Source organism: Rhodoferax sp. (assembly GCF_012927445.1).
Classification (GTDB): Bacteria; Pseudomonadota; Gammaproteobacteria; order Burkholderiales; family Burkholderiaceae_C; genus Rhodoferax.
Genome location: NZ_JABBPD010000001.1, coordinates 1 through 57,671, shown reverse-complemented (window position 1 = coordinate 57,671; position 57,671 = coordinate 1). Strand labels below are relative to the sequence as shown.

The window sequence follows — 57,671 nt, the reverse complement described above, 5'->3', positions numbered from 1 at the left end:
ACTGTCAATATGGGGTGGATATAGGTCAACGCCTGCGTTTGGCACCGGCCGCGCTCGCCATTATCCGGGAGCACCACGAGTTGTTCGATGGCAGCGGTTATCCGGCCAAGCTCCAAGGCGAAACAATCAGCCTGCTGTCGCGCATTGTGAGTATTGCCAATTACTACGACGAGTTGTGCAACCCGAACGCGATGGCCGACGCCCTGACGCCGCATGAAGCGTTGTCTCTCATGTTTGCCAAGTTGCGCGGCAAGTTCGACCCCAAAGTCCTGCAGGTTTTTATTCGCTGTCTGGGGGTGTATCCGCCGGGCACGATCGTACAGCTCTCCAATGGCGCCATCGGTATGGTGGCGACCGTCAACACGGCGCGTCCCATGAAGCCCACGCTGGTGGTGTACGACGCCGATGTGCCCAAGGAAGAAGCCATCCTGCTGGACATGGAGCGGGAAACCGATGTCAACATTGCCAAGGCCATCCGGCCGGCCCAAGTGCCGCGCGAGGTTTACAACTACCTCAGTCCGCGCAAACGGGTTAGCTACTACTTTGATGCGGCTTCTGCACGGCCGGACGCGGGCAAGCCATGAATGATCTGGCCAGACTCATGCTGGACCACAGCCCCGATATGCTGCTGCTGGTCAACCCGGCCTCGCTGCAGATCATGATGGCCAATGCGCCGGTGGTCAAGACGTTGGGCTACTCGCTCGAGCAACTGCAGCGTTTGGCCATCACCGAGGTTGAAAGTGCGCTGCAGGATGTGTTTTATTGGGAAGACGTGCGAACGGGACAGTATCTCGAAGTGCAGAACCAGGAAGGGCAGTATCGCTGCGCCGACGGCGAACTGCTGACGGTTAGCAAGTCCGTTCAACTGCTTGAGCATGAAGGCGTGCCTGTGCTGCTGGTGCAGGCGGTGCAGACGCAGCGTGAGCGTAAGGCCGAGGACGCGCTGGCCCATTCCTTGTCGCAGTTGCGTGCCACGCTGGAGTCCACCAGCAATGGCATTCTGGTCATCGGCTGGCAGGGCAGGATCGACAGCATGAACCGCCTGTTCAGCAAGATGTGGGAGATTCCGGATGAGCTGTTGAACTCGCATGACGATGCGCGCATTCTCGATTTCGTCGCGGGGCGGGTGATTGAGTTTGAGTTGCTTCACGCCCGGCTGGGCGCGATCGTGGACAACGGCGAAACACAGGATCTGCTACACCACCAGGACGGACGCATGTTCGAGGTCAGCTCGCGTCCGCAGCATCTGGGTGAGCAGATCATTGGCCGCGTGTTTGGCTTTCAGGACATCACGCAACGCACGCGGGCCGAAGAGGCCTTGCGCGAGTCGCGTGACATGCTGGAAGAAAGGGTGCGTGCCCGAACGGCTGACTTGAATGCCGCCAATGAGACGCTGCTGCAAGAGAAGGAGCGGCAAGCTGGTTTGATCAAGAGACTGGAAGAGGCGCAGAACCAGTTGCTGCAATCGGAACGCATGGCGTCCATTGGCCAATTGGCGGCCGGTGTGGCGCACGAAATCAACAACCCGGTGGGGTTTGTCAATTCCAACCTGGGCTCCTTGCAGCGCTATGTCACCGATATGCTCCGGCTGCTGTCGACTTACGAACAGGCCGAGGGTGCCCTACCCGGGGCTGTGGCGCAAGAGATCAGGCAGATCAAGTCGGACATTGATGTTGAGTTTTTGCGCGAAGACGTCGCCAACCTGCTGGTCGAGTCGCTGGACGGACTCAAGCGCGTGACGCGCATCGTGCAGGACTTGAAGGATTTCTCCCATGTCGACGAATCAGAGCGGCAGTGGGCCGACCTGGAGGCCGGGCTGGAAAGTACCTTGCGCGTGGTCTGGAATGAGCTCAAGTTCAAGGCCGAGGTGGTTAAGGAGTTTGCCGGCATTCCGCACATTGAGTGCTTTCCCTTCCAGCTCAACCAGGTGTTCATGAACCTGTTGGTCAATGCCTCGCACGCCATTGAAGAGCGCGGCACCATTACCATTCGCACCGGGCATGACGACGATTGTGTGTGGGTAGAGGTGCAAGACACCGGCAAGGGCATCAAGCCCGAGAATCTGGCCCGGATTTTTGAGCCGTTTTTCACCACCAAACCGGTGGGCCAGGGCACTGGGCTGGGGTTGTCCCTGTCGTACAGCATTGTGCAAAAGCACGATGGCCGCATTGAGGTCAAGAGCGAGTTGGGGCAGGGGACCACCTTCAAGGTGATTCTGCTCAAAAAATCTCCCGTCACCAGGATCGAATCGGCGTTGTAATCAGCCGCCCAGGTTGAGCAGCGTGGCTTCAAGGGCGGCGGCGGTCGCCATGGGTTTTTCCATGGGAAAGAGGTGGCTGCCGTCCAGCATCATGATGCGGCCTTTCGTGACTTTTTCGGTCATCGCCATGCCCACTTGCCGCATTTCCACCGAGTGCGTACCGCCCAGAAACGCGACCGGACATTTGATCGGGTGGCGTTTGAGCAGGGCGTCCAGGTTGTGCGGCAGCGTGTTGTAGATGGCCGTTTCCACCGCACGGTCAAAGTTCAAGACCCGCTTTTTCTCGTCCCCGTGGCCCTCGTCATGGGTGCCGTGCGCGATGTAATCCTGCAGCACCTGCGGCGCCCACTTGGCAAAAGCTTTCTTGGTCTTAAAGTGTTCCAGTGCGGCCTGCTGGCTGGGCCAGTTGTTGCGCCGCCGGCTGCTGATGGCGCCCGGGGAAATGGAGCCCACCAGCTGCGTGCGTTTGATGACCCCCAGCGTGGCGGCGCGCCAGCCGCCCAAAATAGGCGAGTCCAGCAGTACCACGCCTCGCGTCAGCTCGGGCGCACGCGCTGCCGCCATCAGGCTGACAAAGCCGCCGAAGGAGTGGCCGATCAGAAAGGCGGGCTTGCCCGCTTTTGCAACTTCCTCCCGCGTGAAATCGATCAGTTGCTGCACCAGATGAGGCCAGTTGTTGGTGACCGGGTATTGGCTGTCATGGCCGAATTTTTCGATGGCCTTGACCGTGAACCCGCGTTCTTTCAGACTGTTGAACAAAACGCCATAGGTACTGGCCGCGAAACTGTTGGCGTGGGAGAAGACGATAAGGGACATGGGTTTAGATCAGCTTTTCCTGCGGGGTGGTGATTTTTTTCAGGGGGCGGTTACGGCCCGATTGCATCAGCAGCGGCACGTCGGTTTGCTCGCCGTGCCACATCGGGTCTTCAATGCTGTCAAACATTTCGCGCAATTTTTGCCCCCAGCTGCCGCGCAGCATTCTGAAATAGGGGTTGTTCTCGTCGATGCACACTACTTTGTCGGTCTGGAACTGGTTGGCTTCATAGACCACCATGTCAAGGGGCAAACCGACGGATAAATTGGATTTGAGTGTCGAGTCCATGGACACCAGCGCGCACTTGGCGGCCTCGTCCAGCGGCGTGTCGGGCGTGATGACGCGGTCCAGCACCGGCTTGCCATATTTGGATTCGCCAGCCTGAAAGTAAGGTGTCTCGGGCGTCGCTTCGATGAAGTTGCCGGCCGAGTAGACCTGAAACAGGCGCATGCCTTCGCCCTTGATTTGCCCACCAAAAATCAGCGAGACATTGAAATCAACGCCCGCCTGTTTAAGCGACGCCGCATCGCGCTCGTACACCCGGCGAATGGCCGAGCCCAGCACGCGGGCCGCGTCAAACATGCTTTTGGCATTCCAGATGGTGACCGGCTCACTGTCCGGGTGCTCCTTGAGTTGCTCAATTTGCAGAATCTCGCGCACCGACTGCGAGATGCTGAGGTTGCCGGCCGACAGCAGCACCATGAAGCGATCGTCGGGCCGCTCGTAGACGATCATCTTGCGAAAGGTGCTGATCTGGTCCAGCCCGGCGTTGGTGCGGGAGTCGGAAAGGAACACCAGTCCGGCGTTCAGTTTGATGGCGACGCAATAAGTCATTGGAAGTCCTGGGGTGCTTGGGATAGATTTTCAGTTCTGTACCAGAGGGATCAGTTTTTTGAGGCTGTACAGCGCATCGAGCGCTTCGCGTGGGCTCAATGTATCAGGATTTATGCCTGCTAGCGCCGTCTCTACGGCGCTGGTAGCTATACTTTCTGTAGCGGGCGGTGCCGCAAACAGGTCCACCTGCGCCTGGGTTTCCGTGGCTTTGGCTTCCAGCGCTTCCAGCGTGTGGCGGGCCTGGTTCACCACGGCGGCGGGCATGCCGGCCAGGCGGGCGACTTGAATGCCGTAGCTCTTGCTGGCCGGGCCGGGCTGAATCTCATGCAAAAACACGATGTCGCGGCCCGATTCGACCGCGCTCACATGCACGTTGACGGCGGCGTGGTGTTGGGCTGGGAATTCGGTCAGCTCAAAGTAGTGCGTGGCAAACAGGGTGTAGGCCTGCGTCTTGTCGTGCAGCTGGGTGGCAATGGCCGAGGCCAAGGCCAGGCCGTCAAAGGTGCTGGTGCCGCGGCCAATTTCGTCCATCAGCACCAGCGAGTTGGGCGTGGCGGCGTGCAGAATTTGCGCGCCTTCCAGCATTTCCAGCATGAAGGTGGACTGGGCGTTGGCCAGGTCGTCGGCAGCACCGATGCGGGTGTGGATGGCGTCGATCGGCCCGAGGCGGCAGGCACTGGCCGGCACATAAGAGCCCATGCTGGCCAGCAGCACGATGACGGCGATTTGCCGCATGTAGGTCGATTTACCGCCCATGTTGGGGCCGGTGATGATCTGCATGCGCTGCTTCGGCCCCATGCGCGTGTCGTTGGCGATGAAGGCGCCGGAGCTGGTTTCCGCCAGCCGCGCTTGCACCACCGGGTGGCGGCCTTGGGTGATGTCCAGGCAGGGCTCTTTGGTAAATTGCGGCGCACACCAGTCCAGCGTCAGGGCGCGTTCGGTCAAGGCGCACAGCGCGTCCAGCGTGGCCAGGGCCCGCGCCACTTGGGACAGTGCTGGCACAAACACCTGCAACTGGTCCAGCACCTGCTCGTACAGCCATTTTTCACGCGCCAGCGCGCGCTCCTGCGCGCTCAGGGCCTTGTCTTCAAACGCTTTGAGCTCTGGTGTGATGAAGCGCTCGGCATTTTTCAGGGTCTGGCGGCGACGGTAGTCGTCCGGCACTTTGTCGACCTGGCCCTGCGTGACCTCGATGAAAAAACCGTGCACCTTGTTGAACTGCACGCGCAGGTTGGCAATGCCGGTGCGCGCTTTTTCGCGTGTTTCCAGGTCGAGCAGAAAAGAGTCGCAGTTGGTTTGAATGGCGCGCAGCTCGTCCAGCTCCGGGTCAAAGCCGGTGGCAATCACGCCGCCATCACGCACCAGCACGGCGGGCTCGGCATCAATGGCACGGGCCAGCAGGGCGGCACAGCCCTGGGGTGGCTGCAAATGGCCGGAAATTTGATTCAAATAGAGCTCTAGCCCCCGTAGAACGGGCGCAAGTAGCTCTGTTTTTTGTAGCGTCAGCTGCAAGGCAACGAGTTCACGCGGACGCGCCTGGCGCAGCGCGATGCGGGCCGTGATGCGTTCCACGTCGGTGCTGCCCTTGAGTTGCTCGCGCAGTTTGAGCCACGGGCCACTTTGCAGGGCGGCGATGGCGTTCAGCCGCTGCTGCGCCTCGCCGCGATCGCGTCGGGGTGCCAGCAGCCAGTTTTTCAGCAGGCGGCTGCCCATGCCGGTCATGCAGGTGTCCAGCAGTGAAAACAGCGTCGGCTTGTCTTCGCCGCGCAGGGTTTGTGTCAGTTCCAGGTTGCGCCGGGTGGTTTGCGGCAGGTCAATCAGCTCGTCGTTGCGCTGCACCCGCACGCTGTGCACATGGGTCAGCGCCCGGCCTTGCGTATGTTCGGCGTAACCCAGCAGCGCGGCGGCGGCGGCGTGGGCCTGCGGCAGGTCTTGCGCGTGCCAAGAGGTCAGGCTGGCGGCCTGCAGCTGGGTGAGCAGTTTGCGCTCGCCTAAAGCGGGGTCAAACTGCCAGTCGGGCCGCACAGTGATTGACATCGCCCTTGGTGCTTGCACGTTGCGCAAGCGGGCCTCAAACGCCGGCGTGGCACCCGCACTGAACAGAAGTTCACCAGGGCTGATGCGCGCCACCCATTCCGTCACCTCGTCGGGGCTGCATTCGGCCAGCTGCACTTCGCCCTGCGTCACGCTCAACCAGGCCAGGCCGCAGCGGTTGCGCGGCCCCTGGTGCACGGCCAGCAAGAGCGATTCGGTCTTGTCGCTCAGCAACTCCATGTCGGTCAGGGTGCCGGGCGTGACCACGCGCACCACTTTGCGCTCCACCGGCCCTTTGCCCGTGGGTTCACCGATTTGCTCGCAAATGGCGACCGATTCACCGAGTTTGATGAGCCGGGCCAGGTAAGTGTCGATCGAGTGAAACGGGACACCCGCCATCACCACCGGCTGCCCGGCCGACTGGCCGCGCTGGGTTAACGTGATGTTGAGCAGCCGGGCTGCTTTCTCGGCATCGGCAAAAAACAGCTCGTAAAAGTCGCCCATGCGGTACAGCAGCAGGGTGTCGGGGTAGTCGGCTTTGAGGCCGAGATACTGGGCCATCATTGGGGTATGTTCTGAAAAATCAGGATTCTTCCACTCGACGGGCGCTGTTTTTTCCTTATTTGCCAATGGAAACCTCCATGTGTCTAACGGGCTCTATCGCCCTCTGGCGACAACTGTCAAACGCCATCGACGCTCCAAAATTGCCGCCAAATTGCCGCCAAAAATTGAAAGAGCGCCATAATTGGGTCAAATTTGGCGGCATGGAACCCCGGTCGGCAGAATTTGGCGGCGTTTGGGGTGCTGTCCTCGCAAGAGGCATCCAACCTGGGAGTAGTGATGAAGTTGGCATTGAAGTCAGAGACCGTGTTTGAGTTGTTTCGCGAAATGGTCGGGACCGATCGGTATTGCGACAAGGGCGAGGCGGTTTGTCCGCGTGCGCCCAACCCCTGCTACGACCCAGAGGCCGACAGCACGGACAAGTTCGATCAAACGCCTGGAGCCGAGAATCCCGGGAAAAAATACATTCCATTTCATGGCGCTAATTATCTGGTCTATGACGAGCACAAAGATGCGCCGCCAGGATTCGCATTGCGAGTGGGACGAACGGCCGCCGTTTTTCTGGTGGACAAGCGAGTCAATGACAAGAAATTGAAGATTCCGGTGGGGTTGGCGGCTGGCAAAAAAGGCTCCCAAAAACCCATTCCATTGACCGAAGCGCGAGATCAAGCGTGGGGTCTCGCTCAGCTGGCCAAGAAGCATGGAGCGAATCCAAAAGGCATCGCGGACAAGGTCGACGCAGCCGAACTCACTTTTCGACAGGTGTGGGATGACTACATAACGGACTTAAAAGCCAGAGACACGCCCATCAAACCGAACTCCGAAGATTCGTTGGAGAAGGCTCGAAATAAATTTCAGGACTGGGAAGACCGCAAAGTGAGGCTGATCACCGCCAAAGAAGTGATGGAGCGGTTTAACCTCCATGCCGTCAAAAATGGGCACCGAACTGCGGCGGAGGCGATGGGGCGTTGGGCGGCCGCCGCAGTAAAAAATGCAATTGAAACGGAATATCACAATGCTTTTTCCGAGGGCCGACCGCCCTCACTGACCTACAACCCTTTCACCATTCTTCAGACGAAAAAGATTTATCGCAGTGGCAAGCAGCTTGAGCGCGCCTACGCAGCAAAAGGTATCCGCAACCCTATGTCTTTTGAAACCGCAGTCGGTCCTTATGTCAGGGAAGCATGGAAATATCGCAAGGAAAACTCGGTGTCGGCCGATTTCATTCTGCTCACCCTGCTCTGGGGGCTTCGCCGCGGCGAGTCGGCGACCTTTCAGTGGCGCGATCGCATAAGCGACTCTGAGGCGGTTTATGGCCGCTGGATCGACATGAAAACCTCGGTCGGGTATGTCGGCGATGGGAAAAATCGTGGAGATCACGAATTTGCTATCGGGCCATGCGCATTGGAACTTCTTAAACTGCGTCGCTCGAGCCAATTAGCTGACGAGGCTTGGGTCTTTCCAACGAGCTCCCCCTTGTCAAAAAAGCCTTACCTTTCCGATCCAACGCAAGCCATGAAGACGGTTAAAGAACGGGCGGGCATAGAAATTGTTCGCGGCCACGACCTTCGTCGCACTTTTGGCGCGGCTTGTGAAAAGCTGGGGTTTTCGGATAGGCAGACGAAGCGATTGCTTGGTCATGCCATATCGGGGAAAGAATCCGTCGGGCGCTACACGCAGCCCGAGTGGATCGACATGGTCGATCGTATGCAGCGTGTCGAAGAGCTGATACTGTCGCGAGCGCCATCCGTTTACAACGCGCTACGTCCAAAATCTTTGCCAAGGATGCAAGAGACTGAAGATGTCCTCGTGCCAGTTGTTGCGTCCAAGGCCTCGACGCGAAAGCCGAAGTGAGGATGAATTCCCGGCCTATAGATGCCATGGCATCTATAGAATGCTCCATCAAATAGCCCATGGGCAAACAATAAGGGGGATGAGCATGGCGATAGCCAAATCGAATACCAAGAGTGGCGGTGTCGCTGCGCCTGCCAATGCCCCTGCAAAAAAGGCTAAAACGGGCGGTCGTGTGACCAAGTCGATTGAGGAAAAAATCGCTGATGCGATTCGCCGGTCCACGATCGCGGCCCTTCATGATGACACCACGCTCGATTCAGAGTTGGCCGCTTTATACCTTGGAATGTCGGAAGCAAAGCTCGGCGAATTGCGCTCACCTCTGAATAAAGCCAAGGGCAGCGAAGCTGCGGGTGGGCCGCCCATGATCAAAGTTTTTGACAAGGGCGCGGTTGGGCAAAACCAGCCCGTGCAATACAAGTTGGGCGTCTTGCGCGAATTCCAATTGAAAAACACGGTTTCCGACTCCTTTGCGGCGGCGGTCGGAGCAGGCTTGGCAGGTTGGGTCACGATGCGCATTCCATTCTTCGCGGAGCTCGAAAAACGATCCGATCGGGGTCGCCAAATATTACTTGGAGCAGCATGGGACTTGGTTGCCGACAATCGCGAAGAGCGATTCAAGGCGCTGGTTGAAAAGAAAATTCGCTTGGTGATGATGACGTCAGCCGAGGCTGCATCAAGTCGATGGAACGACTTGGCCGCGCACAAAAAATGGTCGAAGCCGTGGCTTGCCTTGCTCAAAGACGAGAGCAGAGCCGTGAAGGCAGCCATGGAGGGCACGGAAATTTCCATGGTGACCAAGCCTGCCGTTGAGCGTGATGGCCGCAAGGTGGGCAATTGAGGCGACAGAGCGTCGAAAGAAATATGTCGATGGCAACCCAAGACATCATGGCCAAGCTCGATGTTCTCGACAAGCTTCATCGCCTGCCGGAAACCACGCTGCTCACAACTGACCTGGCCGCGATCTTTCTTTGCGCATCGGTGACATCAATGGAGCGCATGAGGGCAAAGGGGACCGGGCCAGCCTATTCGCAGGACTGTTCCAAAGGCGCTCGCGGAACAAATCAAAAATGCCTTTACATGAAGTCTGATCTGCTCAGATGGCATGAGCGGAACAAGGTCAGCTCATCGATGGAGGCCGCCGTCCGGAAGGGGCAGGTCTGAGGGTTAAAGCGAGTTGCGATTGAGCTAAGTCGGCGGGGGACGTTCGCCTCCCCGCATGTGCCTGACTCACCGCCAAAGCTTCGCACACGGAATCTTCAAAAATGGCCAATGTGCCGAGATAGTGAGGCCGTGAACCCGTAGTCAGTCGCTGGAGTATTCATGACCGGGACAGACCTATGCGCCGGCGCATGATTTGGTGTGTCCATGCTTCAAAGCCGGTCAACTGGCCTATGCGCCGGCGCATGATTTGCTGAGTCCATGCTTCAAAGCCGGTCAACCGGCCTATGCGCCGGCGCATGATTTGCATGAGTCCTCGCTTCAAAGCCGGTCAACTGACCTATGCGCCGGCGCATGATTTGCCGAGTCCATGCTTCAAAGCCGGGCAACTGAAATCATGCGCCGGCGCATGATTTCAGTATGTCCATCAGAAAGATGAGTCGAAAATCGCCTATGCGGCTGGCCGCAAGAGGTTGTAGGCGACGATTACAGCCTCAGGTTAGATGGGGCCGCTCGGCTTCGTCCATCGGTCTTTGCGGTCTTTAGTGGCCTCTTTGGGCTTGCCCGTCCCTTTGCCAACTTCTGCCTTTTCATGTTGGCTGAATGAATTTGAGGCGGCATGTCGGATTCGCTCGGAGAACTCGCCAATTGTTAGGCGCTGCGTGTCGTCAGTGAGGCGGTCGGTTGCTATGGCTTCGGCCAGGCTCAACGGGCGGCCATCCGGTTGGATGCAAAACGTCCACAGGTCCGCTGGCGAGCCGTAGGCCAGCCAACTTTGGAAGCCGCGCATCGCCACGTTTCCTGCCTGGACTCTCTTCAAAAAGCTGCGGTCGACCTTTGAATACACCCTGTCGATGTATTGCAATACGTCGTGCAAGAAGTATTTGACTTCCTTCTCTCCTGAGGCTGGTGGTGCGTATGGAATCCATGTGGGGCTGGTCAGATCGATTTGAGTCCCGGCAGCTATCGCGTTGCGTTGCTTCGCTCGGTCTTCCTCAAGAGTCTTCGGCTCGCGGTCGACAAAAGCGCCAACTTGTTGAGGTGTGAGCAGCTTTCGTTTTTGAGCACTGACGCTGAGCTGGGTGCACTCGTCGAGAAGAGCGAGCTGCTCGTTTGACAAAGGTTTGGGTGCCTTCTTGTAGCGCGGTCCGCGTGGTTCCTTCGCCTCTCCAGGCTTCACGCGGATCTTTGGCTCTGCTGATGGTGCTTTTGAAATTGCCATTGATTCGTCTCCTTCCGTAGGGTGGGACGATCGCCGATCGCCGTGCATTTTGTGAGATTTTAGCGGCCTGCATTTGGGGTCACTGCTTCCGAAAACACGGCAATGCATCTTCGCCGATGGTGTTTGGCGCGGTTTGACCCGGCATGGCGCGGTCCTGAGAAACCGACGGTTTTAAACACAGAAACGAGCCCAAAATCGGGATTCGTCAGGACGCGATGAGGTCGAAATCAACAAGCAAAGGAGTCGGTGATGAGCTACTTAAATCACGAATATCGCCTGGAAGGTTCGCAATCCGTTTTAGAAAAAGTTATCCAGACGATGAACGAATATTTCGATGACGAATACGACGACAGCATGGCAGGGGGCGGCCATGAGTTCTGCGAGAACAGCGATGGGTCATTTAGTTGGGCTTTCAATTGTCGCTCGCTCCTGATGGAGTTGGACGACTCACTCGCGGAATTGACCCGCCGCAACGACGCAAAGATTTGGGTCTATCACGAGGAGGACAACGGCACCTACATCGGCAGCAATGTTTACTTCATGGGAAAAGGCCACCAACGCCAGGCTGGCATATGGAACGCCGACGTGGGCTACGAGCCCGCCATGGCTGCGATTGAGTTGGAGAAATCTGCCAATGTGAATGTAGCCTTGGTCCTGCTGAAAATTCTTGAAGATGCGTGCGATCGTCCAGGTCGCTTGCCTGTCGTGCTTGCGGAGATGCTTCTGGGGGCATTGGATCGCCACCCGACTTTGGCGGCGGATGAATCCATCTGGAAACGGCTCATGAAGCTTCAAGGCCCAATCGCATCCAGCTACATCAATCGTGAAGAAGCTGACGGAGACTTTCGCAAGGAATTACAGCGTGCAAATGGACTTTTTGCAAAGCTTGAAGCCAACAAATTGAAAGATGGCTTGACCCCACCGACCGGCCAGGCTTGCCTGCCAAAGGCGGTGCGGCTCTGAACATCGTCTAGCCAACCCCCTCTCTCAACGCAGTTGGAAGAGCCCGTTTGACCGGGTTCCGCCGCTGCATGGTCAAAAAATATTTTATCAAGGACAGTGATATGAAAGCGATCGAAAACGGAGTCTCAACCCAAGGCGGCGAGCAAGTGAATACTCAAGTGATGCGGGTCCAAGTCAGCCCATCGGTGAACCGAAAGGACGCGGATTGGGTTAGCAAAGCGTTGGCGGCGATCCAAACCGACAACGCTCCTCTCATGGGCCGTTTGCTGAGCGAAAAGAAGCGGCCGATTTTTGGCAAGCCTTGCACGTTCAAGTTCGATGGGAAACCAGAGGCGGGGGAAATGACGCTCCTTCAACTTGCATTGAGGGCGAAGTCCTTTGGTTGTTTGGAAGTGCTATCGCAGCGATGGCACGAAGCCGGGCTCTATTCGGAAGTCGAAGAGGCCATCATGCCAGTCTTGATGAGCTTCGAGTCCGATCCTAATCTCCGGGCTAGTCAGATACTTGTTCAGATCATCGCCGCATTGGCTCGCGGATTGTTCAAGGCTCAGGCTCGCTCGGAAGACTACGGCTTGGGTCAATTCGCCTATGGCTATCCATTGGCAAGTCAAACCGTCGCCCGAACTTTCGCTGAACAGACGCCAGTTCCTGGATCAACATCAAAACTCTTTCAAAAGCGGGCCTATTGGGTGCGGCATGCCGCCCGGTGCGTGGCGGACAGCGATGCGTTGGGTCTGGACGCCTGCTTGGATGAGCTGGATGCCTTGCCTGCGACGGTGGAAAAAGGCTTGGAATTCATGGAATGTCACTTGTTGCTGATGTCATGTTTGTCCATGAACCGCCTCTCATTCTCGTCCCCGATTTTCAATCGCCTTGGCAGATTTAATGACGTGGCCGAATTGATTGACTGGGAGCAGTATTTCCTTGTGCAGCTCGCCGCCAATCTGTCTTATGCCAATGTGGGCCTTTCGGCAGGCGAAGAAAATGAACTGGCAGCAGGCATCGCCTCCGTGGTTCTCAACTTTTCCAGTGAGCCCGTGCCGCGAATGACACTTGTATCGAGCTTGGCTTCGAAGGATTTCCATTCGCAGCTTGGGCCGATCTCGGCAGTGGCGGAAAAGGCCGTTACGCAGATTCTGTGCGAAATGGAGTGGGAAGCCCTTCAAGCGTCGATCCAGCCCTCAGCCGCACCAAGCCACAGGACATCGCTGTCACTTTGAGCCCATCAACCCATTCGCAAAACAGATTGAAAGAAAAGGAGTTTTCCATGAGCACTTACGTTGATTTTTCCTATCGCATTGAAGGGACGGCGGCTGATCTCGCGATTGCGCGGACCGCCATTCTTGATTTTCAAGCCGAATGCCAAGGTTGGGATGGCATGGAGGATGTGCCGGTCACCGCAGAGGACGGCAGCTTGCGTTGGAGCGGCTACACAACCATGGATATCGAGCCCTTCGACCGCAAGATGGCCAATCTCACTCGGGGCAAAGCAATGCGGGTGTGGGCCTATCAAGGCTGCACGGACGGATGCTGCGAAAGCGGCTTGTCGTTGTTCGAGAAAGGCTCGTTTTGCGTCGTCGATCGCTGGGAGGCCGATATCGGCATCCGCTCGGCGTTGGCGGCGATCGAGCTATCGAATGGATCTGATATCAACGCGACCTTGATCCTGATTGATCGCGTGAAGATCGGATGCCGTGACGGGTGGGATGGAGATGACTGGACGCATTTGCTGGCCGCCGGCGTGTGCACGTTGCTTGTCGCCCAAGCAGTGAATGAGCATCCCGAGTTATTGAAGTCGTCAATGGCCGCTGAGGCATTGATGGGAGTTTGCGAGGATATGCGGGACGCGCGAAAAGCCCTTCGCAAATTCAAAGCAATGGACAAAACTGCCATCAAGGAAATAGATGGACTCTTGGCGGCCATCGAAGGCTTGGAGATTGGGGCGGTGGCAAAGACTTGCCAACCGGCGAAACGATTGGCCGTTCGGATTTAAGGGGCAAACCATGCAAAGAAATGGATGGATCATTGGAATCATGATCGAGCGTGCGAGGATGATTCGCAGACTGAGTCGAATCGATCAGCAGGCGGCGCCAATCGGCAGGGAGGAGCTGCGTGAGGGGTTCCATGAAGAATTGTCGATGTTTCTCGGAACGGGCATACCGATGGATGGGGAGGATCTCGAATCGCATGAAGTGGTCTATACGTTGCAATATGTGACTCATCAGGTAAAGCAGCAGGCTCACCTGAGGTTCATAGGGCCAACCGGCAGGGAGATTCGACGCATCAAGGCAGAACGCGTCGAGCAAAACAAAATGGCGAAGGCTGCAAGGGCCGAGCGGGCGGAGATTGCCAAGGACGCTCGACGGGTCGGTAGACGTCGTCCGAAAAAAGAGGCTGAAAATCCTGTCAATGCAGCCAACGTCCCTGAGTCAAGATCACGCGGGAACAGACTCTGAGCACTGGGTCAAAAAGCTGAGTCGCTTCGATGTTGGTGTGGTGGCTACCTGTCACGCGTTGGCCCAAGATCAGCGTCCAGGTCTGGCCCCATGGGCGGGAACTTAGGTTTGGATCCGTTCGGTTTGGGTTCAAGTAACTTATGCATCGAAGACAAACCATCGCCACGTTTATTGGTCGGCTCTGTGGTGAGTAGGCCATCGGCTCCGAAGGAAAGGACAATTTCAGTTTGATTTTCGGCCATGGCAGCCCAAACTCTGTGGCTAATGCCTTGCACCGGACCCTCGCTCCGGTCAAGCTTAATTACGCCGCCACCATGCGTTTTCGACGCTTGAAGCCAGACGAATCGGTCGTCGGCGCGAAGTGTGGTCATGGTCAAGGGCGCTTCCGAAAATTGAGTCGTGCTGACTTCTGAGGCGTGAGCTTCTGGCAACCGTAAAACGGTCGCCGCATTGTTGCGCGCATCAATGACGTGCTTCCACCCTACCAATGCGCAGGCCTCCTCGTCTGACATGTCGCGAAAAGCTTGGTTTTGTCGATTGATTTTGACAAGGGCGTTGGTCGTTGTTAGCAAGTAGGCATGGGTTGACGAAACGCCGACGAACATCCCCATGTAAAGCGCGCCATGGGACGAGGCCGTCAGGTCTTCGATTGGGACTTCACCTGAGGATATCTTTCTCGCAATATGGCTCTTGTCGCGTTCGGCGCAGACGTTGGCAAGATAGTCTCTTAGCTTTTTGTCTGTGCTGTCATCTGCAAGTTGGAACTGCCATGTTGGGGTTGATGGTTTCGGTGGTGTTGGCTGGGCCGTTGTGGGCGTGGACGCTGTGGCTATTCTTGTAGCTTCTGCCGCAAGCTGGCTGGCTATCTGGTCCGGGGTTCTGACGAGCATGCAAGAGTGGGCGTCGCCTCCAGTAGTAAACGAAATGGACAGTTCCTGCCCCTGGAAGATGGTTTGCGGCCACACACCATTCGGCAATTCGGACTTGTGAATGGCGAGCACGCGTGTGTCATCACGGCGCGCAAGATGGATCCATTCCTTGTCGGCATGAGCGACAAAGCCTCGGAATTTCCTCACTTCTGTTTTCGTCCCGCCATCCATGCTGCGATTGAATAAGTCGCAGTATTTCCCGTCCGCGACAGTGTCCTTGGCTGTAAAGATGTCTTGTGAAGATTTGACAAGCTTCGCTGCCGACACAATGATCAGATCAGCTGTGGCTGTCGATTTGGAGTTTGTCGTGCTCTGAACTCGCGAACGAGCGGATTCGATGGCAGCCCATGCCTTTTCAGCCGCAATCTCACGAGCGGATTTTGGGACACTGATGGCGAATCCCATACTGCGCCCTGCGCTTGCCAATTGGTCTAGCTTGGCGACAGCTCCCAAAGGAAAGTGCCAAGCGCCTATGCCATCAACCCAAGTTCCGCCAGCAGCTTTGAGAGTGTCAACGAGGTTGGCCCACTGCGCTGTCCCTCTAATGACGCGCACGCTGATGGCAGGTTTGCCGCCCAATTTAGCATCTACGTCGATTTCAACCGGGCCGCCAGACCATGCAAGCACTGCCGCGCGAACTGAAACTTGGAGAGTTTCTGTTTTGCGAGTGGCAGCCTCAACCCGTGCCTTGATCAAATCGGCAACGACAGGCGATAACTCTGAGGCTTTTGACATCCCGTCATTTTGCTTCTCAATAGGCCATGCTTCGATCCGCCCGCTATCTTCTTGTCTGGCATAAATGAAGGACTTGTCGCGGCCAACCCACTCACGCCCAGATTCCCAGTTGACAAGCTTTCGGCCCATCACCGTCACGTGTCCAAAGAGCTTGGCGGCCTGCTCAATTTTGGAAATATGCTCTGTGGAAATCGGACGTGGTTTTACCGCGCTTTGTGCAGCTGCCAGGACGACGCCAGTGATGGCTCGGGCTGCGGAGGCGATGACTTTGGTGGCGGCCCATGCGTTGTCGCGCTGAGCCACGACTGCTAGACGATCGTCAATGGCCTTGATGCGAACAGCGATATTTTCATCAAACAGTGTTTTCTCAATCGACATCAAACCGGAGAATTGCTCCGAGCTTTTAGTCAAGCGGTCCTTCTCCATAGGTCCCATGGTTGCGACAGCATGAAGATCGTTGGCATGTCGCTTCTCGATTTTCTTGGCTGCGTTTGCCATGATAGTGGACTTCTCGTGTTCGAGCATGTGGATATAGAGGTTCTTTCGGTGGCGCGTCGCCATCACGTAAAAAAGCTCTTTGCTGATGAACGCGCCGGGCGCGGCCCACACCGAATCGACGGTCACTCCCTGCGATTTGTGAACCGTGGCGGCAAAGGCGTGTGAGAGGTCCGACATGGCCTTTGTATTGAAGACGGCAATCTTGGGTTTTCCGGATCCATCTGGACTATCCAATCTGCACTCGATATCGAGGCTGCCGTCTGCCAGCCGTTTGACGCCAATGACGGTGGCGAATTCATTTTTGGCGATGTCGTCTTGGAGCTTGGCCTTTTTTCCCGACACTTTTTTCTCAAAGGCGATGCGATCGCCAATGGAAATCTCCATGCCGGTTTTGTCGATGGTCCAAGCCCCTGAGAGTGAACCCTTGGTTTTGAGCTGAGCGCGAACCGCATCGTTCAAACGCCGCACTTGATCGTTGGTCGTTCCCAGGATGAGCTTTTGGCTCGATTCCGATGGGTCTTTGAAATACGAGTCGACGATGTCCTCGATCATCTCGTCGCGGGTGAAGGCAGTCTTCAAAAAGCCGCGGCGATCATATTCAGAGAGTCCCTCATCAACATATCCGCGCGAGAAGAAAGTGGAGGCTTGCTTGGCCCAGTCCTGCTTCTGGCGGCTGACATAGTCCCAGTCCGCGAGCTCTTTGCCCAAATACAGCATGGCATCGGGGTTGGATGCCAGCGAGTCCATTTCGGTGAGCTTTCGCAATACATTGCCACGAGCGACGGCAGGAAGCTGTTCAGGGTCTCCGGTGAAGATCAGTTTGGCGCCCGATTTTTTCCCATGGCTGAGCAGTTTCTCCATCTGGTCAAAACCGGCCATGCCAGCTTCATCGATGAAGATGACGGATTTTTTATCCAGTTTGATTTGGCCGCTCTCGATGTCCAAGAGGAGTTTGTCGATGGAGCTTGCCTGAATGCCAAGCTCGCGCCCAAGGCCTGCGGCAGCTTTATTGGATGGAGCGGCGCCAAAAATAACTCGGCCGTTCATTTCAAGGATTTCTTTTGTGAATTGGCTGGCTGTGGTTTTACCAAGGCCGGCTCCTGCGATTTGGATAGACAGCTGGCTATCGCAGCATGCCGCCTGCAAAACCGCTCGCACCTGGAAGTCGCGCAACTTGAATGGGATTTTGTTTTTCTCTGTCAGTCGATCTTCAATTTGAGAGATCAGCGCCATGGCCTCTTCGCGACCTAGACCATATCCCTGGGCGGCAGTAAACGATGGGACGGTTTTCCCAAAAAGCTCGTTTTCACGCTCCCGTAGTTTGCGACTGGTGAACACAGGCTCCCCAAACCGATTGAGTCCATCGAGTTGGCCGACAGCCTTCGGGTCCGACGGGTCGTAGACTTTGAGGAGATCGGGCAGGGCAAGAAATTCACGCATTCGAAGCTCAACAGCTTTGTCCATGTCAACTGACGTGTCAAAGACGAATTGGGCGTCCTCCCACAAAGCTTGGCGAATGTCTGCCAATGAAAAATGCGCCTCCATTGACAATAGCTTCCCTAAGATTTCAACGTTGGTTCGAGCTCTTGGCGTGCTAGATATCTGCTCACGGAGCATAAGGTTGCGTTTGGCCTTTTCAGGCATGCCTTCAGCGCGAATTTTGGCGTCGACTCGATTTTCTATCGCTTGCGCCAATGTCGTCGCTTTGACTTGAACAGGGTCGATCCCGAGTTGGTTAAACGCCTTTGACCAAGCGCTCAGAACTTCATCGCCGGTGAGCGTGTTTTTTGACATACGGCTTTTAACCTTGGCGGCCCGTTTGGATGACCCCTCGGCCAATGCTTTGGCGATGTCTGCCGAACGCGCGCTCATTGCGCTTTCTTGGTCTTTCGAGATACCTGGGAGTTTAAAAAAAATCCCGTTTTTCTGCTCTTCGCGCTCGATGGCGTATCCGATCGAGCGAAGGTTTCCAGCAAGCCTGGCGCGATACATAGCGCCGAGGGCTTTTATGTTGGCTCTGATGTAGTCGGTATAGGCTGCGTAGATTTCGCCATCGGCGCCTTCGACTGGGCCAAAGAGATTGATGTGGTCATGAAGATGCGGGTCAGGAACCAAGGGGTCGTCGGCCGCGTTTTTAGCCCCTTGTGAATGTTCGGAAGGGCGCGCGTCAAAGTGCCTCCACTGAGCCGCGATCACGCCTTTCACCGTCTCAAAGACACGTCGGCTCGTTTCGGGATCACGCTTGCGGGTCATGATGAAGTCCGTTTGCATCCACTCGAATGTCTCCCGAACCGCACGGTCGTGCGCGCTTTCGATATCGTTGGCTTCCTGGATATTGCCCGAAGTGCGCAATGCCCCCCAGTGCATTGAAACGGTTTTCGGCGCGTTGAAAGCGATGTCCGTGCCTGGGCGCTGTGATTTTTGGCAGGCTTTGCTGTGAGCGGAATCGGCGTCGGCAGTCGCTGCCTTTAATTCCGCGACCTCGTGCCTTGCCGTTGCCAGTGCTATGGCTTGCTCTCTTGTTGCTTCCCCGTCGGTTTCTTCAATGGTCGCCTCGATGGATTTGAATCGGGCAATGGCTTTGGAATAGGCTTTGCTTTTGACGGTAAAGTCTTGTTTGAGTATCTGACGGTCGAGGGCATCGGCTCGCTGAGCTTGAATCGACTTTCCGTCGTTTCGAATTGGCATTCCAGATTTTGGATCGAGACCGTAGTAAATCGCTTCGAAGGTCTTCCGGTCGATGACGGAGCCTGTCGGCAACCCAAGTTTGGCGGCAAAGTTTCCAAGCCAAATGCCGTGCCGCAAAAGCGGGTCGACTCCAACGCCCAAACCCTTGTCAGCCTCAAAATACTCGAACGGCTCCCCGGAGCTCATTGAGGTTCCAAAATAGTATTCCGGCGACGCGAGCGGGCCTATCGACATCATGGTCAGGGAACCTCAAAGTTTTTGGGAGAGGGTAAGGACGGCTTGCGCGAGATCCGACTGACCTTTGTGCAATTCCGATTGCAGTGAGGTGATCGCATCGAAGCGCGAGTAGAGCTGCGAGAACTTGGCATCTAGATCTGCCTGGAAGGACTGGCTGCGCGATTCGTTATCTATGGCCTGGTTTGCAAGGCCTGAAATCGCTTGGCGAATTTCGTCGAACGGATTGGCGCCTACGGATAGCAATGCTTGGTTCTTAAATGCCGCAGCAGCCGTTGGGAGTCCGAGGGATTTTGCGAGATTCTGGAAATGCGCTTTCTGGGCGTTAGATAGTCGAACAGTGAAGCCGGGCGCGGATTTTGACGGGACTCTTTTTTTGCCCGTTGTTGGGGCCGTTGTCTTTGATGCTGGTTTGGCCATGGTGACCTCCCATTTTGTTTTGTTATTTTTAGCGAAAGCGTTGCCGCCGACACCTCATGGCGCCTCAATTAGCCTCCCGTAACCCGCACATAAAGTCAAACAAATGTGGTGCGCGCCTGATAAGCGGTGCAAATCGTTCAAAAAATTAGCTTGTTTTCATTGGAGAAACGCTCGAAATACGGCGCGTGAAATTTGCGCTCGCGCGCACCAGCGTTGACGTTCAACGCTTGTCGATCTAACGCATTGATTTCACTGGGGAAGTTGGTTTTTAGAAGGCCCGCGCAGCGGGACTACAGCCGCCGGCAGGGCGATGGTCTGTATAAGAATTGATTGCGTGGGAACCATGCAATCGGATTTAGGAATTTGGGGAAGCCTGAGCAATGGCTTGAAAGGCGAAGTCCTGGCCTTGATCGGAAGTTCTGGCTTTTGGAAGCTTCTCTCCTAATGAAGACGTCTGTGAAATTTCCCGTTTGGGCTGCGATACCTCTGGCTCATCCTGTTTTGGCGTATTTTGAGTCGTGCTGAATGTATTGCGCGGCATACCAGTTTCTTTTCCATTTTCGATTGCCATCACATTGCCACGAGATTGCCATCAGATTTAGAGAATAGGGGGATTGGTTGGGATAACTGCCATGAGTTTGCCACGACTTTGCCATGAGTTTTTCCGCACGAGCGAGGGGTGGCGGGAAAGTTGGATCGACCCAAGATGGCTTGCGCCGACTGGCAACGCCATGAGTTTGCCACGACTTTGCCATGAGTTTTTCCGCACGAGCGAGGGGTGGCGGGAAAGTTGGGTCGACCCAAGATGGCTTGCGCCGACTGGCAATACCACGCGATTGCCACGACTTTGCCATGAGTATTTCCGCACGAGCGAAGGGTGGCTCGAAAGTTGGATCGACCCAAGATGGCTTACGCCGACTGGCAATGCCATGAGTTTGCCACGACTTTGCCATGAGCATTTCCGCACGAGCGAAGGGTGGCTCGAAAGTTGGATCGACCCAAGATGGCTTACGCCGACTGGCAATGCCATGAGTTTGCCACGACTTTGCCATGAGCATTTCCGCACGAGCGAAGGGTGGCTCGAAAGTTGGATCGACCCAAGATGGCTTACGCCGACTGGCAATGCCATGAGTTTGCCACGGCTTTGCCATGAGTTATTTCACGCGCGCGAAGGGTGACAGAGAAATTGACGCAAGCCAAAATACCGCAAACACTGGGAGGAGATCCTCCCAGCCCCACCCGCCTGTTACTGAACCGCGCCGACCTCCGAGCTGAGCTCGGAGGTCGGCGCTTGGAAACTGCCGCATCGCTCACTGCGTGAGCGACCTTTTTCGAGGTCATATTCAGTGCTGTAAATACGCTGGCTGATGCCAGCAAAAAAATCTGGTTCTCATCTGACTGGAAGTCGCAAAAATCGTAAATAGGTGACATCAAATGCCATCAGATTGCCACGGCATTCTCACGATTAGGCCTTCGTGGGAATGTGGGTGCCACGGGAATGCCATGCGATTGCCATTAGTCGGTCAAGTTCGAAATTGATTGACTAATGCAAGGTTGCGGGCTTTCATGTTGTGAAGATGACAGGAGGCTTGGCGATGGATGCGAACAATAAATTTTTCGAATCAATTGAAGCGACCCTTGCCGGGATGACTGTGAGGCGAGTGGTCGCGAAACTGGCGGAAGTTCTAGCGGTCGCACGGCGAAGCCGGTCTTGGGATTGGATTGCAAACTGGCTCTTTTCGCATGGCGTGAAATCGCAACGCGGAGGTCGAGTCTCACCAGAAACACTTTCGAACTATTTTTCAGAAGCCAAGCGCAAGGGTCTGATCGATGAGACGCGAGTCGAACGCTTGATCAGTGAGCTTGATGCCAGGCTGAGAGTTGAGACTCTTGAAAAAGTCGGAGCGGACGACGCGCTTGTCATCTTGCTGGATTCGCGAGCTTCTGAATTTGGTCATCACGTTGTCGGTTCAATTAAACCTGCTCAACGAGTAGCTCATGTGTCGATAAATACAAACGCGACAGATGTATCGCCCTTGGTAGCGAAAAGCAGGATGCGAACAAACGCGGCGACCACTGCGACGCGGCCAACATTTTATGAAATCAAGAACGCAATTGATATCAATTATGCAAGGCCTGAGTCCGAGCGAGAAGTGATGGTCAGCGTGGCGGGCGTTGAAATGATGATCTCTCTACGATGGCAGAAAAAAGTGCACTTGGGCGAAATTAGGGATGAAGCTGAACTCATGCGAATGATGGATAAATAAGACAGAAAAAAGGGAGAAAAAAATGGGAAAAAAGGCAATATTTGTCGTTTCGGAAAAGGGTGGCGTTGGAAAATCCACGGTTGCCAAAGCGCTGCTTGATCATTTGCGCCGCATACCAGCTGCTGGAAATGATGAGCCAAGCCATGTTTTGGCCTTTGACCTACAGCCGAAAGTCAATCAACTCGGCAATGCTTATGGTTTGAAGATTGCCGACGCGAACGGTAAAGAGACATACAGCTCGTCCCTCAACAAGATGAATCCGTTTATGGGGGTCATCAGCGCAAGCCTTGAGGACGACAACGGCCGAGAAATTGTTGGCGACTCGCTTGAAAGCAAGGCAGATTTTCTTCTGTTTGATTTGCCTGGCGGGAAAACAGACAACCTCAAGGAGGTGTTTGGAAAGCTCAGCACACTCATCACCCAAATCAAAGTGGCCGGGTATGACATCGTTGTCGTCATGGTCCTGAGCTTTTTGAAGGCTAGTGCGGTTGAAGTTGGCGAGGCGGTCGCAGTGTGGGGTGAGGATGCGCGATATGTCGCCGTGCTGAATCTAGGTCTGGCCGAGCGTGAGCAATTCATTTTTTTTGATGGGGAGCGGGCTGATCAGGTTGGATATCCTGCAAAACGCCTGGAAGAGGTTGGCGGTGTCGTCATCGAAATGCCAAAACTTCAGGCATCGACCTATGCTGAGCTCGATGCCGATGAAATTTCGTTTTCATTGGCTGCATCCTCAGATGGCCCATACAAAAGAACCAAACGAGTCAGGGTTCAGGATTGGCTTGAGGTGATGGACTCGGAAATCGCCAAGATTGGACTTGAAAAATATTCTGTCGACTCGCTGAAAGCGTTTGAGGCTGCACAGCAAAAAAAAGCCAGCAAATAGTCGATTTGTGGCGGACTGGCTCAACGGAGATTCGAATGGATGGCGAAAAACCCAAACCATCAATGACGACAGAAGCCATGAATCAAGTGGCTTCGAGCATAGCCAGTCTCCATTCGATCAAAGACCCTTGGTCAAAGTTTGATCGAGCTGTCGCGGGCATTGCTCCTGAGCGTCGAGAGGAGATGGCTCGAATCATTTCAAATTTGGGACTCAGGCCTGACGACCCAGAGGTAATGCTGTTGGCGGTGGCTGGCTACGCAGAAACAATTGCGATCGCTCTCCAATGCGATTTGGAATCTGCGTCCGAAAATGCCGCCCGAGTTCTTTCAACGCAACTTATGGATGATTTCGCCCGCATTGAGCGCGACATGTCCAAACGGATTGCGAGTATGGAGGAGGCGTCGCTCGTCGTAGTTGAGGCAGCCGTCCAAGCTGCGGCTGATGCCGCGGGCGAAACGACCAAGAACATGCTTGGGAATGCAGCCGCGAAAGAAGTCGAGGGTCTTTCCGCGGATATTGCCAAGACGATAGCAAAGCTAAAGTCCGATCTCTTTGAAGCGATGAATCGCGTGGTCAACGTGAGGGTGAAGGAGGAGAAGCAAAATTCCAATCTGGCTCAGGAACGGCTCAAGGAAAAGCTGCTTTCGTTCTGCGTCGGCGCGGGATCAATGCTGATACTCGTTCTGGCGATTCAGATGACCCTGTTCCGTCACTGATCCACGTCTACCATTGGCGACGCCTATTTCGGCCCACCACCTGCCATCTAATACCCATGGGGGTGTATAGCAACGATGGCGTCGAAAACCCTATAAAAAAGCATGGATTTCATGCATCCAACGCCATGGTTTGTCAATTGATCCGTCAAGTAGGCAAGTGATGACTGATTAATCAAATTATTTGGTTCGAAAGCGTGGGAATTTTGTATGCGTAAGGTTTTATGCTTGGCGACAGCCAAGCTGCCCGGAGGGTCGGGGCTTCAAAAAGGTGACGGCACCGTCGGTGCCGTCCAGACAACCGGCTTGTGGGCCGGTTGTCGTTGAAGTTTCATGATTTTGGTTTTGGCGGGATGAGGCGGCGGGGCGTCAGGCCCCGACCGTCCGAGTCGCGCAATGTATTTGTTTTATCTATAAGAATATCTATAGATGCGCCCCCAGCGGCGGCTTCCATCACGCGCTTCGGCGGCTTCCATCACGCATGTGGCGGCTTCCATCACGCACCATCGGCGGCTTCCATCACGCACGCGGCGGCTTCCACCACGCGCCTGGCGGCTTGGATCACGCGCTCGGCGGCCTCGATCACGCGCCATCGGCGGCTTCCATCACGCACGCGGCGGCTTCCACCACGCGCACAAGGTTTTGTTCGGCGGCTTCCATCACGCACGCGGCGGCTTCCACCACGCGCACAAGGTTTTATCTGGGGCTTGCATCACGCGCACGGCAAAAACAAATGCGCGCCTTATGGGGCGCGCATATTAGGCGAAAACTGGATATGAAGGGCTTGATTTTTAAGAATCATGGGATATCGAGCCGATGCGACGCCATAAACATTGACAATCACCGCCTTTAAAGACAAGGTAAAGGCATGAAAAAAGCGGCTCTCCCCTCTGGCGATACCTCTAAATCGCTGGCTAGGAAGCCCGTGAAGGTTGTATCCGCCAAGCGGAGCGAGTCCGCCGCAAAGACGGTCAAGCCGGCTAAGACTCCAAAACCCAAGAAAGCCCCCAAGCCGCCCCAAATTTATCGAACCCAGAAGGCCAATCTGCCGTTCGAGCTGGCTCCCGCCATCGCGGCCCTGAGCCGCCACGCTAGGGATCTCCACAACACGACCGTCTACGCGACGAGGCAAATCCGCTACGCCTTCGCGTGGGACAAGGATGCCAAGGAGAGCCTGAGTCGGGACGACGCGGAGATGGGCAAGGAGCTCGCCGCCTCGTCCCAGCTCTCCATCCTCCGATTCAACCAGCAGATCGACGCGTTGAACGTTGAGCGGGCCGCCAAGGCGAATATGAAAGCGAAGGAGACCGCCGAGGTCGCAGAGCCCAAGCTCATCACGCGAATAGAATCCTCGGGGCGACGCTTGGAATCACGAATTCTGGACATGACGCTTCTGGAGCGGGCGATGAAGGCTTGGCCGGACGACTTGGCCTTGGACAAGGCTCCGGCCTTCTCCAAGCTTCCATTTTTGATCGCGAGAAATGTCGTGAAGGATATTCGAAGCGCGCACGCGGCGTGGCTGGCGGCACTGAAGGTCTGGAGCCCGACTACGGGCAAAGGGCTAGCCGGCCAGCCGAAGGCTCCCGGCTACCGCAAGAGCTCCGGGCTTGCCGTCAGCCTAGACTGGGCCAACAAGGCCAAGCTGCCGGACCTCTCCGCCTTGGAGCTCTTCGTGGACGAGGACAAGGGCGTCAAGCTGACAGCCGAGCAGGCCAAAGCCTTCCGCGACTTCGACATCAAGGCCTTCGCTGACCAGGCTCTGGCCCGGCGTTGGGCCGACAAGCCTTCCTGGCTGGCGGCACGCCCGACCCACATGGACGTCGCCATGCTGAGGCTGGTTCCCGCCCGGGGCGGCCAGCCGCCCCGCCTCGAGATGATCGTCGCGATCGACAAGCCCAAAACCCCCGCCGGCTCCTTCATGGCCAGCTTGGAGTCTCGGCACCCGGCCTTGTGGCTCGCGGCCAAGCCCGACGCCTTCGACGGCTGGATAGCCCAAATCATGGCCGAGCAGGACTGGGTCAAAAAGAAAACTCCGCCAGCTATCGGGTTCGATTACGCTTGGGTCTCGCAGAATCACAGCGCGGCGTTCGTCGATTTCGGGGTCACGAATCTGGCGGGGGTGGCGTGGACGGACGGCTCGAAGACGGCCGTCCTGACCGGCACGGATTTTCACTCTAGGATGGACAGGCTGGACGGCCGGATCGACCGGAGAGTCGCCACGCTCACGACCGTCGAGCAGCGGGAGCTGCAGGCCAAGCTCTCGAAGCTCAGGGAGGCCGATCCCAAGGCCAAGCTCTCGCAGGCCGAGCGCTCGAAACTTAAAGGACTATCCAAGCTGGTCCACCAGGACCTTGGCTTGATGGCGATGCGGAAGCGTCGGGCGGATTTCGTCAAGGACCGGGCCCATCGCCTCGCCGACTGGATCGCCCAAGCGGCCCTCTCCAAGAAGGTCGCGGTCGTGATCGTCGGCCGCAATATCGGCTGGAAGCAAGAGTCGAACATGGGCTCCGAGCGGAACCGCAAGTTCCACAGCATACCGCACGGCCTGATGATCCAACTGCTGCGGGAAAAGCTGGCCGTGCTCGGCATAGCACTCTTGGAGACCGAGGAGTCCTACACCAGCAAGATGAGTTTTTTGGATAGCGACCCCTTGCCGGTTTACGGCTCGAAAAGCACAAAAGTCAAAGAGGGAAACAAAGAGAAGGAAAATAAGACTACAAACGAGAGGGACGACAATCCTTTCGCGAGGAATCCTGCCGCGAGCCACGCGGCCCCAGCCGATGGCCCCAAGGCCAGCGGCGTCCGAGGAGCGGGGAGGGACCGAAACTGGTTCTTCCGGCAAGGGCCCAAGCCCGCTCCCGACCATAATATGGCAAAAGCAAAGGCGGCCCCGATCCGCTCGAAAATCCACGCCGACGCGAACGGAGCCTTCAACTCGGGCCGCAAGATATGCCCGTTGTTCAAGGCCCACGATCGCCTGAGCCCCAAGCACGAGCTCTGGGGCTTCTCTCCCCGCGGCGGCTTCTTCCCGCTCTCCCCGTTCTTGAAGCGTGGCCCGGTCAAAAGCGTGGCCGCCGCCTTGAAAGCCAAGGCCGCCAAGGAGCGGAAGCTTGCTTCCAAAAATAGCATTAAAGTTGCGGAGGCCGTTGGTGGTCCCCGGCTGGAATCCCTATGAAGGCCCGACGAAAGTCAACCCCTTCATATCCAGTTTTCACCTATATTGATGTTTTGAACTTTGCAGAGTTGAAATTTATAGCGATACTCTGCCTTTGCCTGAACCTTTTGAAGACCGTGTCGATGGTTTCTTATTTGGATCGGTGAGCTGCTTTTCGCTTCGATCGAGTTCTGGAACAAGGTAGGCTGGCCGTTCGTCTCCTCTAGTGACATGGAGTGTCCAGGTGTCGCTGCTTCGACCCTCGCGCTTGATGTCAAAGGACGCGATCAACTCCGGAGCTTTAGCGACGAGTTCCGTCATCGCATCGACCAACTCACGAGCGAACTGTTTGCGCTCGCCGGTATACCCTGATAGTTTCCTAAGGCCAAGAAAAAGGATGTTCATTTCACGCGAAGGCGCCAGTTTCTGGCCCGTGTCGGTTGATGTCGTCTGAACGTCAAAACCGCGTTGGGTTGAAAAGTAGTCATGAAGCCAGCGAGCGAGTTGACCCGTCAGCGTGCTTCGACGCTTGATTTTGATCAGAAATTGATTGTCATTCCAAAACATCGGCCCGCAAAAATCCGGGTTTAAACGCAGCACAAAATTGCCGTCTTGATCCTCCATTGCCGTGGATAGCATTGATCCTCCGCCCTTGGCGCCATTCGGAAGTTCAAAATCTAATCGAATGAAGTAGAGCCGCCTCAAGCTCATCCAAATCCATTGCAATGAAGGACCGCTGAAATTGACCCAACCCATTCGATTTGCAAAGTCGCGCAGGGAAATGGTAAATCTCGCTCCAATGCCATGCTGATTTTCAATCGCGATCTGGAGGGCTGTCTCCCACACAAGCTTATCGTGCATATTGAGTCTCGGCCCCCATGCAGTCAGTCTGTAGCCGTTTTGACCACTAAGCTCGACTTTTACCGAGTCGCTTGTCTCCGTGGCATCGCGACTGATGCGGCTAGCGCTGAACAGCGAAGTGCGTGCTGTGAGCGCTGGGAAGTAGGTCGACTTTTGAAGTGCGGGGAATGGGATTGGTTCTCTCTCATCTTTGATATCAAGGACTTTTTCATCATGAATATTTGATGTTCCGGGTTGAATCGGGGTCTCAGGGACTTCGTCCCAATCATCAACGTAGGGCTTGCGTGGGCTTGGTAAAGTTGCCATCGTCTCCGCCTTATCGCTTAGTTGCGACGAGGCGAGTCTTGTCTTCCACCTGACCCGCCAGCCAGTCTTTGATGAGACGGCGGGCGACTGCTCCACCCGCTTTATCTATTTCTTCGCAAGCGCGGAAAAATTCCACGTGCAATGACCGGGGAATCTTGACGTGAAATGTGACTGTTTCCTCTGCTGGGTTTAGCTTCTTACTCATATTGCCTCCTTTGTTGTTCATGTAACAAGAAAGCAAATAAAACATACGATGTCAATACATGGAGAAAATATTCATTCCTTGAATTCACGCATCGAAGCGGTTGTCATCAATAGCCTGTCAGGGACTTGCCGATGCCATCGCTGGCCGCATCGCGGTGACTGACGCGATGGCCTGATGCGGTCCAGCCAAGTGTTGGCGTTGCGATTTCATGATTGACGACAGACTATTTACTCAGCCCGAGCTATATCGAAAATATTAGGGAAGCAAGCGACGCGAATAGGAAATCGTTCGCGCACGAGGCTGCGACGTTGGTCGGTGGCGGAAGTCGTTTCCGCAAATTTTTATTTGCGGAAAGCGCTTGCCTCGAGTTGACTTTGCCAATTCGTTTTGATTGTATGTAGTAGTAATTACTACTACATACAACATACAAGGCGGGCGGCATGGCAATCACCAAGGACGACATATTCAAGGCAGCTGACGAGATCAAAGCGTCTGGCAACCCGCCGACGTTGGCGGCGATTCGCAAGCGGATCGGAGGCGGCAGCTTCACGACAATCTCGGAGGCGATCAAAGAATGGCGGGGCCTGAGCGCGCCATTGGCTCCCATCCAGGAGCCTGCCCCCGATGCGATCACCCATAGCCTCTCGGAGCTTGGCGCGGAAATTTGGGCGGCGGCAATCGCCATGGCCAACGACAGGCTGTCCAAAGAACGCGAGTTGATGGAGGCCAGCCGCACCGAATTCGAGGCGGCTAGAAGGGAGGCTGCGGAGTTGGCGGACCAACTGTCCGCCGACCTCGACACTGAGCGAGAAAGCTCGTTATCCGCGATGGCGATGGCGACCGCCGATGTAGTGATGCTACAAAATCGGATCGACGCGGCCAAGAAGGGGGAGGCTGAGGCTCAATCCCAAGCCAATGCCGTGAGCTCCAAGCTCGACGAGATGGCTGCGCGCCTGGATGATGCCAAGGCTGCCAACGCTCGTGAGGTCGATGCCCGCGCCGTCGATCAATCCAAACACGACGCCACGCGCCAAAGGCTCTCCGACGTTGAGTCCAAGCTTGCCACTGCTATTGCCGAGCTGGCGACGGCTCAGGGCCAAGCGCGAGGCGATGCCGCAGAAGTGGCGGCGATGAGGCCACGGCTCGCCCAAGCCGAGTCGCAGTCGGCCGTCGCGCAAGCCGTTGCCGAGCAACTCCAAGCGCAGGCATCCGAGCGTGCCGGAGACGTTGGGCGGCTCCACAAGCAGATCGCCGACCTCACGGAAGCCTTGAAGAGCGCCACCGCCGAGTCGGCGTCAAGGGCGAAGATGGATGCGGGTAAGACCGAAAAAGGCAATCAGGCCCAAGCGGAGAGAGGGGCTGGCCCCTCGACACCAAAGTCGGGTGATGAGGACCGATAAGGCGCCATCATTTCCCCCTTGGGGCCGCAGACGCCCATCATCGTAAGGCGAACAAGAAAATGAGAGTTGACTTTCACAAGGAATTCACTTTATGTCGAACGCTTAGTGCGGGATCAATATGAAGAAAGAGTCAGTCTGGTTGCTTATTGCTGCGATGGCAGTTCTTGCTGGTTGCTCGAATGAAGCAGATTGCATGGCTAAAGTCGAACGATGGAAGATGTCGAAAATATATGAGGCTGATTCAAATTATCAAATAGAGATTGCCGATTTGAATCTGTTGAAACCACCGGATGAGCGTCGAGTGGAAGTCGAAACGTTAGCAATTAATCGAAAAATTTCTATATTGGACACCGAGCAATCGTATGCAGTCCAGGCAAAAGCGTGCGCCAAGAGTCCTGATTCCTTTTGATTTCAGTAAGGCGATGGACGGGTGGCCACATATTCTCCTTCTGGGGTATTGCATTCTGTTGAGCTTTAGATAAATTGATCTTGCGGCTATGAACCTAGATTATCCGCTGGCTAGATATGGTTGACATTAATCCCATGCAGTCAAAGCTCAAAAAAATAAACAACTGCTTCATAAAAAAGGAGATTTACATGAAACAAATTCAGAAAGGCTTTACATTGATCGAATTGATGATCGTTGTGGCCATCATCGGTATCTTGGCCGCCATCGCGCTGCCTGCTTACAACAACTACACCGCCAAAGCCAAATTTTCAGAAATGGTCATGGCTCTGGCGCCGATCAAAACAGCATTGTCCGTTTGTGCTCAGACTGGTGACTGCATGAAGGATAGTGGAAACTGGGGCAACGTGACCGTCGTAGCTGGAAGTGGAGCAACACCGGCTAATGTGACTATTACTGGTGCGGCTGGAGTTGTGTCTATCCCAACACCCGCGGTAAGCACCAAGGTTCTCGACGCTGCGGCGACAACTGCATCTGCAGGTGGAGTCCCAAATATTACTTTCACGTTGGCTCCTTTAGCCACCGCGCCTAACGGCATCAAGGTTGCTGATACCGTGAATATCACAGGAACCGTTATGCCAGCTGACAGTAGCGTTCAATTTACGATCGGTGGCGGTTGCAAGACCCACACCGGTGGTGCTCTGTGCTAATTTGAGCCGCTCAATTCATAACCCGGCCTTCTGGCCGGGTTATTTATTTCGCAAAAGTTTTTAGTTCTCAATAATTATTACGGAGCAATGGCTTGACATTGCTCCGTAATTTGATATCAAAGATAGATGCATTACACAACTCAAACTCGCTTGCGACTCTCTACTGATGAGCAATCGCTCATTAATGAGTTAATGGGGATTGTCGGTCAAGCAAGGCGTGTCGCTGCACGTAAGATTTGGGTTGAAAAGGTTCCCGAATCAAGTATCGGACCATGGCTGGGAGATGAGTTTGGCATCCGTTCGCGGCATGCTGAAGGAATCAAGTTTGAGCTTTCACAGCTTTGTAAATCATGGCGTGAGCATCAGGTTTCAGTGATGAAGAAGACAGGAAGAAGTCTTGCATACCATCAGCGTCTCGTGCACGAAAATGGCGTTGCCCTTGCTGATGCGCAAGCTGACTTCAAGTGTGCTCTCGGGAATAAGGATGCAAAGGCCCGCAGAATTGGGAAACTGAAAAGTGCGCTGTTCACGCAGCGTTGCGCTCTAGATCACAATAAAGCAGATCTATGTCGTCTGACCGCTGAGTTAGACGCAGGCATTCCAAAAATATGCTTTGGAACGGCAAGCCTGGCTAGGGAGCGAGAAAAGGTAGGCAAGAAGGGTTCGCGCTTCGCAACGATTGAAGCTTGGAAAGAAGCCTGGTCTGACAAGCGTGATGGTCATGTCCTAATGGTGGGCTCAGGTGACGAGCCTTTCGGAAACACATCTTGTCGTTTGGATCCCGTAAAAAATACGCTAACGATTTCCCTTGCGCAAACGCAGGTTGATCGGCGGGTAGACGCGATGTTCGCGGCCTACAAGAAACCACCAAGCCGGTTGCCAAACCGACTTCAGTCGCGCCGAATTGTCATCAAAGACGTCAAGCTTCCTGGTAAGCAACTCAAGCTTTATGAAGATGCCCTCGAAAATGGGCAACCTATCATGATGAAGCTAGTTAAGCGTAGAAATCCATCAGGAGATTTGGCTTTTTACCTGCATGTGGGATTCGAGGTTGCCGAGCCGAGTTGTCAGTCGAATCCCCTTGGCATCATCGGATTGCATTTTGATGCTCGTTGTTGTGCTTGGGCTGCCATCACAGCTGATGGGAATCTGCGAGAGAAGCCAGTAGCGATGCCTAATGCGACTGCAATTCATGCAGCAGCCACTTGCGTCGGCGTCAATTTTGGCCGGACATTGTTTGGGCATGTCGAGTGGTGCTTGGCAGGCGAAAAGAAAAATTCGCGCACAGATCGTATTCGTAAAGCGGCCAAAGGTTTTGTAGCGCTTGCGTCGAACCTCGGTTGCTCGATTGGTCTTGCTGTCGAAAGCTTCGAAAGGAAATCAGCAGAGCAACTCCATTCGAAGGATGGCGCAAAGATGGTGGCTGATGATTACAAGTTATTCCATCATTCTCTAGCTCGAGCTGCGTCTTGTTCTGGCATTGAAATCGTAGAAGTTAATCCAAATGGCGCGCAAGTTAGTGGCGCAGTAAAGTTTGCGAGCCTCAATGCCTTGTCTATAGAGTCGGCTACGGCAATGGTGATCGCCAGAAAGGCTATTTTCGGAAAGACAAAACAGCCTCGTAAGTCAGCCGCGGCAGGAAGCCAACGAAGACACGAAGGAAGTAAACAATATAACGAGCGCGTGGCGTTCCCGAGGCCTATGCCGATTCCTGTGCTGGATAGCATCAAGAATCGGCCAAGGGGCATCGCATGGGAGCAGATCGCGAAGGTCTTGGGTCCTGATGTTTTTCAATGGAGAGCGAAGCTCTGTATCGTTAAGCATGGGGCCGCTAGGCCGCGTCCTCGCCGGAGCCGAAAGGTTTCACCCCCAGCTGCTTGCGGCGCAAGGGTAGAGCAAGGCGTAGGGAGGGTCACTGGAGTCCTTCCGATGAACAATGGACCGCTTAGCGGGCCATGAGTTCGTGGCGATCGTGAGGTCGTCGCCAACCCAGAAAGGAAAACAAGTCATTCGTCAATCTAGATAAACAGTCATTTGGCGATTGCAGTGCCGTGATGACTACTCAGTGAGTTGAATGTGGCAAGTGAAAGTATTTATCCAACTCTCAACCATTGAAGTCCAAAAACATGAAAATAAATGATAGAAAACACCTTATCTTCATGGCTCTATTACTCCTCGGAATATTTATAGGTTCTTTTAGAACGCTGGGTGATAACGACATATGGTTTCAGTTGTTGGCTGGAAAATATTTCATTGAACACGGATCAGTCCCGCATACGGATTTTTTTCTATATGTTGGCCAGGGTAATCCTCAGCAGTTTGGAGGATGGGGATTTGGTGTGATATACGAATTAGTCATATCAACATTTGGGTTGTCATCGGCGACATTTTTGAATTCAACTATATGGTGCTCCTCCTTTTTCTTCGCGATCAAGGCGGCAGCTGCCAGGTCAAATGCTCGATTTTCAGATCTTAAAATTCAACAATTGTTAGTCTTGGGTGTTCTGACATCCATTGTCTTTATCGCATCTTCGTCGCGCATGTCCATGCGGGCTGAATCGACATTGGTTTTTAGTTGGACTCTTTCTTTATGGCTATTTGAAAAAGCCAAAAGGAGAGATTCATTGATGAATTTTTGGCTTACTCTTCCATTGATTGGATGGGCTGAGGCGATGCTTCACACAGGAGGATTTGTGTTGCTGGCCCTCCTTCCGATTTGCTATGCGAGGTCAATCACAGGTGCGTCATCATGGCGGCGACACCTAGGTGGCTGGATCGCGTGTGCTATCGCCTTGGCCATTCTTCCTGTGATCAACCCTAACGGTATCGAGCAGGTTTATGTCCAACTCATCGATATCATCAAATCAATGGTGCCCCACTCCAAAGCTTTAGCACAAGGAGTGAATTTGGAGTATCTGCCGATTTGGGATACACGTGTCTCAGCAATAATCTCTCAATACCTTCTTCTAGCTCTGTTGGGAGTCATCATATGGTTCAATAAAAGAAATGGAGCATATGGGATTGAAAACATTATTTGTGTCGCCTTTCTGGTCTTGGCAGCAATCCACAATCGCGGCATTAGCTTGGCCGCGATGGTATTGATGGTGCCTTCATTTCAAGTGGCCTTCTCTAATTCGTTTGACCAACTTAGATTTCCGCACCCACTTGCGGTCTGCATTTTTATAGTGCTATGCGCAGTGCCCCTTGGGGGAAGTTATGTAGTAAACAATTTCGGGATTCAATCAGCTAAAACTGCCTACGATTTTGAAATAGCAAAAATCAGAAAAACGCATCCAAACGGAGCTCATATTTTCACTACTGAAAACGGACCCGCCTTGGCATACGCATTTCATGACGAACGCTTCTTAGTATCCAAAGGAGGTCACTCGCTGATACAAAACCGGGATGCTGAAATTCATCACAGCCTCGTCGTCAACAGTGAAGATGGTTGGGAATCCGAAATGGAAAAGCAACATGTCGATTTTGTCTGCATGCCGCTCTATTTACCTTTGCCTGGCCAGGGAATATTTTTTTGGCTTCCAAGCATGCTCGCTTCAAACTCTGAATGGAAATCACACATAGGATCAGGAACTTGCAACTTGTTTGAAAGAATTCAGGACGGTAATAAACTTAACGAGAATGAAGTTAAGTTTCAAACTATGACTTACTTGCAAAATCTTGCTATTTTCTCTGAAGCTACTTTTTATGGCCAGCCAGATGTAATCGGTCAAGAGATTGGGAGAAAAGCCAAGGAAAACTATGACAAGTTAAATGAAGAGCTCAAGGAAAAAGCCTCAGATGACAAAAAGCATTGATGAGTTACTTTTACGAAATAGTAGGCTGAGCCCAGTCGTAGATGTCTTTCGCCAAATCAGCGGCCGATGCCAAGCTCACGACACGGAAGCCGTCCCGTTCGAGCTTCCATTCATGCTCTTCAATGGTCTCTTCGATTTTTTTGTATTCCTTGGGCTCCATCAAATCAGCCTGTGGCAACAGAAGGAACAGGCCAATGTTGTCCATCTTGTTGACGCGAGAGTAGGTAGTGAGATCTCTGCTCGATTTAAGTAAGTTGATTTCGACTGTTTGGGCTGACTTGTAGGCGGCCGAGGTCACGCTGCCGCAGGCGCCAGCAGTCAGGATGTTCAGATCCAAAAAGTGTTTGACGCCCTCATAGTCGATCAGCAAGCCTTGGCCTTCGGACGGAACAATCTTTTCAAAGTCCATCTTAGCGATCTCTTTGAGCTTCTGATTGACCAGTTGGCGAGCCGTGGGCGTGTCGATGAACTCAAACTCATTGGCTTTTCGTTTGGCCGATGGGGCCATAACCACGATTTCCTGAAACAACCTCTCGACAGTCGATTCTCTGTCATCACCCGAGGTGTAACTCGGCAAGGCCAAAGTTAGGCAATGGGTGTCGAACACAATCTCGGGGATGGCCGTTTTGACCTGAACGGCATGGCGTAACGCCTCTTCCGCATAGGCTAGCAACTCGCGGACGGACTTTTGCGGGAATTGGTCGTGATACAGACACTCGAACTTTTTGAAATCATCGAGCAACTTGAAATGGATGCGGTCGCCTGGCGACTGCACCACGACGCCAACCGTGAAACGTTGCGGGACGAACACGTCGGGTTGGAGCTCGACAGTGGTCCAAGCGCCTGAGAAGGCAGGTTTCGGTGTGGAAGTGGCCAATCGGCTGAGGTGCTCGGAGTTTCCGTCTCCAAACGTGATGATGGATGGCCTATCGGCCGGAGCTTGGGCGTTGCTCATGCGATGACTCCCAGTGTTGTGGACAGCCATCCGGACTGGGCGCGGTTATCAAGCGTTTGAACGATCGCATGGGTCGCGGCAGGTGCGTGGGCTGGAATTATTTTGGCAATGATGTCCGCCAAGTCTGCTTTGGCGTCAATCAGAGCTTGGGCATGGCCATTTGCAGCTGAGGCCATGTCCATTTGAAATCGTTGGAAGTCGGTGACGGACAGGGCTTTTCGAGCTTCAACCAAGAGACTGCGCTCTTCGAAGCCTCGGCCAGTTGGAGCCCAAAGAAGGTCATGGAGCAAGGATTCGTGGTCTATGGCGACATAGCCGCCGTTGGACGAACGGATGACGTTTCCAAAATTGCGGTCTCTCAGGTCGCTCCATTGATCGAATGCCGCGATCTTTCGGGCATCCTTACTGCGCAGGCAGTTCTTGCGGGCAATGAAAAAGACCATTTTGTGGACTTGGCGGACGGATTTTCCCGCGACGATCTCACTACACCACGCGGGGCAAAAGTCCATTCCATCGAATTTTGGCGGCAGCGGGCAGTATTTGCGCAACTCAGGGACCGGAACCATGACGATGGCGCCAAAAGCTGGGCAAGCTACGTCGCTTTTTCTGGCAAGCAGCCAGCCGATTGCTTCGCACAGCAGCGCAGGACCATCCAGAGGCAACAGCTTCACGAAACAATCATGCAACTTGCCAGTCGTGTCAGCGATTTTGGCCAGGTGCGTCGTTTCATTGATGCCCGCATTGGCTGGCTTGCTCCGGAATTCGCGCCATGCGGAGGAATCTAGGATGGGCACGCTCATCGTTGAACCCCTTGTGGCGCCTTAGGCTTTATCGAGCTCATTATTTGGCTGCTCCCTGTTTGGATAAGGTAGAGCATACCGTATCAAAATGATGCGCATGTTATTCTCTGCTGAATTGGCGCGTTGTTTGCTATCACGCGCGAGTCAGAAGCCCAGGAGACAAGATTGAAAGCCAAGCAGTCGGAGTTATCGCAGATGCAGCGGGAGAGGCTCGCTTTTCTCGAATTGCGAGCGTTCTTCATGGGCGAACTCAGGCGCGGAGACATCGAATCACGCTTCGGAATCAAGCCCGCAGCGGCATCGCGTGACCTGAGCGTCTATCGCGAACTTGCGGCAGCCAATCTGGACTATGACCCGGTATCTCGTTGCTACCGGCCGACATCGACCTTCAAGCCGGTTTTCAGTTTTCACCATGAGCGAGTGCTCTCGTGGCTGTTGCAAGGGTTCGGTGACGGTCTCGATCTGGGATTGAAGCAGGCTGCCCCGTGCGAAGGGCCTGGCAACCTCGTAAAGCCCGACTTAGAAGTTCTGGCGGCAGTCACTCGCGCGCTGTGCAGTAAGAAGGCTTTAAAGGTGAGCTACTTGTCGCTTTCATCAGGCCAGAAGCGCCGCGAGATTGTGCCGGTGGCGCTGGCTGACAACGGATTGCGTTGGCATGTGCGTGCGTATGACCGAGACAAGCAAAGATTTGGAGATTTTGTGCTGACGCGGATCGCGAAAGCACAGGAGATTGATGGCGACGTTCAGGAGCGCGAGCTCTTGGGAGCAGATGAGCAGTGGGCGCGGATTGTGGACTTGGAGCTTGTTCCCCATCCTGGCGTGACCTGGCCCAAGGCGGTTGAGGCTGATTACGGCATGACCGATGGCTCTTTGCGTATCAAGTCGCGGGCGGCTTTGGCGGGATACGTTCTTCGTCGCTGGTCTATCGACTCGTCGCCTGACCACCGACTTGACGCGAGTTCGCACCACTTGTGGCTTGCCAATCCCCAGACTTTGTATGGCGTCGAGAGTGCGGCTCTCGCCCCAGGTTATGCCAGTTCGGATGCGGCAACCGCGTGAGCTGACAACAAGAATAAAACAGGGATAACAACGAATGAAACTTGAATCCATCGCCAAAGGCGCGCTGGTCTCCGGCATTGAGGAGGGCAAGGTGGTCCGCGTGGTGAGTGCCGACCCTTTGGGAGACAACGCCGTCACCGTCGTTTATAAGACCGACGATGGCCGCTTGGGCGAGCGTGTCGTGTTTCGCGGGGACGAATCCAAGCTGTCGCTCGCGACGGTTGGTCGCCCATGGAGCTTTGATGCTGATGGCGCCGATTTCAAGCTCGGGGTCGAAGCCTACCGGATCAACCTAGCCCACCTGTTCGATCCGATGATGGCCGTCCACACGTCCAATGTTGATCCGCTCCCGCACCAGATTACTGCTGTCTATGAGTCAATGTTGCCGCGTCAGCCGCTTCGGTATGTGCTGGCCGATGATCCAGGAGCGGGCAAGACCATCATGGCGGGCCTGCTGATCCGTGAGCTTTTGATGCGGGCCGACGCCGCCCGCATTTTGATCGTCTCGCCCGGCAGCTTGGTGGAGCAGTGGCAGGATGAGCTTTTCTCGAAATTCGGTTTGGAGTTCATTCTCTTTTCGCGCGAGCTCGAACAGCAAAGCCGTGGAGGCAACGCCTTTGAGGACAACCACCTGATGGTGGCCCGCCTTGATCAGCTATCGCGCGCGGACGATCTTCAGGAAAAACTACTGAACTCGCGTTGGGATTTGATCGTGGTGGATGAGGCACACAAGTTATCCGCGACATGGTTCGGGGCCAAGATCAATGAGACCAAGCGGTTCAAGCTGGGCAAGCTTTTGGGCGGCATTACCCGGCACTTCCTGTTGATGACGGCCACGCCGCACAACGGCAAGGAAGAGGATTTCCAGCTTTTCATGTCTCTGCTGGACTCGGATCGTTTCTACGGGAAATTTCGCGACGGCGCGCACAAGGTCGATGTGAACGACATGATGCGTCGGATGGTTAAGGAGGACTTGCTGAAATTCGACGGCACGCCTTTGTTCCCCGAGCGTCGCGCTTACACCGTCAATTACAAGCTGTCCGTGGCGGAGGCTGATCTTTATAACGATGTCACGACCTACGTCAAAGAGGAAATGAACCGGGCCGAAAAGCTCGATGGCAACCGAAAGGGAACCGTAGGCTTTGCCCTTACCGCTCTGCAACGCCGTCTCGCATCGAGTCCTGAGGCCATCTATCAATCATTGAAGCGAAGGCGCGAAAAGCTGAAGCGCCGGGTTGAGGAAGAAAAGATCAAGCAGCGTGGCGGCAAGCCATTGGCCGAGACCGTGCCTGGATACAAAGAGTCCAAGGACGCCGACGAAATTTGGGACAGTTCCGACGACATGACGCCGGAGGATTACGAAAATTTCGAGGAGGAAGTGGTCGATCAGGCCACGGCAGCTCAGACCATCACCGAGCTCGAGGCCGAAATCTTCACACTGGGCCACCTTGAGGAACAGGCCCGCTCGCTGGTCCATTCTGGCCTTGACCGAAAATGGGAAGAACTGCGCGAACTCCTGCACAACACGCCTGAGATGCATGGTGCCGATGGTTTGCAGCGCAAGTTGATCATCTTCACAGAGCACCGCGACACGCTGAATTACTTGGCGGTCCAAATACGTGGCCTGTTGGGCAGCGCGGCGGCCGTGGCGATGATCCACGGCGGTGTCCACCGCGACGATCGCCGCAAAGTGCAGGAGCTATTCCGCAACGACAAGGACACACGAGTCTTGCTTGCCACCGACGCGGCGGGCGAAGGCGTGAACTTGCAAAACGCCAACCTGATGGTGAACTACGACTTGCCGTGGAACCCCAACCGCTTGGAGCAGCGTTTTGGCCGAATCCACCGTATCGGGCAAACCGAGGTCTGTCACCTATGGAACATGGTCGCCAACGAAACCCGAGAGGGCGACGTATTTCAGAAGCTCTTCGAGAAGATTGAGATCGAGCGCAAAGCCTTGGGTGGTCGCGTGTTCGACGTGCTGGGGGAGGTTTTCGACGGTGTCAGCTTGCGCGAGCTCTTAATCGATGCCATCCGGTATGGGGAAGACCCCGAGGTCAAAGCTAGGCTGCGCCAAAAGGTGGAAGGCGCTCTCGACACCGCGCACCTGCGTGAAATCATCAGTCGCAACGCTTTGGCCGAAGAGATCATGGACGAGAAGCGCCTCTTCGCCTTGAAGGAAGAGATGGAGAAGGCTGAGGCTAGAAAACTCCAACCCTATTTCATCCGTTCTTTCTTTGCCCAGGCCTTTGAGCGGCTGGGCGGCGACCTGCGTTCGCGCGGATCGGGGCGTTATGAGATTACGTTCGTGCCCGGAACCATCCGCGAGCGCGACAGGCAGATTACAGGACGTGATCGCCGCAACATGGACCCCGTCCTCGTCAAGTATGAGCGTGTCTGCTTCGAAAAGCAGTTTGTCAGGGTGCAGGACCGCCCCAGCGAGCCGATGGCCAGTCTGATTCATCCCGCACACCCGCTTATGCAATCGGTCGTGGACCTGATGCTTGAACAGAACAGAAGCAAGCTCAAACAGGGCGCCGTGCTCGTTGATCCCAACGACGACAGCCTCGACCCAAAGCTGTTGTTCCTTATCGATCATTCAGTTCGTGAGGGCGGCGAAGGCGCATTGGTTGTCTCGCGTCGCTTGCAGTTCGTGACCATCGACAAGAACGGCTTGGTCCAGAACGCGGGCTGGGCTCCCCATTTGGACCTGAACCCCATATCGACCGAAGACCGCATACTGGCCGGTCCTGAAATCGACGCTGACTGGATCAAGAAGGACTTGGAGGAAAGCGCGTTATCGCATGCCTCAGACAAGCTGGTTCCCGCCCACTTTGAGGAGATCCGGCAGCGGCGTGAGGCCCAGGTGGACAAGAACCTTGTGGCCATCCATGAGCGGCTGGTCAAGGAGATTAACTATTGGTCGGATCGTCACGAGAAGTTCAAGACAGACCTGGCAGCGGGCAAAGACGTTCGCCTCACGCTTGAAAACGTCAGGCGCACCATCGATGAACTGACGGCCCGCTTGGAGACACGGACAAAAGAGCTCCGTGCGTCGCGGCACATCGTGTCCTCGACCCCCGTCGTTGTTGGAGGTGCATTGGTGATTCCGGCAGGCCTTTTGGCTCAGCGCAACGGCGAAGAAGAGGGACAGACTTGGACTGCTGATGCCACCGCGCGAGCCCGCGTGGAGCGAGTCGCCATGGAGGCGGTTCGCAAAGCAGAGGAAGCCTTGGGCCACAAAGTGTTCGACGTGTCGGCTGAGAAGTGTGGGTGGGACCTGACATCAATCCCGCCAGCGGCCGAAGGCAAGATGGCAGAGGCGCGTCATATCGAGGTCAAGGGGCGGGCCAAGGGTCAGTCCACCATCACTGTGACCCGTAACGAAATCCTCTACGGACTCAACCAAGCCGAGAAATTCATTCTGGCGATCGTGGTGGTCGATGGCGATGATCACGAGGGGCCGCACTACGTTCGAAACCCATTCGATCAAGAGCCTGGCTGGGCAGTCAGCAGCATCAATTTGGATTTGGGTTCACTGCTTTCCCGCGCAGTCAATGCAGGAGGCTCGGCGTGAGCACGGCACCGAAAGTGATCTGGTCACACTGCAATGACTGCGGTCGTGAAACCAAACATGACGTGGTCCATAAGGCGGAGCGGCGCCGGTCATATGACGATGACCAATACTCGGTTGACGTAGGGTCAACGTGGAAAGTGATCCAGTGTCGCGGGTGTGAGGAAGTCTCGCTTCAACGTGTTGATTGGTGTTCCGAGGATGATCCGCATGACATGCCGAACCCTGCGACCTACTTTCCACCACGAGTATCGAGACGAAAACCGGCTTGGATCGATCGTTTCGAAGTTCCGTCTGAGTATGTTGAAATTCTTGACGAGGTCTACGCGGCTCTGCACGCAGACAGTCGTCGCCTCGCCATGATGGGTGCGAGAGCTTTGATTGATGCGGTGATCCGGCGCTCGGTTGGTGAGCAAGATAACTTCGCAAAGGGACTCAATGAGTTGGGTTCGAAGGACTTGATTAGCGATCGAGATCGGGAAATCATCGCGGCAGCAATCGATGCTGGCCATGCATCAGCGCATCGCGGCCACAAGCCGTCTTCGGATGACGTGAATGTCGTGATCGACATCGTCGAACGAATGATCCACGCAGAGATTTTGGCTGAACAAGCCCAAGCACTCAAAAAATCAACGCCACCGCGCAAGCCGCGAGTTGCCAAGAAGAAAAGTTAACCATGTATCCAATAAAGACACCAAAAAAGCTCATCGAAGTGGCATTGCCACTGGATGACATTAATGAAGCAGCGGCTCGTGAGAAGTCCATTCGTCACGGTCATCCATCCACCCTTCACCTTTGGTGGGCACGTCGTCCTCTGGCCGCCGCTCGGGCGGTTCTCTTTGCCCAAATGGTCAACGATCCAGGTTATGAACGCAATCTCGGAAGAGGTGTTAACAAGGATCGAGCGAAGATCGAGCGGCAGCGACTTTTTGAAATAATTCGCAAGCTTGTTCAGTGGGAGAACTCGAATAACGAGTCAGTGCTGAACGAGGCGAAAGCAGAGATATTGAAGAGCTGGCGGGAGACTTGCGAGCTGAATCGAGGTCATCCAGATGCTGCGGAGCTTTTCAATCCGGACAAGTTGCCTGCATTCCATGACCCATTTGCGGGTGGTGGAGCGCTACCGTTGGAGGCTCAACGACTTGGTCTGGAAAGTTTCGCCTCTGATTTAAATCCGGTAGCTGTGCTGATTAATAAAGCAATGATCGAGATACCGCCGCGATTTGCTGGAATGGCACCCATTGGCCCAGTTCATTCAAGTGATAAGCAAACAAAAATTGAACACGATTGGGCTCGTGCAAAGGGGCTTGCTGAGGATGTGCGGCGCTACGGAGCTTGGATGCGAGATCAGGCTCTCAGAAAAATTGGTCACCTTTATCCACTAATCGACCTTCCGAAGGAGCATGGAGGGGGCACTGCGACCGCTATTGCATGGCTATGGACTCGAACCGTCAAAAGTCCAAATCCAGCATATGGACATGTCGATGTGCCGTTGGTTTCTACGTTCATACTTTCAACCAAGGAAGGCAGAGTCAATTTTGTTCAACCTATTGTTTCTGGCGATAAATATTCGTTTGAAGTAAGAACGGGCACTCCACCGGCGTCAGCCAAGGCTGGGACGACAGCAGGTAAACGCAACGCATTTCTTTGTGTTTTATCTGGGGTCCCTATTGATTACAACTATATTCGTGCCGAAGGAAAGGCCGGACGAATGGGCCAAAAACTGATGGCTGTCGTTGTGCAGACAAAACAAGGGCGACTCTATCTATCGCCCACTTCCACAATGGAATCCCTTGCTGTTCAAGTCACTCCATCATGGAAACCGGAAACTAAACTTCCGGACAATCCGCGTGATTTCAAAACTCCAAACTACGGACTAACTACTTTCGGCGACCTGTTCACTCCTAGACAGCTCGTAGCTTTGACAACGTTTTCTGACTTGGTTCAAGATGCTCGTGCCAAAGTTAAAGCTGACGCGATTAAGGCGGGAATGTCCGATGATGGTGTAGGCTTGAATGATGATGGTCATGGCGCATCCGCATACGCCGATACGGTGGCTGTTTACTTGGGTATGTCGGTTGACAAGCTTTCTGACTACAACAGTAGCTTAGTTGCCTGGAGTTCAACACGCGATCAACTAAAGACTACCTTTGGTCGGCAGGCCCTTCCGATGGTATGGGACTATGCAGAGACAAACCCATTCGCAGAGGCTGCTGGCGATTTGGTTGTTTCCATTCAAGGTATTACGAGATCTTTGGAGGGTTTGCCAAGCATTGGCATAGGTCATGTCTTTCAGTCGAATGCACAGCACCAGACTATCAGCAGAAATAAAGTCGTTTCGACTGATCCGCCTTATTACGACAACATTGGTTACGCGGACCTATCTGATTTTTTCTATGTGTGGCTTCGTCGTGCATTGAGACCTGTATTTCCTGAGCTGTTTGCGACTATGTCGGTTCCGAAGGCGGATGAGCTAGTAGCTACACCTTATCGACATGGCACAAAAGAGAAAGCTGAAAAGTTTTTTCTCGATGGTATGACTGAGGCTATGAGTCGGTTAGCTGAGCAAGCGCACCCTGCTTTTCCGACAACTATTTATTACGCATTCAAACAATCCGACACCACCGATGTTGGAACTGGGAACACGGGATGGGAGACATTCTTGGAGGCCGTTCTCCGTGCGGGTTTTGCTATCAATGGAACATGGCCAATGCGAACAGAGAGAGATGCCCGTTCAATTGGAATTGGAGCGAATGCACTTGCATCAAGCATCATTTTGGTTTGCCAAAAGCGTTCTATTGAAGCGCCGACGATTTCGCGACGCGAATTTATTCGTGAATTGAAAGATGAGTTGGCCGAAGCAGTTGATGTAATGATTGGTGGGGCGGAGGGGGTCTCCCCTGTCGCTCCCGTTGACTTGGCTCAGGCGGTAATCGGGCCAGGTATGGCAATTTTTTCAAAATACTCTGCTGTGCTTGAGGCAGACGGCAGCCCAATGACGGTCCACATGGCACTCACGCTTATTAACCGCATGTTGACAGAAGGAGCCGATGATTTTGATTCTGACACTCAGTTCTGTCTTAGTTGGTTTGATGAGCAAGGTTGGACTTCGGGAGAGTTTGGAAAGGCTGACGTTTTAGCAAGAGCCAAGGGCACTTCAGTCGATGGAGTCAAGGAGGCCGGAGTTGTTGAGGCTGGCGCTGGCCGTGTCCGACTTTTAAAGCCTGCTGAGTATTCGTCTGAGTGGACGCCTGGTGAAGATAATCGAACTCCAATTTGGGAGGCGCTGCATCAGATGATTAGATCACTTCGGTCTGATGGGGAGTCTGCTGCGGGAGCCCTTCTCGCAGGAATGCCTCAACGAGCTGAACCGATACGAAATTTGGCTTACCGTCTCTATACGTTGTGTGAGCGAAAAAACTGGGCGGAAGATGCTAGGGCATACAACGAACTGATCACATCGTGGACAGGTGTCGAGGCTGCATCACATGAAGCTGGTCATTTCGGATCGCAAGCCAATCTTGAAATCTAAGGGAAGAATAATATGAGTCTTAAACCTTGGCGCGAGGTCGCCATCCCCCATGAAGATGTGCTTAAAGGCACCTTTCAGCAGGCTGAGTTTGCCGCTGATATTTCGCGCGTGCATCAAGGCACGGCTACTGATGAATATCAGGATCCAGCGCTATTCTTTCAGCGGACCTTTATTACAGAGGGAATGCGGTTGCTGCTGGACTCTGTGGTCAAGCGATTGGCTGGCAAGGGTGGCGATCCGGTTATTCAGCTTCAAACCGCGTTTGGCGGTGGCAAGACCCACACTTTGCTTGCGGTGTATCACTTGGCCAAGGGGACGCTCCCCGCGAGCCAATTGCAAGGCATCTCTCCAATCCTCGATGCGGCAGGCATCCAGGAGCTACCCAAGGCCAATATTGCAGTGCTGGATGGCGTAGACCTTCTGGACTTGGCGAGCAAGCCTCGCAAGCGCGGCAAGGTCACGATCAAGACCATTTGGGGCGAGCTCGCCTGGCAACTTGGTGGCGACGAGGCCTTCGCTTTGGTGCGTGAGGCAGATGAAAACGGCACAGCTCCAGGCAAGGGCGTTCTCGCTGACCTGATAGCTTCGCGCGCTCCTTGCATTATCTTGATGGACGAGTTGGTCAGGTATGTGTCGCAATTTGAAGAAGGCAAGACCCTGTCGGGGGGCACATACGACACCCAGCTTTCATTTATCCAGTCACTAACAGAGGCTTTAAAGGCCGTTCCAACTGCGATCCTTCTGGCTTCGTTGCCGTTCTCGGACCGAGAAGCGGGTAGCCAACAGGGCGTGAAGTCTTTACGGGCGTTGGAGCATTACTTTGGCCGCGTGCAGGCCTTATGGAAGCCGGTTGCGACCGAAGAGGCGTTTGAAATTGTGCGCCGCCGCTTGTTCGCCACTGTGAATGACAAGCTGGCTGCTGATGAGGTATGCCGGGCCTACGCAGACTTCTACACGGCCAATAGCGGCGATTTTCCATCAGAAACGCAGGATAGTCACTATTTGGAGAGGTTGAAGCATGCCTATCCAATCCACCCGGAAGTGTTCGACCGGCTCTATGAAGATTGGTCGTCGCTTGATAATTTCCAGCGCACACGCGGCGTCTTGAAGTTTATGGCTACGGTCATCCACAGACTTTGGACTGACGGCAACAATGATTTGATGATCCAGTCCGGAAGCTTGCCGCTTTATGACTCGAATACTCGCAACGAAGCAATCCTTTATCTTCCGCAGGGCTGGGACCCCGTTCTTGAACGCGACATTGATGGCGAGCGCGCTTTGACGACAGAGCTCGACAACTCAAAGCCGTTGCTGGGATCGATTTTGGCTTGCCGCAGAATCGCGCGGGCGGTGTTTATGGGCAGCGCGCCAGACGCTGGGGCCGTGGGCGGTGCCAAGCACCATCGCGGCATCGAGTTTGAAACTTTGTTGCTCGGCTGCGCTCAACCTGGCCAAGTGCTCGGCCACTACAAAGACGGCATCCGTGCTTTGGTGGACAAGCTGCAATACCTCAATAGCGCCAACAACCGCTATTGGTTCGACATCCGTCCGAATCTGCGCCGCGAAATGGAAGACCGTAAACGCCGGTTCAACATGCGCGAGGACGTGTATCCGTTTATTCGTGAGAAGCTGCGCTTCGCGCCTGGCGTATTCAGTGGCGTCCACGTATTCACTGGAAGCGCCGATGTGCCAGACGATTGGTCGTTGCGACTCGTTGTTCTTCCGCCCGAGGCGACATTTGGACGCTCGGCTCAAGCCCCCGCGACCGAAGCGGCTCTCGCAATCTTGAAGCAGCGTGGCGAGCAGCCACGGCAAAAGCAAAACCGCTTGATCTTCCTTGCGCCTGATGCTGACAGCATTAGCAGGCTCAAAGATCAAGTTTGCTCAGTTCTGGCGTGGCAATCGATCGTGGCCGACGTGAAGGAGGGGCGCCTCAACCTCGATCAGCACCAAGCCAAGCAAGCATCCCACAGCCTCGATACAGCCAATGATGGACTGGGTCGCATGGTGCGCGAGACCTACAAGTGGCTATTGGCGCCCATGCAGGAGGCCAAGCCCGGCAAGGGCATTGGCGAATTGCAGTGGGAACATTTCCAGGTCAATCCTGCCGCCGTTAACCGCTCTGAGGAGATCGAGAAGATTCTCAAAGAGCATGAGCTACTGATCGCCGAGTGGTCGCCGATCCATTTGTCGAACATGATGAGGACGTGGTTCTGGAAGGACGACATCGCAGCCCTTAGCGCCGTCGAGGCGTGGCAGAAGACGTGCTGTTATCTGTATCTGCCAAGGCTGCGTGACGCTGACACACTTCGCAACACTATTGGCGCGGGTGCCAGCTCGCGAGATTTCTTCGGTTTGGCTTATGGTCAGCAGGATGGACGCTACCAAGGCTTCCATTTTGCCGAGAACACCTCGGTGATCCTTGATGACTCGCTCTTGCTGATCGAGCCCAAGACGGCTGCGGAATTTGCGGCCAAGCTTGCGGCTGAGGCTGCCGAGCGAGACGCGGCGGCAAAGGCAGCGGCTGGCGGAGCCAGCGCTGGCGGATCGACCGTCACGCCGGGCCAGCAGGGATCTGGTCCCTCGACAGGTGGCGGATCATCCTCGACTGCAACGGCAGGGACAGGGGCCGTCACAACGACCACGACGCCCACTCCGTCGGTCAAAAAACGGATGTTCTACGGAACGGTCGAGCTCGATCCGGTCAAGGCCAAGTTGCAGTTTTCCGATGTGGCCGAGGAGGTGATCCTTTTGTTTGCGCAGCGTCCCGATGTGAAGGTCAAGATTTCCATTGAGATTGAGGCCGAGTCGAGCTCTGGCTTTGACGATGGAATTCAACGCTCGGTTCGTGAGAACTGCGATCAATTGAAATTCAAGAACAGGTCTTTTGAGGACTGAGGCGCCGGATTTGCCGAAAACGATAGATTGATGGGAGAAGAAAATGATGTCTGACATTGATGCCAAGGAAATGGCTGAGTTGTTCCCGTTTGCCGCGCGCCGTGTTGTGAAGTGCGAGACTGTGTTGGGCAAGAGTGCTCCCCGGAGCATTTCCGTTGAAGAGATACTTGCCGTTGTGAAGGGAAACCGACCGATGGGCACTGTTAATGATGGCTTCCTTGATGGCACGCCCGCCTGGGTGTTCTGCACAGCAGAAGGTGGCGTGGTATCAAGTTACACAATGTCATCCGAGATGAAAGTCGCCGAGGCTCGTTCCCTGCGCGACGCCGAGATGGGGTAAACATGGCCAGGATCACAGTTCAAGCATTGCCGACCTTACGGGAAATGGAGAAGCTTCTCCAGTCACTTGTGGATGATGAGGAGAGCGATTTCAGAGGCGCGCTAGATATTGATGTGTCCCACATTGATCAGCGAGCTCAGGTTTACGGGGTTCGCGTCACGGCTGTGGATATGACCGAATCCACTATTCATGTCTCGTTTGAGGCTGATTACAACGTCTATAACGGCTGCAAGGATATGGACATCGACGATTCGATCGATGGTGTCGCGACAGGCGCTAGAACGGAAGATGGCTGGGAGTTCGAGGAGTTCGTGCCTCCTCCCAAGCGCACAACCGTGGATGAATTCTAGTGGCACCGAACGTCCGCGCCATCGACTTCATCCTTCTTGACGAGTTGTTCGAGATGGGTGGCGGCTACGTCTTGGATTTTTCTAATCCAAGCTTTTCACGGTTCTTCGCCGACGAGCTCAATGTTGATATTGACGATCCCGTCTATGCGGAGAACGGGACTTCCAAGGGAAAGCGGCTTCGCTGCTTCCTGCAAAAGGTCGAGGTTCCGACAGTAGTCCAAACACTAAGGGCTCTTTGGGAATACCGCGAGGCCAAACGTCAGCACATTGACAAGGCCGAGACCGTCGGCAACGCACAGGGGCGGCTCCTGTCATTGATCAATCGCCTGGAAGGCAAGCCCGAGACTGCGCAGCCTACGGGTCAGCCGCCCAAGCCCGCGTTTGATCGCTCCAAGCTTCTCGCTTTGCGTGACCAGTTGATTGGGCTAACACAGCTCGCGCCGCAGGCGAGGGGATATGCCTTCGAAACCTTGCTGCGCGAACTATTCAATGTGTTTGGCCTTGAAGCCCGAGAGCCATTTCGGCTCAAAGGCGAGCAGATTGACGGGAGCTTCGTGCTCCAAGGCGAAATCTATTTGGTGGAGGCCAAGTGGCAGGCGGCTCCGACAGGCGTGGCGGACCTTCATACCTTCCACGGCAAGCTTGAGCAAAAAGCGGCGTGGGCGAGAGGCCTGTTCGTGAGCAACAGCGGGTTCACCGAAGATGGCCTTGTCGCGTTCGGTCGTGGCAAACGTGTGATCTGCATGGATGGCCTCGACCTCTTCGAAACGCTGAGCCGTGAGATACCGCTTAACCACGTCATGGATAGGAAGGTGCGGCGGGCCGCAGAGACTGGGCAGCCATTTGCCCGAGTGCGTGATCTATTTCCCACCTAAAAATAACTGAGTCATCAGTATCTGATCGATCGTGCTTTCTTGCACTTCGCGGGCTTACATGAGAATCCGTTGAGCTGATGAAAGTTGCTCATTCCGATGAAGGGCGTCTTCCTTGTATCAATGCTTGGTTATAGTTCAAGCCGAATTCATAGAAAATAATTATACAAATTGACCATGAGCGATTTCAAAAAGCTGTCACTTGACCCTAAAAAAATACTTCCAGCAATCATTGGCTGTTCAGCAGGAAAAAAGGTGACGGGCCCCATCGATAAAGATAAATTTCACGAATATGAAATAGAAGGCCAAGATGGACAGCCGTCAGCGCTGCTTCATGTGTATTTGAGGGACGATGGAACGACCACTCTGCATCCAAAGGTCGGGAAAAACCAGCCGCTATCAGAGAGCATTGCACAGCACGTAGCAACGCATGCTTCGCGAAAAATTTTCGAGCCGAGACCGTTGTCACTGAAGACTTTGCCGGAAGATGAATGGACTGTGCTTATCGATTTGCTAAGGGAAGAAGGCTTCGAGGTTGAAAGTCAACCACTTGCTAATTGCGTCCGGTTCAAAGTCAAGGCAGGGCTTGGTGACGAGGTGTATCTTCATCGTTACAACACTGGCAGTTTTCTTATGCAGGGAAAACCATGGAATGCTTACGGAACAGTGGTCTCACTTCTTTCTGAGTTGTCAGCAGATAAAAAGCCGCTCATCGACGCTCAACTTGAGACCTACCAAATTACGGCGGTCACCAGTGCTGGTTTGCTTGACGAGCTGGAGCAAAGGCTCCCCTGTGCTTGTTCGATGCTTGGCGATGCTGTAAAGTGCATGTTTGCACCCGCCTTGGCTTTTATCAAGATTGATATCGAATTGCCTGACTATAGTGCTTTTGCCCACCCGGCGTTACGAGGGCTCGAAGCCTGTATCAAGCAGTTGTTATTGGATGGTGGAGGGTTTCAGGTAAAGAAAATGGATGGGATTGGCTCATATTTTGACCATGCAAGGTTGAAGTCTGGAATCAAGATAAAGATGTCATCTCATCAGATGATCGGCGCAGTTGAAAACTTCTATGATTTGTATAATAAACACAGGCATGGCTTGTTTCACGCAGACGGCGTGCCTGAAATGTCAAGGCTTGTCGAGACTAGACAAGAAGCTGTTACCCTGATTGAATCTGTTTTTCACATCGTAGAGTCCAATTATCAGGAGATCGTCTCGGCTAAACCATGAAAAAGCACTTCGATATTCGTAAAAGTCCTTCTGACCAATTTCAAGCGATTTGTTTTTCGCTGGACTCTGTTCGGCCGGATCAATACTTCGAAAAGCTTGAAGGTGACCTCCGAAAAATGGCGGTTGAGGGTGAAATACTTCTCGATTTATTGGCGTGCAATGGGTCAACTTCGCGTCGATTCTTTTCCGTTCGATTCGATGGAGCAGCCTTGGACATGCGATCTTTCAAGGTTAAGTCGACTAGCACGATCAAAGAGGAAATTGTTGAGTGTTGCACCTCTTTTTATTCGGGAAAAGGTAGGTTGCTTCGTGATTCGGTCCTTTCCGCAGCCTCGCGTAGACAGCTCACAGCGGCTTGATTTATTCAACAAAATGACCAGCTAATCCAATCTAAGTCGAATAGCTTTTACTCTAGCTTGGACAGGCTGCATCTGATAAAGGTTTTTTGGCTCGCTCGCCCTTGACCGATTGCCATGCGAATGCATTTTGCTTATGGCCTCGAAGGGTTTTGACCGGGACACGTGTCGTGTCATACAGGAGGCATGAATCCTTGAAAACCATGCCAGACCCGTTAATGAGGCGCATCGTCTATACGCGCCTGCACTTCGAAGCTATGTTGAATTGAATTGGGGCGATGCAAACTTGCCGAGAATCTCCAACAATTGACGAGGACTTCTTCAGCTTTTCATGCGACCTATTTTTTCATGCCCAAACTAATTACTCTGACAAGTTTTCGGGAGGGGTGGGGGTGGAATAAATTGTTGTCGCCGCATTCACCAATGCTGAGGCAGGGGGGATGTAGAAAGCTCTTGAATAGGTGTAGTGTTGATAAAGGTCAACAATGTCTATGTGATTGCCTTTTCCGCGCCATTGGAAGTGCAAAACCCAGTCAGATGTTTGGTATGGCACACCTGGTTGCTGGACGTAAATTGGTATACCGATGTGGTAATGCCAAAGCTCATTGGCTTTCGTGAAAATATATTGCGGGTTGGATGGCCCCAAACCCTTCCATGAATACGTTATTTTCCCCGGAAATTTAGTCCAATCGGTAAAGCCGTCTTTCAGGTAAGTGTCAGTAAAGTCATCAACCTTATCTTGCTGGTCCGGAGGGAAGTTTGCGTAGTCTTTTGCAAAAGCGGATGAAAATGAAAATGAAAATGTCATTCGACTTGACAGGCCACTTGAAGAATGAACGCTCGGCGCTGCTCTCGCGTTAACCCACTCGGCATTTCATGACGTTTGCTTGAAAGAGCAGCATTCATTCTGCCAACGTTGAGTCGAATCGGCCCTTCGTATTGCCTTGAATCTTTCGAAACCACTTCATCCAAAGACGTAGCTTTGCCGCTAACGAGCAACATTATCTCTGAAAATTGGGGTTGTATTTTCCTAGCCATGCAATACTTATAGCTCATCTTCGGCACCACGTCAACTTTGATGCCCACCCTAACTTTTAGCAAAGTTAGGGTGGGCATCAAAACGTAAGCATATCCGAGGTCCCTTAATTTACCCGTGTGCACTCAAATGCCTTCAAGGTCTAAGGGGGGCTCTGAGGGGCCTATGACCGGCCGCAAAGCCTACATCCACAGCAATTATTTGCGATAGAAGGTCACTCGCTCGAAATGCTGCAGAACAAGTCCGTGAGGCCATTCGCGGTAATAAATAGCAGGCAAAGCCCTCAGGATCAGATAGAACGTGCTTTCTTGCGCTTCGCGGGCTTACCCACGATCTTTGTCATCTCTTCGTGTTCTTCCTGAGAAAGGGCAACAGCCGCGATCTGTGCTGCGATATCTTTTTTCTTGTTTTTCTCAGCGATTTGGGCAGCCGTGAGCCCCGCCTTGTTTTTCAACCTGGCATTGGCGATGTCTAGGAGAAGATCAATGATTTCTTTATCAACCCTCCATTGGAAGTTCACCGCATGCATTAGTGCGGTGCAGCCGTCATTGCCTTGGTGATCAATATTTGAACCGGCCAGAAGCGCTGCAACCCTTTCTGGCCAACTGCTTTTGCTTGAATACATGAGAGCGGTTAAGCCATCCTTGTCTTGCAGTGACAAGTCAGAAATGGGCAAAAGCTGATCAAAGAAGAATTCGTTGAGAGACTCGACGGCATGCATGAGCGCGGTCTTGCCTTGGGCGTCCTGCAAATTGGGGTTCGACCTTGCCAGAGTCAATGAAAACAACTCGGGAACGTCAGCCTCCACCAGTTTCATCAATACGGTTCGGCCTTCGTTGTCCTGGGCGTTGACGTTTGAATCGGGAAGCAAATGCAGAAATGACAAAATTCGATCGCTGCTTTTATTGAATGACGTGGGCTTGTCGTCGAAGGTTGCAAGAAGAGCTGTCGTCCCCTTGGAATTTGCGGCTTTGACATTGCTGGTTTTCGAAAGCAACCGAACTTTTTCCAAGTCGCCCACGCTCGCGGCGATGATGAGCGACGCGTCCTCTTTGCCTCCCATGCGCTGTGCGCCACAAAGCGGCAGTAGCGCCTGAAAGTAGACATTAAGATTGTCGCGAGTCGCCACGTCCAGCATCGAATCCCCGTTGAGGTAAAGCCTGTTTGGGTCGGCTCCGCAATCAATCAGGATGTCGATAAGTTCCTGCGACTGTTTCACTGTCCGGTCCCATTTCCCTTTGTGCCCAAGCAGCCGCATTAGTGCGGTGCGGCCCTCTCCATCAACGGCGTCGATTTCGCCACAGGCCCCCGCGACGAGTCGTGCGCAATCGTAAATGGATCTATTATTCCCAACGTTATATTCGTCAAGATTTAAGGTGTCTACGGCGATCATCAAAGCGGTGAGGCCTTCCTTGTTGCGAGCGGCCAAATCGGAGACCGGGAGTAAGGCCTTGACGTTTTCCAGTCGTCTCCGCTTGATCGACAACATGAGCGCAGTGTTGTCATAATATTCCTCCTGAGCGTTCACATCGGAGACCGGCAACAAGAGGTCGAGAATGTCGCGCGTTTCGAGTTGCGCCGCAGCCATCAGCGGCGTTGACCCCGACGAGTTAGCGTGATTCGCCTTGGCGCCGGCATCCAAAAGGGCTCGAACATTGGCGATTTGTTCTGCATTGACCGCGTGCTCGAGGGCGGTATTTCCGTCCTCGCCCTCAATGTCTGCATGAGGGATCACGATGCCAAGCATTCGGGGATGCGGGGAGATGGCAGCCTCGACCAAGGGTCGTCTGGTCACGAAGTCGGTCGATCCCTTTCCATTTTTTTCTTCGAAGGTTCCTCGCGCGCCTAACGGGGCAAGCCTTTGCACGGACTCCTCGTCGCCCGCCCTGATGGCCTCTACAAGTGACTTCACGAGCGTTTTGGGAACGGCCTTCTTGCCGCCGCTTGCAAGGGCTGCGTCGGCGATGGCGTCTTTACGCATTTCCCCGAGCTCATTTGGATTGGGAGCTGAGATGCGAGCGAAGTCCATTCCGGTCTCATCGACGCCAACGATCCAACCGACCCTTGCGCCTAAGCGCCACTGATCGGAGTAGCCACACCATTGGTATGAGCCTGATTTCACCAATTCTTTGATCTGCGCCATGGTGATCTTCTCGCCGATGTCTCGGGGCACTTGGATTGGGCCATATTGCTTTTTGGCCGAGACGAACTTCTCGGGATCTTTGCCATGTTCGAGCGCAAGTTTGAAGAGCGGCCCCTTGATGCTGTAGGTGGTGATCGTCATGGCGTCAAATGTCTCCAGTGTTGGATTTTTATGGAACCATTGTGACACTTGAAGTCTGGCCAAATCTGAGCGGCTGCGTCGTTGGGCGCAGACGACGAAACATTGTTGGCGCCTATCGCTTGCCGTGGCGAAAGTCCCAAGGCGGGATGGGATCACGCTCACTCCAAAGCCCTCTGTCGGCGGATCTTGCAACCGCTTCCGCACGGTTTCCTACTTTCAGCGCTAAAAGTGATTCGCGGCACAGCGGTGAAGCTGGCGGCTGGCCGCCCGCTTTCAGGTGAGTTCTGGCCCAGCGATGGCAAGCCAGTCCGCAACTTTGCCATCAATGCTTTGATCTATGGCACGGAGACGGGCCTCGCTGCCATCGTTACTCGAAACATAGCAACTTTGCATACTTTTTGGGATTAGGGTTCATGGGGTCGAATCAGTAAAACTTGGCATCGACCGAGCCAAGCGCGTGCAAGCGTTCCTCGGAATGCGTGGCCAATCCATATAAATCAACCACTTACATCGCGATGCGCGCATTAACCGAGACGTCGAAAACTCCCAAGCCGAGTAGCAGCCACTCTCCATGGAGAGGTCGGTAAAAACGTGAGTATGCGAAAGTGACATCGTTGTCCAAGCCGTCCCAGCCCACCGTCGCCGTGGAGATGAAAGCTCTCGCGTTTCCACAGACTTATGCAGCCTGGAATGGATGGTTTTAGAACTTCGGACGTAGTGAACCCGGCGTTTCTGGACTTTCGCGCGGTGATGGAGCAAATCAAGGCAGCGGCCAAGGCCGAGTCAGTCGCAAAAAACGCGATGAAATTGCACCTCGCCGCCTAAGAAAAAGCCGATACCAGTCGCAAGCGTTCCGAGATATGCGCGACAGTTTCGGGGGATGGCTGTTAGAAATGGATCACGAAGGAGGCGTGTCGAGCCGCCATTGGTGAAGCGAGGCACGCATTTATCGGAACACATTCGTGCTCGACTCCGACAACGAGGCCGAGGATAGGCTCCTTGCAGATGTTGTCGATTTTTCTCGAGGAGATGCCCCTTAAGCACTCACGAGCATTGAGCGTTCGGCAGTCCATCGAATGCACTCGGCAAATGTCAGAAGGATTCGCCACCACGATGATGGCTGAAGTTCCTGGCATGCAGACTGGATTGGCGTCGGCATTTACGTTAGCGGCGAAGTTCGCGACCAACAACACATCCGCCCATAAATGGATACTTGACAAGCTTTCGCTTACGAAGCCGACACGACATTATGGGACGAGATGTTGACGGCCAAAGCTTGGGCGTCGAGCTGGACCAGCTTGACGAGGGGGGGCTCTGCGTCCAGCGGACTTGTTTTGAAGGTCCATAGCATCCATCCGTCCCAATACTACGGCAACCTGCCGCATAAAGGCCGTGGATTCGCACAACGGAATCTTGGCTGCGGCAGTGGGTTGCTCCATGTGGACTCCGGAAATGTCGATGACATTGGGTTACCCTAGGCCGCTGCGAAAGTCAATACTCTGCTGATGAAACTCTATCACTACACTCCAAAATTAAATTACGCACAGATGCTCGAGTCGGCAAGCATTCGCCCTGGGGCGGTAGCCATGCCTGACGGAAAAACAGTAGCCGAAGGTTATGCCGTTTCGTTAACTAAATCTGCGACGTGCATGAATCTTGGAATTCCAACTGGGTTGGAAATCTCGACTGATACTTTCAAGCGTTTGGATGCTTTGGGCATGATGCACAACGCCCACCTACTGAAAGGCGGCAAGCCATATCAGATCGACCATTCAGCAATTCGCATCGAGATTAAGTTAGACAAAACGGACCAACTCATGAGTGCGAAACAGTTCTATTCGGAGAATCCCAAGGTATTGGCGGCGTTGGCTGTGGCAGCTTCGCGATCCCTTGGGATCGCGCATTTGTCAACGCAAGAGGTTGATCTGCTTATAGATGCGATGACGGAAAGAAAGGTCAATGAACTGACGCGTGAATGGTGGTATTTCATTGGGACGATTCCTTGGAGTTGCATATCGAAGGTAGCTGAGAAACAGTCTGAAGGTTTCTATAAGGACCTCTAAGGTCGTCGATAGGCCCCATGCGGAGGCCATGATCTAGGGGTGCAGAGGCTCTAACCAGTCACGTGGCGGCAACCTTTGCGCGGATGTGCCACCAACACGTAATTTGAATCAATACACGAAACATCTTGAAGATGGCAAGTGTTGAGGCAAGATTCGCGGGGTCAGAGTTAGTTTTTGCAACCAAGAGGAAACGCCAATGCGATGGGTTAAAAGTAAGTGGCTCTGGGCCAAACAGAATCCTCTATTTTGGGTAAATGCCATCCTGTTCGGCGTTGCCGTTGCCGCGGTCTATATTTGGCCAGCTCCTGCCGAGTCGGATTTTCGAGTTCGCACGCTTGGAATGCTCCTTCAATTGATTGGCGTGGGGACAGTCTGGTTCGATTTGACATCTACCGCGCGTTCATTCGGGAAAACGGGGCTTATGTTCAGAACATGGACATGGATCAAGGCGGGGTTTGCCGGACGCACAGTCAACATTGGGGTGGCCGCTATGTCGAGCGCCTCAGCCACAGCCAGCGGCCGTATGACCGTCCGTTGGCCAATGAATGCCAGCGCTTCGCAATTAGACCGAATCGATGCTGTCGAAAAGAATTTGACAAAAATTGATGAGGATATTCAGGCGGTATTTACCGAGATTGACAGGAACGCTATCGATATGAAGGAAAGGATTCTCAACGAATCAAATGAACGGACCAGTGCAATCGGAGTAGTTCGTCGAGATTTGGAAGAGGCGGCCGCTGGAAATTTCCCGTTTCTTGTTTTTGGAGCAGTCTGGCTGGGTATCGGGGTGGTTCTTGCCACGTGGTCGCCAGAGATCGTCAAGGTGGTAGCCGGAAAGTGGTCCGTCGTGATAACTACTATTTAGTCTTTCCAGAACGGGCGGTTTGCTTCTCATTCCGGATCGATTTGCCGGGTCACGCGGGACTTGCCAACATCAAGCGTCGACATTGGCATCTTGGTCGTGGCGCCGTCACGGTATGCATGTCGAGCCGCAATTGGTGACGCGTGACACGCATTTATCGGAACACATTCGTGCAACGAGGCTAGAGACCGTCGCAAGTCAATGGAAACGATTCGGGCGTGACAAGCGCCGACTATTTGGACGCAACGGAACTTTCCAATAGACTTTGATGCGTTAAATTCCAAGAAAGGTGTTGCGCGATGCATTTTTGGTGCCAAGCTGTGGAACGAAAACAGAATGGAAACCCATGAATAACGATGCCCAAAAAACCGTAGCTATTGAGTCCAGCACGACCCGTCCCGACAGTGTTTCGACTTATTCAGAAGTGGCGGTCCGGGGGCAGGCGCTGCGGTCGATGCTCTCCAAGAAGAACATTCGAATTCATCGGGATAGTGCGCTAGGTGTTCTGCTACGAGATGCTGATTCCTTGGCCAAGGACTGGGAGGAAAGCGGTGCGAGCGGGAAAGGAATACAAAGGTTGCTGAGTGCTGCACACGTAAACCGGATTTCTGAGGCCATCTTGATGGTGGGCGATGAACCGGGAGCGGCTGAAGCGCTTCGACGCATTGCAGGAAGCGATATGGATCTGTCGGGCCGCTCGCTTTCTCATGGGAAGAATGCCTTGTGGGAGCTGGATCTGTTGTCTTTTTTGCGTCGTCATTCGGTGGTTGCCGAATTGGTGGATCCGCCTGACATCGTTTGCCGCTTCCCATTCGGGGAATATGCGATTGCGTGCAAGAAGGTGTATTCGGAGAAGGGTGTCGAAGCTCAAATGAGAAAGGGCGTAAAGCAACTCATCCCTTTTGGCGGGGTTGGTTTGGTAGCGTTCAACCTTGATGATCTTGCTCCGGAGCGAGCGACCCTGATGGCCACTTCAAATTCCCCCACCTTTGGCCAGTCAAATTCCCCCAGGCAGGACGGCTAAATTATCAACTGTTTGGCCTGGCTGGTTCTGACTTCCTTTCTTGGTAATTTCTCCCC

General features: G+C 54.2%; 45 protein-coding genes (1 of these 45 running past the window's edge). 32 read left to right on the top strand and 13 right to left on the bottom strand.

What is annotated here, in order from left to right; genetic code table 11:
- Together HHJ17_RS00225 and HHJ17_RS00220 are read left to right on the top strand one after the other, a co-directional pair.
- Positions 1-584, top strand: partial view of an HD-GYP domain-containing protein gene (locus HHJ17_RS00225; protein WP_296502508.1) — the 3' end only. It extends 712 nt beyond the left edge of the window; the window shows 584 of its 1,296 coding nt (coding positions 713-1,296); the start codon falls outside the window, past its left edge; its stop codon occupies positions 582-584.
- Positions 581-2,260, top strand: a complete 1,680-nt coding sequence (locus tag HHJ17_RS00220) for an ATP-binding protein (protein WP_296504580.1) — start codon at positions 581-583, stop codon at positions 2,258-2,260. The genes HHJ17_RS00225 and HHJ17_RS00220 overlap by 4 nt, the downstream gene beginning before the upstream one ends.
- Here HHJ17_RS00220 and HHJ17_RS00215 read toward each other — a convergent pair whose 3' ends face one another.
- Genes HHJ17_RS00215 through mutS form a run of 3 tightly spaced genes read right to left on the bottom strand, consistent with a single transcriptional unit; the run spans position 2,261 to position 6,506 of the window.
- The gene (locus HHJ17_RS00215) at positions 2,261-3,076 is read right to left on the bottom strand and encodes an alpha/beta hydrolase (RefSeq protein WP_296502514.1); all 816 of its coding nucleotides are present in this window, start codon (positions 3,074-3,076) and stop codon (positions 2,261-2,263) included.
- Between the two features lie 4 nt (positions 3,077-3,080).
- Positions 3,081-3,908, bottom strand: coding sequence for a proteasome-type protease (locus tag HHJ17_RS00210; protein ID WP_296504578.1), 828 nt, complete (start codon positions 3,906-3,908; stop codon positions 3,081-3,083).
- A gap of 30 nt (positions 3,909-3,938) precedes the next feature.
- Positions 3,939-6,506: a DNA mismatch repair protein MutS gene (gene mutS / locus HHJ17_RS00205; protein WP_296502980.1), complete on the bottom strand. Its 2,568-nt coding sequence runs from the start codon at positions 6,504-6,506 to the stop codon at positions 3,939-3,941.
- Positions 6,507-6,782: 276 nt separating this feature from the next.
- On the opposite strand from mutS, the gene HHJ17_RS00200 reads away from it, so the two are divergent.
- The 3 genes from HHJ17_RS00200 to HHJ17_RS00190 all read left to right on the top strand — a co-directional run bounded on the left by HHJ17_RS00200 (position 6,783) and on the right by HHJ17_RS00190 (position 9,518).
- Positions 6,783-8,357: a tyrosine-type recombinase/integrase gene (locus tag HHJ17_RS00200; RefSeq protein WP_296504577.1), complete on the top strand. Its 1,575-nt coding sequence runs from the start codon at positions 6,783-6,785 to the stop codon at positions 8,355-8,357.
- An 85-nt stretch (positions 8,358-8,442) separates the two neighbouring features.
- Positions 8,443-9,195 (top strand): hypothetical protein, encoded by a 753-nt coding sequence (locus tag HHJ17_RS00195; RefSeq protein WP_296504575.1) that lies wholly within the window; start codon positions 8,443-8,445, stop codon positions 9,193-9,195.
- Positions 9,196-9,224: 29 nt separating this feature from the next.
- A complete protein-coding gene (locus HHJ17_RS00190; RefSeq protein WP_296504573.1) occupies positions 9,225-9,518 on the top strand; it encodes a hypothetical protein in 294 nt (97 codons plus the stop codon).
- Between the two features lie 496 nt (positions 9,519-10,014).
- Here HHJ17_RS00190 and HHJ17_RS00185 read toward each other — a convergent pair whose 3' ends face one another.
- Positions 10,015-10,737 carry a hypothetical protein gene (locus tag HHJ17_RS00185; RefSeq protein ID WP_296504572.1) on the bottom strand — a complete coding sequence of 241 codons (723 nt, stop codon included), beginning with the start codon at positions 10,735-10,737 and terminating at the stop codon, positions 10,015-10,017.
- A gap of 249 nt (positions 10,738-10,986) precedes the next feature.
- Between HHJ17_RS00185 and HHJ17_RS00180 the strand changes: the two genes are divergently transcribed.
- Genes HHJ17_RS00180 through HHJ17_RS00165 form a run of 4 tightly spaced genes read left to right on the top strand, consistent with a single transcriptional unit; the run spans position 10,987 to position 14,156 of the window.
- A complete protein-coding gene (locus tag HHJ17_RS00180) occupies positions 10,987-11,700 on the top strand; it encodes a hypothetical protein (RefSeq protein ID WP_296504570.1) in 714 nt (237 codons plus the stop codon).
- 47 nt (positions 11,701-11,747) lie between these two features.
- Positions 11,748-12,920, top strand: a complete 1,173-nt coding sequence (locus HHJ17_RS00175) for a hypothetical protein (protein ID WP_296504567.1) — start codon at positions 11,748-11,750, stop codon at positions 12,918-12,920.
- Between the two features lie 47 nt (positions 12,921-12,967).
- The gene (locus HHJ17_RS00170; RefSeq protein WP_296504565.1) at positions 12,968-13,693 is read left to right on the top strand and encodes a hypothetical protein; all 726 of its coding nucleotides are present in this window, start codon (positions 12,968-12,970) and stop codon (positions 13,691-13,693) included.
- 10 nt (positions 13,694-13,703) lie between these two features.
- Positions 13,704-14,156 (top strand): hypothetical protein, encoded by a 453-nt coding sequence (locus HHJ17_RS00165; RefSeq protein WP_296504564.1) that lies wholly within the window; start codon positions 13,704-13,706, stop codon positions 14,154-14,156.
- A 44-nt stretch (positions 14,157-14,200) separates the two neighbouring features.
- Here HHJ17_RS00165 and mobF read toward each other — a convergent pair whose 3' ends face one another.
- From mobF to HHJ17_RS00150, 3 genes are all read right to left on the bottom strand, one after another.
- Entirely contained in the window at positions 14,201-19,243 is a 5,043-nt protein-coding gene (mobF, locus tag HHJ17_RS00160; RefSeq protein ID WP_296504562.1) for a MobF family relaxase, read from the bottom strand.
- A gap of 12 nt (positions 19,244-19,255) precedes the next feature.
- On the bottom strand, positions 19,256-19,660 hold the full coding sequence (locus HHJ17_RS00155) for a hypothetical protein (RefSeq protein WP_296504560.1): 405 nt from the start codon (positions 19,658-19,660) through the stop codon (positions 19,256-19,258).
- Between the two features lie 491 nt (positions 19,661-20,151).
- Complete coding sequence (locus HHJ17_RS00150; RefSeq protein ID WP_296504558.1) at positions 20,152-20,811, bottom strand: hypothetical protein; 660 nt, start codon at positions 20,809-20,811, stop codon at positions 20,152-20,154.
- A 444-nt stretch (positions 20,812-21,255) separates the two neighbouring features.
- Between HHJ17_RS00150 and HHJ17_RS00145 the strand changes: the two genes are divergently transcribed.
- From HHJ17_RS00145 to HHJ17_RS00130, 4 genes are all read left to right on the top strand, one after another.
- On the top strand, positions 21,256-21,927 hold the full coding sequence (locus HHJ17_RS00145; RefSeq protein ID WP_296504556.1) for a hypothetical protein: 672 nt from the start codon (positions 21,256-21,258) through the stop codon (positions 21,925-21,927).
- Between the two features lie 22 nt (positions 21,928-21,949).
- Positions 21,950-22,810 (top strand): hypothetical protein, encoded by an 861-nt coding sequence (locus HHJ17_RS00140; RefSeq protein ID WP_296504554.1) that lies wholly within the window; start codon positions 21,950-21,952, stop codon positions 22,808-22,810.
- A gap of 35 nt (positions 22,811-22,845) precedes the next feature.
- Entirely contained in the window at positions 22,846-23,526 is a 681-nt protein-coding gene (locus HHJ17_RS00135; RefSeq protein ID WP_296504552.1) for a hypothetical protein, read from the top strand.
- 865 nt (positions 23,527-24,391) lie between these two features.
- Positions 24,392-26,698 (top strand): IS200/IS605 family accessory protein TnpB-related protein, encoded by a 2,307-nt coding sequence (locus HHJ17_RS00130; protein ID WP_296504550.1) that lies wholly within the window; start codon positions 24,392-24,394, stop codon positions 26,696-26,698.
- 75 nt (positions 26,699-26,773) lie between these two features.
- Here HHJ17_RS00130 and HHJ17_RS00125 read toward each other — a convergent pair whose 3' ends face one another.
- A complete protein-coding gene (locus HHJ17_RS00125; protein WP_296504548.1) occupies positions 26,774-27,844 on the bottom strand; it encodes a hypothetical protein in 1,071 nt (356 codons plus the stop codon).
- Positions 27,845-27,854: 10 nt separating this feature from the next.
- Positions 27,855-28,049: a hypothetical protein gene (locus HHJ17_RS00120; protein WP_296504546.1), complete on the bottom strand. Its 195-nt coding sequence runs from the start codon at positions 28,047-28,049 to the stop codon at positions 27,855-27,857.
- A 440-nt stretch (positions 28,050-28,489) separates the two neighbouring features.
- On the opposite strand from HHJ17_RS00120, the gene HHJ17_RS00115 reads away from it, so the two are divergent.
- The 5 genes from HHJ17_RS00115 (at position 28,490) to HHJ17_RS00095 (ending at position 34,380) form a co-directional block, all read left to right on the top strand.
- A complete protein-coding gene (locus HHJ17_RS00115) occupies positions 28,490-29,449 on the top strand; it encodes a DNA-binding protein (protein ID WP_296504544.1) in 960 nt (319 codons plus the stop codon).
- Between the two features lie 118 nt (positions 29,450-29,567).
- Entirely contained in the window at positions 29,568-29,858 is a 291-nt protein-coding gene (locus HHJ17_RS00110) for a hypothetical protein (RefSeq protein WP_296504542.1), read from the top strand.
- Positions 29,859-30,046: 188 nt separating this feature from the next.
- Positions 30,047-30,565 carry a prepilin-type N-terminal cleavage/methylation domain-containing protein gene (locus HHJ17_RS00105; RefSeq protein ID WP_296504883.1) on the top strand — a complete coding sequence of 173 codons (519 nt, stop codon included), beginning with the start codon at positions 30,047-30,049 and terminating at the stop codon, positions 30,563-30,565.
- 126 nt (positions 30,566-30,691) lie between these two features.
- On the top strand, positions 30,692-32,524 hold the full coding sequence (locus HHJ17_RS00100) for a hypothetical protein (RefSeq protein WP_296504539.1): 1,833 nt from the start codon (positions 30,692-30,694) through the stop codon (positions 32,522-32,524).
- A gap of 167 nt (positions 32,525-32,691) precedes the next feature.
- Positions 32,692-34,380 (top strand): hypothetical protein, encoded by a 1,689-nt coding sequence (locus tag HHJ17_RS00095; RefSeq protein ID WP_296504536.1) that lies wholly within the window; start codon positions 32,692-32,694, stop codon positions 34,378-34,380.
- Between the two features lie 10 nt (positions 34,381-34,390).
- On the opposite strand, the gene HHJ17_RS00090 is transcribed toward HHJ17_RS00095, so the two are convergent.
- Both HHJ17_RS00090 and HHJ17_RS00085 read right to left on the bottom strand, forming a co-directional pair.
- Positions 34,391-35,335, bottom strand: a complete 945-nt coding sequence (locus HHJ17_RS00090; protein WP_296504533.1) for a hypothetical protein — start codon at positions 35,333-35,335, stop codon at positions 34,391-34,393.
- Positions 35,332-36,135 (bottom strand): hypothetical protein, encoded by an 804-nt coding sequence (locus HHJ17_RS00085; protein ID WP_296504531.1) that lies wholly within the window; start codon positions 36,133-36,135, stop codon positions 35,332-35,334. The genes HHJ17_RS00090 and HHJ17_RS00085 overlap by 4 nt, the downstream gene beginning before the upstream one ends.
- A 165-nt stretch (positions 36,136-36,300) precedes the next feature.
- On the opposite strand from HHJ17_RS00085, the gene HHJ17_RS00080 reads away from it, so the two are divergent.
- The 10 genes from HHJ17_RS00080 to HHJ17_RS00035 all read left to right on the top strand — a co-directional run bounded on the left by HHJ17_RS00080 (position 36,301) and on the right by HHJ17_RS00035 (position 50,349).
- Positions 36,301-37,194: a WYL domain-containing protein gene (locus HHJ17_RS00080; RefSeq protein ID WP_296504528.1), complete on the top strand. Its 894-nt coding sequence runs from the start codon at positions 36,301-36,303 to the stop codon at positions 37,192-37,194.
- A 34-nt stretch (positions 37,195-37,228) separates the two neighbouring features.
- The gene (locus HHJ17_RS00075) at positions 37,229-40,771 is read left to right on the top strand and encodes a helicase-related protein (protein ID WP_296504527.1); all 3,543 of its coding nucleotides are present in this window, start codon (positions 37,229-37,231) and stop codon (positions 40,769-40,771) included.
- Positions 40,768-41,442, top strand: coding sequence for a DUF4145 domain-containing protein (locus tag HHJ17_RS00070; protein WP_296504526.1), 675 nt, complete (start codon positions 40,768-40,770; stop codon positions 41,440-41,442). The genes HHJ17_RS00075 and HHJ17_RS00070 overlap by 4 nt, the downstream gene beginning before the upstream one ends.
- A 2-nt stretch (positions 41,443-41,444) precedes the next feature.
- Complete coding sequence (locus tag HHJ17_RS00065) at positions 41,445-44,300, top strand: DUF1156 domain-containing protein (RefSeq protein WP_296504525.1); 2,856 nt, start codon at positions 41,445-41,447, stop codon at positions 44,298-44,300.
- Positions 44,301-44,312: 12 nt separating this feature from the next.
- Positions 44,313-47,198 carry a DUF499 domain-containing protein gene (locus HHJ17_RS00060; RefSeq protein WP_296504524.1) on the top strand — a complete coding sequence of 962 codons (2,886 nt, stop codon included), beginning with the start codon at positions 44,313-44,315 and terminating at the stop codon, positions 47,196-47,198.
- A 43-nt stretch (positions 47,199-47,241) separates the two neighbouring features.
- Positions 47,242-47,538, top strand: coding sequence for a hypothetical protein (locus tag HHJ17_RS00055; protein WP_296504523.1), 297 nt, complete (start codon positions 47,242-47,244; stop codon positions 47,536-47,538).
- Between the two features lie 2 nt (positions 47,539-47,540).
- Positions 47,541-47,888, top strand: coding sequence for a hypothetical protein (locus HHJ17_RS00050; protein WP_296504522.1), 348 nt, complete (start codon positions 47,541-47,543; stop codon positions 47,886-47,888).
- The gene (locus HHJ17_RS00045; RefSeq protein WP_296504521.1) at positions 47,888-48,763 is read left to right on the top strand and encodes a restriction endonuclease; all 876 of its coding nucleotides are present in this window, start codon (positions 47,888-47,890) and stop codon (positions 48,761-48,763) included. Before HHJ17_RS00050 ends, HHJ17_RS00045 begins: the two co-directional genes overlap by 1 nt.
- A gap of 174 nt (positions 48,764-48,937) precedes the next feature.
- Complete coding sequence (locus tag HHJ17_RS00040) at positions 48,938-49,990, top strand: RNase LS family HEPN domain-containing protein (protein ID WP_296504520.1); 1,053 nt, start codon at positions 48,938-48,940, stop codon at positions 49,988-49,990.
- Positions 49,987-50,349, top strand: coding sequence for a type II toxin-antitoxin system RnlB family antitoxin (locus HHJ17_RS00035; protein ID WP_296504519.1), 363 nt, complete (start codon positions 49,987-49,989; stop codon positions 50,347-50,349). Before HHJ17_RS00040 ends, HHJ17_RS00035 begins: the two co-directional genes overlap by 4 nt.
- Before the next feature lie 358 nt (positions 50,350-50,707).
- Here the strand turns inward: HHJ17_RS00035 and HHJ17_RS00030 are convergent, their stop codons facing one another.
- Complete coding sequence (locus HHJ17_RS00030; RefSeq protein ID WP_296504518.1) at positions 50,708-51,154, bottom strand: hypothetical protein; 447 nt, start codon at positions 51,152-51,154, stop codon at positions 50,708-50,710.
- A 517-nt stretch (positions 51,155-51,671) separates the two neighbouring features.
- Positions 51,672-53,666, bottom strand: a complete 1,995-nt coding sequence (locus HHJ17_RS00025) for an ankyrin repeat domain-containing protein (RefSeq protein ID WP_296504517.1) — start codon at positions 53,664-53,666, stop codon at positions 51,672-51,674.
- Positions 53,667-54,356: 690 nt separating this feature from the next.
- Here HHJ17_RS00025 and HHJ17_RS00020 point away from each other — a divergent pair.
- The 4 genes from HHJ17_RS00020 to HHJ17_RS00005 all read left to right on the top strand — a co-directional run bounded on the left by HHJ17_RS00020 (position 54,357) and on the right by HHJ17_RS00005 (position 57,615).
- Positions 54,357-54,491 carry a hypothetical protein gene (locus HHJ17_RS00020; RefSeq protein WP_296504516.1) on the top strand — a complete coding sequence of 45 codons (135 nt, stop codon included), beginning with the start codon at positions 54,357-54,359 and terminating at the stop codon, positions 54,489-54,491.
- 680 nt (positions 54,492-55,171) lie between these two features.
- On the top strand, positions 55,172-55,729 hold the full coding sequence (locus HHJ17_RS00015; protein WP_296504514.1) for a hypothetical protein: 558 nt from the start codon (positions 55,172-55,174) through the stop codon (positions 55,727-55,729).
- 196 nt (positions 55,730-55,925) lie between these two features.
- Positions 55,926-56,594: a hypothetical protein gene (locus tag HHJ17_RS00010; RefSeq protein WP_296504513.1), complete on the top strand. Its 669-nt coding sequence runs from the start codon at positions 55,926-55,928 to the stop codon at positions 56,592-56,594.
- A gap of 343 nt (positions 56,595-56,937) precedes the next feature.
- Entirely contained in the window at positions 56,938-57,615 is a 678-nt protein-coding gene (locus tag HHJ17_RS00005; RefSeq protein ID WP_296504511.1) for a hypothetical protein, read from the top strand.
- The last annotated feature ends 56 nt before the right edge of the window (positions 57,616-57,671 follow it).

Excerpts from the sequence above, each read along its gene's own strand:
- HHJ17_RS00220 (WP_296504580.1), top strand. The coding sequence starts at position 581 with ATGAATGATCTGGCCAGACTCATGCTGGACCACAGCCCCGATATGCTG.
- HHJ17_RS00215 (WP_296502514.1), bottom strand. The coding sequence starts at position 3,076 with ATGTCCCTTATCGTCTTCTCCCACGCCAACAGTTTCGCGGCCAGTACC.
- HHJ17_RS00210 (WP_296504578.1), bottom strand. The coding sequence starts at position 3,908 with ATGACTTATTGCGTCGCCATCAAACTGAACGCCGGACTGGTGTTCCTT.
- mutS (WP_296502980.1), bottom strand. The coding sequence starts at position 6,506 with ATGATGGCCCAGTATCTCGGCCTCAAAGCCGACTACCCCGACACCCTG.
- HHJ17_RS00200 (WP_296504577.1), top strand. The coding sequence starts at position 6,783 with ATGAAGTTGGCATTGAAGTCAGAGACCGTGTTTGAGTTGTTTCGCGAA.
- HHJ17_RS00195 (WP_296504575.1), top strand. The coding sequence starts at position 8,443 with ATGGCGATAGCCAAATCGAATACCAAGAGTGGCGGTGTCGCTGCGCCT.
- HHJ17_RS00190 (WP_296504573.1), top strand. The coding sequence starts at position 9,225 with ATGGCAACCCAAGACATCATGGCCAAGCTCGATGTTCTCGACAAGCTT.
- HHJ17_RS00185 (WP_296504572.1), bottom strand. The coding sequence starts at position 10,737 with ATGGCAATTTCAAAAGCACCATCAGCAGAGCCAAAGATCCGCGTGAAG.
- HHJ17_RS00180 (WP_296504570.1), top strand. The coding sequence starts at position 10,987 with ATGAGCTACTTAAATCACGAATATCGCCTGGAAGGTTCGCAATCCGTT.
- HHJ17_RS00170 (WP_296504565.1), top strand. The coding sequence starts at position 12,968 with ATGAGCACTTACGTTGATTTTTCCTATCGCATTGAAGGGACGGCGGCT.
- HHJ17_RS00165 (WP_296504564.1), top strand. The coding sequence starts at position 13,704 with ATGCAAAGAAATGGATGGATCATTGGAATCATGATCGAGCGTGCGAGG.
- mobF (WP_296504562.1), bottom strand. The coding sequence starts at position 19,243 with ATGATGTCGATAGGCCCGCTCGCGTCGCCGGAATACTATTTTGGAACC.
- HHJ17_RS00155 (WP_296504560.1), bottom strand. The coding sequence starts at position 19,660 with ATGGCCAAACCAGCATCAAAGACAACGGCCCCAACAACGGGCAAAAAA.
- HHJ17_RS00150 (WP_296504558.1), bottom strand. The coding sequence starts at position 20,811 with ATGGCAAAGCCGTGGCAAACTCATGGCATTGCCAGTCGGCGTAAGCCA.
- HHJ17_RS00145 (WP_296504556.1), top strand. The coding sequence starts at position 21,256 with ATGGATGCGAACAATAAATTTTTCGAATCAATTGAAGCGACCCTTGCC.
- HHJ17_RS00140 (WP_296504554.1), top strand. The coding sequence starts at position 21,950 with ATGGGAAAAAAGGCAATATTTGTCGTTTCGGAAAAGGGTGGCGTTGGA.
- HHJ17_RS00135 (WP_296504552.1), top strand. The coding sequence starts at position 22,846 with ATGGATGGCGAAAAACCCAAACCATCAATGACGACAGAAGCCATGAAT.
- HHJ17_RS00130 (WP_296504550.1), top strand. The coding sequence starts at position 24,392 with ATGAAAAAAGCGGCTCTCCCCTCTGGCGATACCTCTAAATCGCTGGCT.
- HHJ17_RS00125 (WP_296504548.1), bottom strand. The coding sequence starts at position 27,844 with ATGGCAACTTTACCAAGCCCACGCAAGCCCTACGTTGATGATTGGGAC.
- HHJ17_RS00120 (WP_296504546.1), bottom strand. The coding sequence starts at position 28,049 with ATGAGTAAGAAGCTAAACCCAGCAGAGGAAACAGTCACATTTCACGTC.
- HHJ17_RS00115 (WP_296504544.1), top strand. The coding sequence starts at position 28,490 with ATGGCAATCACCAAGGACGACATATTCAAGGCAGCTGACGAGATCAAA.
- HHJ17_RS00110 (WP_296504542.1), top strand. The coding sequence starts at position 29,568 with ATGAAGAAAGAGTCAGTCTGGTTGCTTATTGCTGCGATGGCAGTTCTT.
- HHJ17_RS00105 (WP_296504883.1), top strand. The coding sequence starts at position 30,047 with ATGAAACAAATTCAGAAAGGCTTTACATTGATCGAATTGATGATCGTT.
- HHJ17_RS00100 (WP_296504539.1), top strand. The coding sequence starts at position 30,692 with ATGCATTACACAACTCAAACTCGCTTGCGACTCTCTACTGATGAGCAA.
- HHJ17_RS00095 (WP_296504536.1), top strand. The coding sequence starts at position 32,692 with ATGAAAATAAATGATAGAAAACACCTTATCTTCATGGCTCTATTACTC.
- HHJ17_RS00090 (WP_296504533.1), bottom strand. The coding sequence starts at position 35,335 with ATGAGCAACGCCCAAGCTCCGGCCGATAGGCCATCCATCATCACGTTT.
- HHJ17_RS00085 (WP_296504531.1), bottom strand. The coding sequence starts at position 36,135 with ATGAGCGTGCCCATCCTAGATTCCTCCGCATGGCGCGAATTCCGGAGC.
- HHJ17_RS00075 (WP_296504527.1), top strand. The coding sequence starts at position 37,229 with ATGAAACTTGAATCCATCGCCAAAGGCGCGCTGGTCTCCGGCATTGAG.
- HHJ17_RS00065 (WP_296504525.1), top strand. The coding sequence starts at position 41,445 with ATGTATCCAATAAAGACACCAAAAAAGCTCATCGAAGTGGCATTGCCA.
- HHJ17_RS00060 (WP_296504524.1), top strand. The coding sequence starts at position 44,313 with ATGAGTCTTAAACCTTGGCGCGAGGTCGCCATCCCCCATGAAGATGTG.
- HHJ17_RS00055 (WP_296504523.1), top strand. The coding sequence starts at position 47,242 with ATGATGTCTGACATTGATGCCAAGGAAATGGCTGAGTTGTTCCCGTTT.
- HHJ17_RS00050 (WP_296504522.1), top strand. The coding sequence starts at position 47,541 with ATGGCCAGGATCACAGTTCAAGCATTGCCGACCTTACGGGAAATGGAG.
- HHJ17_RS00040 (WP_296504520.1), top strand. The coding sequence starts at position 48,938 with ATGAGCGATTTCAAAAAGCTGTCACTTGACCCTAAAAAAATACTTCCA.
- HHJ17_RS00035 (WP_296504519.1), top strand. The coding sequence starts at position 49,987 with ATGAAAAAGCACTTCGATATTCGTAAAAGTCCTTCTGACCAATTTCAA.
- HHJ17_RS00030 (WP_296504518.1), bottom strand. The coding sequence starts at position 51,154 with ATGACATTTTCATTTTCATTTTCATCCGCTTTTGCAAAAGACTACGCA.
- HHJ17_RS00025 (WP_296504517.1), bottom strand. The coding sequence starts at position 53,666 with ATGACGATCACCACCTACAGCATCAAGGGGCCGCTCTTCAAACTTGCG.
- HHJ17_RS00020 (WP_296504516.1), top strand. The coding sequence starts at position 54,357 with ATGGATGGTTTTAGAACTTCGGACGTAGTGAACCCGGCGTTTCTGGAC.
- HHJ17_RS00015 (WP_296504514.1), top strand. The coding sequence starts at position 55,172 with ATGAAACTCTATCACTACACTCCAAAATTAAATTACGCACAGATGCTC.
- HHJ17_RS00010 (WP_296504513.1), top strand. The coding sequence starts at position 55,926 with ATGCGATGGGTTAAAAGTAAGTGGCTCTGGGCCAAACAGAATCCTCTA.
- HHJ17_RS00005 (WP_296504511.1), top strand. The coding sequence starts at position 56,938 with ATGAATAACGATGCCCAAAAAACCGTAGCTATTGAGTCCAGCACGACC.